57 protein-coding genes, 1 tRNA gene and 1 pseudogene (2 of these 59 cut by a window edge) are annotated in these 57,671 nt (G+C 47.7%); 21 read left to right on the plus strand and 38 right to left on the minus strand.

Features of this window, described 5'->3' with window-relative positions; all coding sequences use genetic code 11:
- Positions 1 to 332 carry the 3' portion of a thiamine phosphate synthase gene (thiE, locus tag MHI21_RS19785; RefSeq protein WP_209949767.1) on the plus strand. The gene continues 382 nt to the left of window position 1, outside the view, so only the last 332 of its 714 coding nucleotides appear in the window; its start codon lies beyond the left edge, outside the window; it ends in the stop codon at positions 330 to 332.
- On the opposite strand, the gene MHI21_RS19790 is transcribed toward thiE, so the two are convergent.
- The 3 genes from MHI21_RS19790 to MHI21_RS19800 all read right to left on the minus strand — a co-directional run bounded on the left by MHI21_RS19790 (position 277) and on the right by MHI21_RS19800 (position 3,294).
- Positions 277 to 444, minus strand: a complete 168-nt coding sequence (locus MHI21_RS19790) for an aspartyl-phosphate phosphatase Spo0E family protein (protein ID WP_080682975.1) — start codon at positions 442 to 444, stop codon at positions 277 to 279. The genes thiE and MHI21_RS19790 overlap by 56 nt on opposite strands.
- A 298-nt stretch (positions 445 to 742) precedes the next feature.
- On the minus strand, positions 743 to 2,161 hold the full coding sequence (locus tag MHI21_RS19795) for a helix-turn-helix transcriptional regulator (protein WP_209949756.1): 1,419 nt from the start codon (positions 2,159 to 2,161) through the stop codon (positions 743 to 745).
- Positions 2,162 to 2,319: 158 nt separating this feature from the next.
- Positions 2,320 to 3,294 (minus strand): LacI family DNA-binding transcriptional regulator, encoded by a 975-nt coding sequence (locus MHI21_RS19800; protein WP_209949755.1) that lies wholly within the window; start codon positions 3,292 to 3,294, stop codon positions 2,320 to 2,322.
- Between the two features lie 185 nt (positions 3,295 to 3,479).
- On the opposite strand from MHI21_RS19800, the gene MHI21_RS19805 reads away from it, so the two are divergent.
- A complete protein-coding gene (locus tag MHI21_RS19805) occupies positions 3,480 to 4,823 on the plus strand; it encodes a 6-phospho-beta-glucosidase (protein ID WP_209949754.1) in 1,344 nt (447 codons plus the stop codon).
- A gap of 161 nt (positions 4,824 to 4,984) precedes the next feature.
- Here the strand turns inward: MHI21_RS19805 and MHI21_RS19810 are convergent, their stop codons facing one another.
- From MHI21_RS19810 to MHI21_RS19820, 3 genes are all read right to left on the minus strand, one after another.
- A complete protein-coding gene (locus MHI21_RS19810) occupies positions 4,985 to 5,887 on the minus strand; it encodes a PhzF family isomerase (RefSeq protein WP_245249077.1) in 903 nt (300 codons plus the stop codon).
- Between the two features lie 711 nt (positions 5,888 to 6,598).
- Positions 6,599 to 6,733, minus strand: coding sequence for a hypothetical protein (locus tag MHI21_RS19815; protein WP_280921453.1), 135 nt, complete (start codon positions 6,731 to 6,733; stop codon positions 6,599 to 6,601).
- A 293-nt stretch (positions 6,734 to 7,026) separates the two neighbouring features.
- Positions 7,027 to 7,100: transfer RNA gene (locus MHI21_RS19820), tRNA-Arg, on the minus strand.
- A gap of 174 nt (positions 7,101 to 7,274) precedes the next feature.
- On the opposite strand from MHI21_RS19820, the gene MHI21_RS19825 reads away from it, so the two are divergent.
- Positions 7,275 to 7,568: a DUF4870 domain-containing protein gene (locus tag MHI21_RS19825; protein WP_016324668.1), complete on the plus strand. Its 294-nt coding sequence runs from the start codon at positions 7,275 to 7,277 to the stop codon at positions 7,566 to 7,568.
- A gap of 319 nt (positions 7,569 to 7,887) precedes the next feature.
- On the opposite strand, the gene MHI21_RS19830 is transcribed toward MHI21_RS19825, so the two are convergent.
- A complete protein-coding gene (locus MHI21_RS19830; protein ID WP_013311672.1) occupies positions 7,888 to 8,247 on the minus strand; it encodes a hypothetical protein in 360 nt (119 codons plus the stop codon).
- A gap of 163 nt (positions 8,248 to 8,410) precedes the next feature.
- Between MHI21_RS19830 and asnB the strand changes: the two genes are divergently transcribed.
- Positions 8,411 to 10,255 carry an asparagine synthase (glutamine-hydrolyzing) gene (asnB, locus tag MHI21_RS19835; protein WP_209949753.1) on the plus strand — a complete coding sequence of 615 codons (1,845 nt, stop codon included), beginning with the start codon at positions 8,411 to 8,413 and terminating at the stop codon, positions 10,253 to 10,255.
- A 170-nt stretch (positions 10,256 to 10,425) separates the two neighbouring features.
- Here the strand turns inward: asnB and MHI21_RS19840 are convergent, their stop codons facing one another.
- The 3 genes from MHI21_RS19840 to MHI21_RS19850 form a co-directional block, all read right to left on the minus strand.
- Positions 10,426 to 11,058: an XTP/dITP diphosphatase gene (locus tag MHI21_RS19840; RefSeq protein ID WP_341163255.1), complete on the minus strand. Its 633-nt coding sequence runs from the start codon at positions 11,056 to 11,058 to the stop codon at positions 10,426 to 10,428.
- Positions 11,058 to 11,819 carry a ribonuclease PH gene (gene rph / locus MHI21_RS19845; RefSeq protein WP_013311675.1) on the minus strand — a complete coding sequence of 254 codons (762 nt, stop codon included), beginning with the start codon at positions 11,817 to 11,819 and terminating at the stop codon, positions 11,058 to 11,060. Before rph ends, MHI21_RS19840 begins: the two co-directional genes overlap by 1 nt.
- 91 nt (positions 11,820 to 11,910) lie before the next feature.
- Positions 11,911 to 12,969: a GerMN domain-containing protein gene (locus tag MHI21_RS19850; RefSeq protein ID WP_254350225.1), complete on the minus strand. Its 1,059-nt coding sequence runs from the start codon at positions 12,967 to 12,969 to the stop codon at positions 11,911 to 11,913.
- A 151-nt stretch (positions 12,970 to 13,120) separates the two neighbouring features.
- On the opposite strand from MHI21_RS19850, the gene MHI21_RS19855 reads away from it, so the two are divergent.
- Positions 13,121 to 13,678 carry a phosphatidylglycerophosphatase A gene (locus tag MHI21_RS19855; protein ID WP_039272599.1) on the plus strand — a complete coding sequence of 186 codons (558 nt, stop codon included), beginning with the start codon at positions 13,121 to 13,123 and terminating at the stop codon, positions 13,676 to 13,678.
- Positions 13,679 to 13,735: 57 nt separating this feature from the next.
- Positions 13,736 to 14,173, plus strand: coding sequence for a GNAT family N-acetyltransferase (locus MHI21_RS19860; RefSeq protein WP_165179188.1), 438 nt, complete (start codon positions 13,736 to 13,738; stop codon positions 14,171 to 14,173).
- A gap of 143 nt (positions 14,174 to 14,316) precedes the next feature.
- On the opposite strand, the gene MHI21_RS19865 is transcribed toward MHI21_RS19860, so the two are convergent.
- From MHI21_RS19865 to MHI21_RS19885, 5 genes are all read right to left on the minus strand, one after another.
- Positions 14,317 to 15,108: an SDR family oxidoreductase gene (locus tag MHI21_RS19865; protein WP_342418774.1), complete on the minus strand. Its 792-nt coding sequence runs from the start codon at positions 15,106 to 15,108 to the stop codon at positions 14,317 to 14,319.
- Between the two features lie 105 nt (positions 15,109 to 15,213).
- Positions 15,214 to 15,852, minus strand: a complete 639-nt coding sequence (locus tag MHI21_RS19870) for a TetR/AcrR family transcriptional regulator (protein ID WP_342418775.1) — start codon at positions 15,850 to 15,852, stop codon at positions 15,214 to 15,216.
- 220 nt (positions 15,853 to 16,072) lie between these two features.
- On the minus strand, positions 16,073 to 16,708 hold the full coding sequence (locus MHI21_RS19875) for an SDR family oxidoreductase (RefSeq protein WP_342418776.1): 636 nt from the start codon (positions 16,706 to 16,708) through the stop codon (positions 16,073 to 16,075).
- 75 nt (positions 16,709 to 16,783) lie between these two features.
- Positions 16,784 to 17,794 (minus strand): MBL fold metallo-hydrolase, encoded by a 1,011-nt coding sequence (locus MHI21_RS19880; protein WP_342418777.1) that lies wholly within the window; start codon positions 17,792 to 17,794, stop codon positions 16,784 to 16,786.
- Positions 17,795 to 17,816: 22 nt separating this feature from the next.
- Positions 17,817 to 18,602, minus strand: a complete 786-nt coding sequence (locus tag MHI21_RS19885; protein ID WP_342418778.1) for a class I SAM-dependent methyltransferase — start codon at positions 18,600 to 18,602, stop codon at positions 17,817 to 17,819.
- A 254-nt stretch (positions 18,603 to 18,856) separates the two neighbouring features.
- Here MHI21_RS19885 and MHI21_RS19890 point away from each other — a divergent pair, with 254 nt between their 5' ends.
- A complete protein-coding gene (locus MHI21_RS19890; RefSeq protein ID WP_342418779.1) occupies positions 18,857 to 19,735 on the plus strand; it encodes a DUF72 domain-containing protein in 879 nt (292 codons plus the stop codon).
- On the opposite strand, the gene MHI21_RS19895 is transcribed toward MHI21_RS19890, so the two are convergent.
- The 5 genes from MHI21_RS19895 to MHI21_RS19915 are packed head-to-tail and all read right to left on the minus strand — an operon-like array spanning position 19,727 to position 24,765.
- Positions 19,727 to 20,842 carry a glycosyltransferase family 2 protein gene (locus MHI21_RS19895; protein ID WP_342420228.1) on the minus strand — a complete coding sequence of 372 codons (1,116 nt, stop codon included), beginning with the start codon at positions 20,840 to 20,842 and terminating at the stop codon, positions 19,727 to 19,729. The genes MHI21_RS19890 and MHI21_RS19895 overlap by 9 nt on opposite strands.
- Positions 20,843 to 20,846: 4 nt before the next feature.
- Entirely contained in the window at positions 20,847 to 21,713 is an 867-nt protein-coding gene (locus MHI21_RS19900) for a methyltransferase domain-containing protein (RefSeq protein ID WP_341163247.1), read from the minus strand.
- Positions 21,706 to 23,055 carry a nucleotide sugar dehydrogenase gene (locus tag MHI21_RS19905; protein ID WP_254350220.1) on the minus strand — a complete coding sequence of 450 codons (1,350 nt, stop codon included), beginning with the start codon at positions 23,053 to 23,055 and terminating at the stop codon, positions 21,706 to 21,708. Before MHI21_RS19905 ends, MHI21_RS19900 begins: the two co-directional genes overlap by 8 nt.
- 2 nt (positions 23,056 to 23,057) lie before the next feature.
- Entirely contained in the window at positions 23,058 to 24,038 is a 981-nt protein-coding gene (locus tag MHI21_RS19910; RefSeq protein WP_250240170.1) for a polysaccharide biosynthesis protein, read from the minus strand.
- 19 nt (positions 24,039 to 24,057) lie between these two features.
- On the minus strand, positions 24,058 to 24,765 hold the full coding sequence (locus MHI21_RS19915; RefSeq protein ID WP_342418780.1) for a glycosyltransferase family A protein: 708 nt from the start codon (positions 24,763 to 24,765) through the stop codon (positions 24,058 to 24,060).
- Between the two features lie 215 nt (positions 24,766 to 24,980).
- Between MHI21_RS19915 and MHI21_RS19920 the strand changes: the two genes are divergently transcribed.
- Complete coding sequence (locus MHI21_RS19920; protein WP_342418781.1) at positions 24,981 to 25,694, plus strand: GT-D fold domain-containing glycosyltransferase; 714 nt, start codon at positions 24,981 to 24,983, stop codon at positions 25,692 to 25,694.
- A gap of 256 nt (positions 25,695 to 25,950) precedes the next feature.
- The gene (locus MHI21_RS19925) at positions 25,951 to 27,078 is read left to right on the plus strand and encodes an SGNH/GDSL hydrolase family protein (protein WP_342418782.1); all 1,128 of its coding nucleotides are present in this window, start codon (positions 25,951 to 25,953) and stop codon (positions 27,076 to 27,078) included.
- 218 nt (positions 27,079 to 27,296) lie between these two features.
- Here MHI21_RS19925 and MHI21_RS19930 read toward each other — a convergent pair whose 3' ends face one another.
- Positions 27,297 to 27,713, minus strand: a complete 417-nt coding sequence (locus tag MHI21_RS19930; protein ID WP_342418783.1) for a hypothetical protein — start codon at positions 27,711 to 27,713, stop codon at positions 27,297 to 27,299.
- A 164-nt stretch (positions 27,714 to 27,877) separates the two neighbouring features.
- On the opposite strand from MHI21_RS19930, the gene MHI21_RS19935 reads away from it, so the two are divergent.
- From MHI21_RS19935 to MHI21_RS19955, 5 genes and pseudogenes are all read left to right on the plus strand, one after another.
- Positions 27,878 to 29,857, plus strand: a complete 1,980-nt coding sequence (locus MHI21_RS19935; RefSeq protein WP_341163241.1) for a methyl-accepting chemotaxis protein — start codon at positions 27,878 to 27,880, stop codon at positions 29,855 to 29,857.
- 56 nt (positions 29,858 to 29,913) lie between these two features.
- Positions 29,914 to 30,090 (plus strand): YjfB family protein, encoded by a 177-nt coding sequence (locus MHI21_RS19940; RefSeq protein WP_023990044.1) that lies wholly within the window; start codon positions 29,914 to 29,916, stop codon positions 30,088 to 30,090.
- Between the two features lie 190 nt (positions 30,091 to 30,280).
- On the plus strand, positions 30,281 to 31,636 hold the full coding sequence (locus tag MHI21_RS19945) for a dipeptidase (RefSeq protein ID WP_342418784.1): 1,356 nt from the start codon (positions 30,281 to 30,283) through the stop codon (positions 31,634 to 31,636).
- Positions 31,637 to 31,880: 244 nt separating this feature from the next.
- A pseudogene (locus MHI21_RS19950) lies at positions 31,881 to 32,012 on the plus strand (putative RNA methyltransferase); the annotation flags it as partial.
- A gap of 123 nt (positions 32,013 to 32,135) precedes the next feature.
- Positions 32,136 to 32,750: a methyltransferase domain-containing protein gene (locus MHI21_RS19955; RefSeq protein ID WP_342420229.1), complete on the plus strand. Its 615-nt coding sequence runs from the start codon at positions 32,136 to 32,138 to the stop codon at positions 32,748 to 32,750.
- Positions 32,751 to 32,822: 72 nt separating this feature from the next.
- Here MHI21_RS19955 and MHI21_RS19960 read toward each other — a convergent pair whose 3' ends face one another.
- The 4 genes from MHI21_RS19960 to MHI21_RS19975 form a co-directional block, all read right to left on the minus strand.
- Complete coding sequence (locus MHI21_RS19960; RefSeq protein ID WP_341163240.1) at positions 32,823 to 33,209, minus strand: hypothetical protein; 387 nt, start codon at positions 33,207 to 33,209, stop codon at positions 32,823 to 32,825.
- A gap of 153 nt (positions 33,210 to 33,362) precedes the next feature.
- Positions 33,363 to 33,854: a hypothetical protein gene (locus tag MHI21_RS19965; RefSeq protein ID WP_341039932.1), complete on the minus strand. Its 492-nt coding sequence runs from the start codon at positions 33,852 to 33,854 to the stop codon at positions 33,363 to 33,365.
- 142 nt (positions 33,855 to 33,996) lie between these two features.
- Positions 33,997 to 34,479, minus strand: a complete 483-nt coding sequence (locus tag MHI21_RS19970; protein WP_235308509.1) for a hypothetical protein — start codon at positions 34,477 to 34,479, stop codon at positions 33,997 to 33,999.
- A gap of 464 nt (positions 34,480 to 34,943) precedes the next feature.
- The gene (locus tag MHI21_RS19975) at positions 34,944 to 35,177 is read right to left on the minus strand and encodes a LuxR C-terminal-related transcriptional regulator (RefSeq protein ID WP_028541512.1); all 234 of its coding nucleotides are present in this window, start codon (positions 35,175 to 35,177) and stop codon (positions 34,944 to 34,946) included.
- 300 nt (positions 35,178 to 35,477) lie between these two features.
- Here MHI21_RS19975 and efeO point away from each other — a divergent pair, with 300 nt between their 5' ends.
- Genes efeO through MHI21_RS19990 form a run of 3 tightly spaced genes read left to right on the plus strand, consistent with a single transcriptional unit; the run spans position 35,478 to position 39,579 of the window.
- Positions 35,478 to 36,356 (plus strand): iron uptake system protein EfeO, encoded by an 879-nt coding sequence (efeO, locus tag MHI21_RS19980; RefSeq protein ID WP_341163239.1) that lies wholly within the window; start codon positions 35,478 to 35,480, stop codon positions 36,354 to 36,356.
- Between the two features lie 4 nt (positions 36,357 to 36,360).
- A complete protein-coding gene (gene efeB / locus MHI21_RS19985; RefSeq protein WP_165179165.1) occupies positions 36,361 to 37,725 on the plus strand; it encodes an iron uptake transporter deferrochelatase/peroxidase subunit in 1,365 nt (454 codons plus the stop codon).
- A 24-nt stretch (positions 37,726 to 37,749) separates the two neighbouring features.
- Complete coding sequence (locus MHI21_RS19990) at positions 37,750 to 39,579, plus strand: FTR1 family protein (protein WP_342418785.1); 1,830 nt, start codon at positions 37,750 to 37,752, stop codon at positions 39,577 to 39,579.
- 212 nt (positions 39,580 to 39,791) lie between these two features.
- On the opposite strand, the gene MHI21_RS19995 is transcribed toward MHI21_RS19990, so the two are convergent.
- The 12 genes from MHI21_RS19995 to MHI21_RS20050 all read right to left on the minus strand — a co-directional run bounded on the left by MHI21_RS19995 (position 39,792) and on the right by MHI21_RS20050 (position 52,146).
- The gene (locus tag MHI21_RS19995) at positions 39,792 to 41,204 is read right to left on the minus strand and encodes an alanine racemase (protein WP_165179246.1); all 1,413 of its coding nucleotides are present in this window, start codon (positions 41,202 to 41,204) and stop codon (positions 39,792 to 39,794) included.
- A gap of 83 nt (positions 41,205 to 41,287) precedes the next feature.
- Complete coding sequence (locus MHI21_RS20000) at positions 41,288 to 42,376, minus strand: Gfo/Idh/MocA family oxidoreductase (protein ID WP_341163236.1); 1,089 nt, start codon at positions 42,374 to 42,376, stop codon at positions 41,288 to 41,290.
- The gene (locus tag MHI21_RS20005) at positions 42,373 to 43,533 is read right to left on the minus strand and encodes a UDP-glucuronosyltransferase (protein WP_342418786.1); all 1,161 of its coding nucleotides are present in this window, start codon (positions 43,531 to 43,533) and stop codon (positions 42,373 to 42,375) included. The genes MHI21_RS20000 and MHI21_RS20005 overlap by 4 nt, the downstream gene beginning before the upstream one ends.
- Before the next feature lie 17 nt (positions 43,534 to 43,550).
- On the minus strand, positions 43,551 to 45,083 hold the full coding sequence (locus MHI21_RS20010; protein ID WP_341163234.1) for a hypothetical protein: 1,533 nt from the start codon (positions 45,081 to 45,083) through the stop codon (positions 43,551 to 43,553).
- A gap of 49 nt (positions 45,084 to 45,132) precedes the next feature.
- Entirely contained in the window at positions 45,133 to 45,945 is an 813-nt protein-coding gene (locus tag MHI21_RS20015) for an ABC-2 family transporter protein (protein WP_165179160.1), read from the minus strand.
- Position 45,946: 1 nt separating this feature from the next.
- Positions 45,947 to 46,753 (minus strand): ABC-2 family transporter protein, encoded by an 807-nt coding sequence (locus MHI21_RS20020; RefSeq protein ID WP_165179159.1) that lies wholly within the window; start codon positions 46,751 to 46,753, stop codon positions 45,947 to 45,949.
- On the minus strand, positions 46,743 to 47,735 hold the full coding sequence (locus tag MHI21_RS20025) for an ABC transporter ATP-binding protein (RefSeq protein ID WP_165179158.1): 993 nt from the start codon (positions 47,733 to 47,735) through the stop codon (positions 46,743 to 46,745). The genes MHI21_RS20020 and MHI21_RS20025 overlap by 11 nt, the downstream gene beginning before the upstream one ends.
- 71 nt (positions 47,736 to 47,806) lie before the next feature.
- On the minus strand, positions 47,807 to 48,937 hold the full coding sequence (locus MHI21_RS20030; RefSeq protein WP_342418787.1) for a hypothetical protein: 1,131 nt from the start codon (positions 48,935 to 48,937) through the stop codon (positions 47,807 to 47,809).
- The gene (locus MHI21_RS20035) at positions 48,930 to 49,175 is read right to left on the minus strand and encodes an acyl carrier protein (RefSeq protein WP_023990061.1); all 246 of its coding nucleotides are present in this window, start codon (positions 49,173 to 49,175) and stop codon (positions 48,930 to 48,932) included. Before MHI21_RS20035 ends, MHI21_RS20030 begins: the two co-directional genes overlap by 8 nt.
- A gap of 17 nt (positions 49,176 to 49,192) precedes the next feature.
- Positions 49,193 to 50,569 carry a peptide ligase PGM1-related protein gene (locus MHI21_RS20040; RefSeq protein ID WP_165179156.1) on the minus strand — a complete coding sequence of 459 codons (1,377 nt, stop codon included), beginning with the start codon at positions 50,567 to 50,569 and terminating at the stop codon, positions 49,193 to 49,195.
- Positions 50,570 to 50,624: 55 nt separating this feature from the next.
- On the minus strand, positions 50,625 to 51,818 hold the full coding sequence (locus tag MHI21_RS20045) for a radical SAM protein (RefSeq protein ID WP_061828875.1): 1,194 nt from the start codon (positions 51,816 to 51,818) through the stop codon (positions 50,625 to 50,627).
- Positions 51,819 to 51,867: 49 nt separating this feature from the next.
- Positions 51,868 to 52,146: a phosphopantetheine-binding protein gene (locus tag MHI21_RS20050; protein ID WP_013311713.1), complete on the minus strand. Its 279-nt coding sequence runs from the start codon at positions 52,144 to 52,146 to the stop codon at positions 51,868 to 51,870.
- Between the two features lie 357 nt (positions 52,147 to 52,503).
- Here MHI21_RS20050 and MHI21_RS20055 point away from each other — a divergent pair, with 357 nt between their 5' ends.
- From MHI21_RS20055 to nagA, 3 genes are read left to right on the plus strand one after another with little or no spacing between them, the layout of a single operon-like run.
- Complete coding sequence (locus tag MHI21_RS20055) at positions 52,504 to 53,370, plus strand: MurR/RpiR family transcriptional regulator (RefSeq protein WP_069290270.1); 867 nt, start codon at positions 52,504 to 52,506, stop codon at positions 53,368 to 53,370.
- A 1-nt stretch (position 53,371) separates the two neighbouring features.
- Positions 53,372 to 54,100, plus strand: coding sequence for a glucosamine-6-phosphate deaminase (nagB, locus tag MHI21_RS20060; RefSeq protein ID WP_342418788.1), 729 nt, complete (start codon positions 53,372 to 53,374; stop codon positions 54,098 to 54,100).
- Entirely contained in the window at positions 54,097 to 55,317 is a 1,221-nt protein-coding gene (nagA, locus tag MHI21_RS20065) for an N-acetylglucosamine-6-phosphate deacetylase (RefSeq protein WP_342418789.1), read from the plus strand. The genes nagB and nagA overlap by 4 nt, the downstream gene beginning before the upstream one ends.
- 105 nt (positions 55,318 to 55,422) lie before the next feature.
- Here nagA and MHI21_RS20070 read toward each other — a convergent pair whose 3' ends face one another.
- Positions 55,423 to 56,400: a YhcN/YlaJ family sporulation lipoprotein gene (locus MHI21_RS20070; RefSeq protein WP_342418790.1), complete on the minus strand. Its 978-nt coding sequence runs from the start codon at positions 56,398 to 56,400 to the stop codon at positions 55,423 to 55,425.
- Between the two features lie 195 nt (positions 56,401 to 56,595).
- Here MHI21_RS20070 and MHI21_RS20075 point away from each other — a divergent pair, with 195 nt between their 5' ends.
- Positions 56,596 to 57,671 carry the 5' portion of an alpha/beta hydrolase gene (locus tag MHI21_RS20075; RefSeq protein ID WP_342418791.1) on the plus strand. It continues 502 nt past the right edge of the window, so only the first 1,076 of its 1,578 coding nucleotides appear in the window; it begins with the start codon at positions 56,596 to 56,598; its stop codon lies beyond the right edge, outside the window.

The following is a 57,671-nucleotide window of genomic DNA, read 5'->3' on the forward strand; positions in this document are numbered from 1 at the left end:
CCATCCTGCAAGGTGCTGATTATCTCGGCGTCGGGCCCATCTATCCCACCATCTCGAAAGATGATGCCCATGCCGTACAGGGACCGGCAATTTTATATGAGATGCGTAAAGCGGGAATTGATGTGCCGATTGTTGGAATCGGAGGTATTACAGTGGACCGTGTTAAGGAAGTCGCACGTGCAGGTGCAGATGGTGTAGCGGTGATTTCAGCCGTGACACAGACAGAGCAGGTTAGAGGTGCGGTCAAGGAATTAAAGAAAAATATGGTCTCATTTCTCAATGATCCGATCTACATGTTTGATATTGATTCAACAGATCATCCAGCTTTTTAGATTGTTCTATTACTTTGGGATGTGTTAAAAATCCATACTTTTTCTGGACCTGGTACAGTTTCTTCCTAGCCCTTTCGACACAAAGTAAAGTCACACTTTGATTCATCAGCATGATCCCTCCTATATGTCATATTTTATAACAAAAAGACGTTTTTTGGATTTTCAAATGATGCGCCTAACAAAAAAAGAACATCACAAAAGTTTGCATAAACAGCAAAGCCCCAAAATCCACGTAAAAAAGCCTCCGTCCCCCCGAATAAAGCGGGACCGAGGCTCTTTTTCATAAAAAGATTCAATGAATATTAGAACATACAACCTAACCGTTTTAAGCACCTCCAATTTGTACTTGAGGCGTTATTCTTTGATTTTGGTTATGCGACTGAACAGGCATTGATAAAATAAACAAGAAGCTAGCTGCGCTGACCAGCAGAATCATTTTTTTCAACATTGTCTAACCACACCTTTTCTAATAGTTTGAAATACTCTTCCCTTGTTTCGGGAAGCGCATGTGCTTGGAAATGTGCAAAAAGTCCCGTACAGTTTATAAAATAAGTCTCATTATTTAGTATGTGGGCTTTTACCAATGCATATATTAAGTGTTTAAAGCCATCATTGAACATTCCCCGTCTTAAATAGTAATAAGCCAGTTCATAACCAAACCATGCAAAATAATCCGGCATCACTTGTTGGGTGTACATATCAGTAGATTGTGATAGCAGAGCAAAAGAATTAATCTCCACTTCAAAACGTGAAAGGACATCATTGATATCTATTGCATATCGGTTAGCAGCTATCATAACGTTCAGCAACTTGGATAGCTTTTCATTCTCGGTAGTGATTGATGTGGATGCAATATATTCAACATAATGAGGAAGCACATTCGTATCTCCAGATAGGAGTTTATTTACATAAGTATTACCTTCTGCCCAATGCTTGAACAAGTTGACCCAGTGTTGAGTTTTCTGGTCTGTCTCGATCACCCAATCTAAATCTGCGTAGGCATTTGTAAATTGTAATGCTTGCTGATAATCGCCTTGGGCTTCACAGACACTCGCACACAGTAAATCAGCATAGGTAATGTACACAAACATCGGGCGACTCAGCCTCTTTTCAGACTCCTCCCACTCTCGCTTTTTCTGTTGATGTTTCAAAGAATATTGGATCTCCGCTTTGGCTCTCATTTTTCGAGCAGTTGCATCGAGCTTGTCCCATTCACGCAGAGAACGATACACATTCGCCAAATCTTTTAACGCATCGAGTTGATCTATTTCATTCAGACGTTCGACAAAGGGTTCAAATCGTGTAGCCGCCTTGAGATTTCGGATCTGATTGTTACCCACCTGAATGGTAAACAGACGATACTGACAGATAGCCAAACGTTCAGAATGCTGGTACTTCTCGCCTTCCGCAATCCCTTCGTAGAGCAACAATGCAGCATTGTGCCGACCTTGTGCGAATAATTTTTCTGCTGCATCAAATAACTTTGGGGAATATAGAAGGTTGTCCATAATATGTCCCACTACAAGCTGGATAGCATCCAACTTGTCCAGTTCCGCACAGCGAAACAACAACGGCTCAATTCGCCTCCAATCCGGGGAACGCTCAATGATGTAGTTATCTATGTATAGTTCGTAAAAAAAACCTTCTGGTAGTCCCATAGCCCAAGTGATTCGATCAAGCTGATGTATAGCAACAGGACGATGCTTGGCAATCCAATTATTAAGTGTTCTTTGATGAACACCTGAATGTTCGGCAAATTGTGCCAGCGTCAAATTGTTTTCCCCTAAATAATCCTCTAACTTCGTCAAAATCGTAGGTGTATGTCCCAAGTCATAACCACCCTTCATACAAAAAATCCAAATTTTATACTTTCACCTCAAATTATTCACCATGTTTTAACATGTGTCAACATTTTTCTTCCATTATTCCTACTATATAAACTTGAATATGGAAATTAATAACCACTAACATGAAGTCCCTTTTGGAATCAGGTGGTCGCTCGCTCTACTAATTTGAATTCCAGATGATGTATCGTTTCATCCAGCCCTTCGAGGGCATTTCGAATCATAATGAACGCATTCTCAGCTTGCTTGTCTATCGGGTAATGAATCGTTGTCAAATCAAGCAAATGCGATATTTCGGTGTTATCAAAGCCTACTACTGCAAAATCGCTTGGCACAGAAACACCGAGTCTCCGTGCTTCAGTCAAAAGACCTGCTGCCAAATAATCGGTAGAACAGGCAAAGGCGTCCGGCCTGTCAGTTTGTGCTCGTTCTGCCCACCAATGAGCTATTTGTTCACCAGCTGCTATTGAATTTAAATCATAAAAATGCGGGAAGGCCTCAGCATCCAAATCATATTTTTCACAAAAGTCATGATAAGCTCGAATGCGTTCTTTTGTATTCAATCCCCGCATGCTGCCGAACACATTCACAATTTTCCGATATCCTCGAGCGTACAAATGTTCCAATGCCAGCGTATAGCCCTGATACTGATCCATAAATACAGACGGGATTGCCTCAATGTTTACACGCTGCCAGGTCACAATCGGACCATATTTTGTATAATGCTCAATCACACTCCACTCATTGACGCGAATCATGCAGACCAAGGCGTCCAGTTGCTTTCTCCGCAACATTTCCAGCGCTTCAAGTTCTCTTCCTTTCTCCCCATTCGTAATAAACAGCGCTATATTAAAGCCATGCTCCTGGGCATACATTGTAAATCCACGCACAAATAAACCCAATGAATCATTAAAAGAAAGTGAAATAATCCCTATGAGCTTGGTCATGCCCTTTTTTAAAGATACCGCATTTAAATTGGGAACATAATCCAGCCGATCTATGACCTCCTGCACACGCTGCCTTGTGGGTTCACTCACGTACGGATGGTTGTTAATGACACGGGATACCGTAGCCGAGGATACCCCCGCCAGCTTTGCAATTTCATGAATATTCGCCATTTTTCTCACCTCGTTCTTTCTATTTTAGCATGTTCGTGTTTAGCATGTTCGTAGTGTCCGCCCTATAATTGTCACCTCCCAAAATAAGTTTTTTAAAAGCGCTTGACCTGTAATGCATTACAGGGATTACAGTGAATTTGTGCTTAAGAAAGCGGTTTACAAAACATACTTAGGAGGCACTAACTATGAAAAAAGGCATAAAGATTGCAACCATTGGCGGAGGCTCCAGCTATACACCAGAACTAGTAGAAGGCTTCATCAAACGTTATGCAGAGCTTCCCATTCGGGAATTGTGGCTGGTAGATATTGAGGCAGGACGTGAAAAACTGGAGATCGTAGGTGCTATGGCCAAACGGATGGTGAAGGCCGCAGGCATTGATTGTGAGGTACATTTGACGCTGGATCGTCGGGAAGCGTTGAAGGACGCCGATTTTGTAACGACCCAATTTCGGGTAGGCTTGCTGGAAGCCCGGATTAAGGATGAAAGTATTCCGTTAAAACATGGCATGATCGGTCAGGAGACCAATGGGGCCGGAGGAATGTTCAAGGCGTTTCGCACCATACCCGTTATCCTCAGTATCGTCGAAGATATGAAAGAACTATGTCCGAATGCATGGTTGATTAATTTTACCAACCCTGCGGGTATGGTCACCGAAGCCGTGCTTCGTTATGGTCAGTGGGATAAAGTCATCGGATTATGTAATGTTCCAATCGGCGCGATCAAGAGTGCATCAGCTGTGCTGGACAAACCGGAAGAAGAGCTGTTCTTTAAATTTGCAGGAATTAACCACCTTCATTGGCACAAAGTTTATGACAAAACAGGGGCCGAATTAACAGAGCAAGTTATTGAAGGACTGTACGCTCCGGGTGCAAAGCCAGAGAAAGTCGTTGAAAATATTAAGAACATGCGCTTCCTGTATGATCAAGTTCGTCAATTGAAAATGCTGCCTTGTCCTTACCATCGGTATTACTATATGACGGATAATATGCTCAAGGAAGAATTAGAGGAAGCCAAAAACGAAGGAACTCGGGGCCAAGTAGTCAAACGTCTGGAAGAAAGTCTGTTCGAACTGTATAAAGATCCGAATCTGGATTACAAACCAGAGGAACTATCCAAACGCGGTGGTGCGCATTACAGCGATGCAGCCTGCGAAATCATTAATTCCATTTATAACAACAAAGGCACATTGATGGTCGTTAGTACACGCAACAATGGTGCGATTGATGATGTTCCTTATGATAGTGCCATCGAAGTGACTAGTGTCATTCGCGCCCATGGTGCCGAACCTGTCAACTTTGGCAAATTCCCACCTGCACAGCGGGGCTTGCTACAAGTGATGAAGGCAATGGAAGAGCTGACGATTGAAGCGGCGGTCACCGGTGACTATGCAACCGCACTACAAGCCTTCACCCTGAATCCGCTCGTGCCAAGCGGGGATATTGCTCAAACCGTACTGGATGAATTACTAGAAGCACACAAAGAGCATCTGCCGCAGTTCTTTGCTCATAAAGCGAAGACGACGGTATAAAGCTAGCAGCAATCATCCTGCTGGAACACAAAAAAGCTTCCTACATGTAGGAAGCTTTTTGCTATACGTCCCAGGAGTACTTGCTGGGACATTGGTGTTATTGGTTTGTACTTGGCTTGACAATCCGTCATTAAGCTTATTGATAAATTTGTTAGACTTTTTTAAAGTATGATCTCCGTTGAAAAAGCAATAACCGCTTTCCCCGTAATTTGAACTAATACGGGTTTTCCCTGTTCCTTTTTCACATGAACATGCATTGTTCCCTCTCTTTTGATTGCCTCACCTTGTAAAATATCAAAATCAAAAGACTGCTCATTCTCATTTTGCAAAATGTTATAGTGTACCAAATAGGCTCCAAGCGGTCCGTTTGCATTTCCTGTCACCGGGTCTTCAGCTATTCCAATTGCAGGAGCAAACATTCTTCCGTGAACCAATATATCCTCTTGTGGATTTAATGTAAAAACATAATATCCATTACATCCAATATGCTTGCTGATTTCTGTAAGCTTCTGCAAATCAGGTTTTAAACTATGTAGTATTTCATTGTAGTAAATCGGAACCATTACCTTAGAATGACCTGTTGAAGATATTGCAACTGGATATTCCATGCAAATATCTTTACAAGAAATACCTAACGCATTTGCAATCTGACTTCTTATTTCATCATTTAAAGGCTCTGATACAGAAGGTTCTCCCTGTGTCATTACAATAGAATAGTCATCTTCATACTTTATAACATCAACAGGCAATATACCTGCTTTTGTTTTTTGAATAATTCTTCCAGTTTCAGCTTTTCTCTCAATTGCATAAATATAATGCGCTGCTACTGTTGCATGACCACAAATTGGAACCTCTGTTGTTGGAGTAAAAAATCTTACTTCAACATCATAATTTGAAGAATCTGTTTCAAAAATAAATGCAGTTTCCGAATTATTTAATTCTCTTGCAATTCTCTGCATCTGCTCATCTGTAAGTCCATTTGCATTTGGAACAACCCCAGCAGGGTTACCATGAAATCTATTTTTTGTAAATGAGTCTACTTGATATATTCTATATTTTTTCATAATTTCGCCTCTATAAATACTAGTTTGTCTGTCTGTTAAATCTGATATTAACATACTTTTTAGGCAGTTTCACTTAAATTAAAAAATATAATATGGCCCTTTAATGAAAACGAACTGATCCTTATTATAGAATCGCGCTCTTTTATGGAAGATTGTTATTAAACTAAAGCCGCAGTTAGCTGAAATGGTCTTCTCAATCCTTATCTAAAAGTGGAATAAATCTTTTATGATTATAGATACTTTTAGATTCTGCCACGCCTGTTGAATAACCAAAATAAGTAACTCAATTCATGAAACAAGAGGTGCACTGAAGAAGAACGCGCCGAATCTGAATCAGCCATTCAACAGGTAGTTTTGAAGAAGAAATAGAAGAGAAAATCGCGCAAAGGAAAGAACGGCATGTTGGGGTCATGAAGTCTGAGCAGCAACAAATAGCCAATTGAGCAGGACATAGACGATTAGAGCACAGAATAATTGCCCTTAGACCGCATTTTCAGTCGTACCGAACAGCGTTGGAATATTCAAATGTTGCTTGATCCAACGAAAGAAGACTTCAATCTGCCATCAAGCCTTATTGATCTGTTTCGACCCCCTGAAGGGGTTGCCCATTTTCTGCTCGTAAAGCGACATGAAGTTTAATACCTGCACGTTCTCCGTGATAAGGAGCCCAATGGATCGATAGCTACCCCATTGTTCCAACGCAGCCATGCATCAGTATTGGAGTAAATGGTACACCGTAAACTTGCGGGCTTTGTCTTCATAACCTATTAACTTCACAACCCTTTGAACTTCTTCAGGAGTCAGCATGGATTGAAGGATAGATGTAATCGTGATAGAATTTTTCATGAGATCGTCTTCTTTCGGATTCGTTTGGATGGTACCAACGATTCTGCAGAAAAGACGATCTTTTTTCTGCCATTTTGTGGTTATTCAACAGGCGTGCTATTAGGGGTATTAGTTTATATAGCGTGTAAAAATCGTGTGTATAATTTGTGTAAACAGGTGTATTAATCACACCTTTTTCTAACGTTTTCTATCGTAACCCCAATAAAAGAAAAAAAAACGCCCCAAACCCTTATATATCAAGGATTTGAAGCATTTTTAATTTCGTTCAAACTTTACATATCTGAACGCTTCGACGTCCCAGGAGGGATTCGAACCCCCGACCGACGGCTTAGAAGGCCGTTGCTCTATCCAGCTGAGCTACTGGGACAAGATGGTGATCAATAAAACCTTATGTATTCAGCGCATTGATTATTATATCACATTTCGAGCAACTGTCAAAAGCATTTTTTCATGATATAGCGAAGTGGGCTGCAAAAGGAATCATTTGGACGCTAACGGGGTATTATGTACAAAGAACCATGCATAAAGGAGGGGTTAATCCGTGAGAGGTCTTTTGTCGTCACTTTGTTATTTCAGCATTTTCTTCGCACCTTTTTTAGTGCCTGTCATTGTGTGGATTGCAGTACGGGACGAATATGTTCAGGGACATGCAAAAAAAGCTATTTTATCGCACATTTTCCCCATTATTGCGGCAATTCCGCTCGTGTATTTTATTATTACGGCGAATCATGCAGGTTCAGTGATCGGGTTTGTACTGCTATTCGTAGTGGTCTATCTCGGGGTTTTTGTTTATAACATCTACAAAGGGATTATGACGCTGCGTGAAGCGGCTTAGTTCAAAAAGAAGCCTCCTACATACCGCTAATTTGGCGGGATACGGAGGCTTCTTAAGGGTCATTTTTGATGAGTTGCTGCTGCTATTTGGTTCAATGGCTGCTTATTTATTCCCAAAGCGTTTAGGACTTCTCCGTACTTCATGTCTTACGTTTTTCTCCAGCACTTCTTCCGCGAACTCATTGTTATGAATATAACTGCTGCCTTTATTTTTCTTATAATTCGCTTTGCCGTCTATGATTTCCCCCTCCTTTCACGCTGATCCGGCGATGGCGCCGGGGCCCAAATCAACAAAAGCCGAGGCATAGCACACCATATCCTCATGCCCCGAACTCCTTGGCGAACTCTGTGCTGAGCTGCCCATAGGAGAGCAATTCTTTTTTAAACTTCTCTCGCTCCTCACCAGCAGTAATGTGTGTAGAGTCGGTAAAAGCCTTGTCTGTCACTTCCTCAAATGCCGAATGCAGATTATTGTCGTACCAATCCAGCTCCAGATCGGCGTCATTGCGGATGATCCGTACCATGTCATAGTCATGCTGACCATCCGTCTGATCCTTGGCCGTAATATAGACCAGCAGTTCCGGGTCATCTGCAGCACCGGGCCGCACCTCTACCTCAGCGCAGCGCACTCCGTCAAGTTCAGTGAACCGGCGTATTTTAGCATCCTTGATGTAGTACATGGTCTCCCTCCTTCCTTGCGAGTAGACGGGTTGCCCCATCTGTAGTTTTCGGAACGGACAGACATTTTATGCTTCTTTTCGGCATATATACTGATGAACTGGGGATTTAGTTTTTGATTCATTCCAACACTGGATGAACACGACAAAGAGAGGATGAACAGACATGTGCGGAATTACAGGTTTCATACAGTGGAACGGAGACTTAATGCATCAATCTGAGCTGCTGCTGAATATGACACAAACGCTCTCCGATCGCGGACCGGATGCTGCGGGTACCTGGATATCCAACCCGTGTGCCTTCGGACACCGAAGATTGAGTGTTATGGACCCGGAAAATGGCGCTCAGCCCATGATCCGGCAGCTGGAGGATATCACTTATACGATTGTATATAACGGGGAAATATATAACGCGCCTGAGCTGAAAAAAGAGCTGCAACAGCGCGGGCATTTTTTCCGTACACAATGCGACACGGAGGTACTGCTCGAATCCTATATCGAATGGGGCCCTGAATGTGTGGATCGGTTAAACGGCATTTTTGCATTTGCGGTCTGGGATAGCGAGCGGGAGCAGGTATTTCTGGCACGGGATCGGCTGGGAGTGAAGCCGCTATTTTATAGCCAAACCGAAGAAGTATTCGTATTTGGCTCAGAACCCAAAGCACTGCTCCAGCATCCAGCGGTAGAGGCAGCAGTGGACGCCGAGGGATTGGCCGAAATTTTTATCATCGGGCCTGCACGTACCCCCGGACACGGCGTCTATTCGTCTATGAAGGAGCTACGCCCCGGGCATACGTTAACCTACAGCCGCGACGGCGTGCGCATCCATGCCTACTGGACACTGGAAAGCATTGCGCATGAGGATAACACCGAAGAAACGGCACTTAAGGTAAGAGAACTGTTGCTGGATACGGTGGAGCGGCAGCTCATTTCGGATGTTCCAGTGTGCACCTTATTGTCTGGCGGGCTGGATTCAAGCGCTCTATCCGCATTAGCTGTCGATTATTACAAGCGTACCGGGCAGGGACAAGTTCATACGTATTCGGTCGATTATGTGGATAACGACAAGCATTTTAAAGCCCATGCGTTTCAACCCGGAGCCGATGCCCCCTGGATTCAGCGGATGGTGGATGAATTAGGGACAAATCATCACTGGATTGAATTCGATACGCCAGAAGTCGTAGCAGCTCTGAACAACTCCACGCTAACGCGGGATTTACCCGGAATGGCGGACGTGGATTCGTCGCTATATCTCTTTTGCCGGGAGATTAAAAAAGGAGCTACGGTCGCTATTTCCGGCGAGGCTGCGGATGAAGTTTTTGGCGGATATCCTTGGTTCCACCGGGAGGATATGCTGAATTCAGGTACATTCCCGTGGGCAGTTGCACCCGATATGAGAGCCAGTCTGTTGTCTCCCGAGGTACGGGACTGGATCAAGCCGCTGGAGTATTTGAACGATCGCTACTCAGAAGCGGTAGGAGAAGTGCCGAAGCTACCGGGGGAAACAGGAAAAGCTGCGCAAATGCGCGTCATGTCCTATTTGAACATCACCCGCTTTATGCCTACTCTACTGGATCGCAAGGATCGGATGAGTATGGGGGCCGGACTGGAAGTGCGGGTGCCGTATTGCGATCATCGATTGGTACAATATGTATGGAACATTCCGTGGAGTATCAAGATGACAGGCGGACGTGAAAAAGGTATTTTACGCAAGGCGCTGGAGGGTGTATTGCCGGATGATGTGCTGTATCGCAAAAAAAGCCCGTATCCTAAAACGCATAATCCTTCCTATCTTGCCGCTGTGAAAAAGCAGGCGCTGCAGCTGCTGGATGATTCCTCTTCCCCACTGCTCAAGCTGATCGATGCGCAAAAGGTACGTGATATTGCCGCCTCACCGGAGGCATCCACCAATCTGCCTTGGTTTGGTCAGCTGATGTCGGGTCCCCAGTTGTTCGCCTACTTGGCTCAAGTGGATAACTGGTTGCGCACTTACAAGGTTGCTATTCGATAAGCTACGCTGAATGCTGAAGCAATAGAGCTTCTAAGCGGCAGCGGCAATTTTTCGCTGTGTACTATATGGGGAACAGAAAGTACACAAAAAGGCTATCCGCAGCTTATGGCTGACGGATAGCCTTTTTTTCGTTATGTGAATGGGGGATGATTTCGCCCCTGTTACCAATGCTATGCCTGTGGATTACCCAGTTTTGTTGCCAAATCACGCAGAGCTATCCCTCTGTGACTGATAGACTGCTTTTGTTCCAACGTCAGCTCGGCCATTGTCTTTTCAAACTCTGGCAAATAAAACAGCGGATCATACCCAAACCCGCCGCTGCCGGCGGTTTCAGTAGTAATCCAGCCCTCCACAGAGCCTGTCGATTCCAACGTCTCGCCAGTCTGCGGATTATATAGAATCAAGGTACAGACGAATTGAGCCGGGCTTAGCAAAGGCTGTCCCGTATCATCACCCAGCTGCTTCGATTCTAGAACGTCGAGCAGCTTAATATTGTTTTCGTGATCGCTGGCACCTTCTCCAGCATAACGGGCAGAGTATACCCCCGGTGCACCGTCCAGCAAGTCCACGCAGAGGCCGGAATCATCGGCCAGTACGGGCAAACCGAGCACATCTCCAACCGCTTTAGCTTTTTTCAGTGCATTTTCGGCAAAGGTTTTGCCATCTTCAACGACATCAGGAATGTCGGGATAATCGTACATGCTTCTGACTTCCTTGCCAAACGGCGCAAAAGCATGCGCAAATTCCCGCACCTTTCCTTTATTTTTCGTAGCGACAATGACGACCGGGCCATCCAGCCGCATTAGGCGCCAGCTCCTGTACGTCCAGCACCGATCTTATCAGCAATCGGTCCAAGCACTTCTTTTTGGCGCTCAATCATTTGCAGAATCCCTTGTTCGCCCAAGCTAAGCAGTTGATCCAATTCGTTACGGTCAAATGGGCTTTCTTCACCTGTACCTTGCAGCTCAACATATTTTCCACTGCCAGTCATGACAAGATTCATGTCTACTTTGGCCTTGGAATCCTCTTCATAGTTCAGATCCAGCAACGCTTTTTCACCAACAACCCCTACGCTGACGGAAGCCAGAAAATCGGTAATTGGAAAAACAGGCAGCTTGTGCTGGGTGGCAATTTTATTGACCGCAATCGCCAACGCTACGAAAGAACCGGTAATTGAGGTTGTGCGTGTTCCGCCGTCCGCCTGAATGACGTCACAATCCAACGTAATCGTCCGTTCACCAAGCGCCTGCAAATTGACCACCGAACGCAACGCTCTTCCAATCAGACGCTGAATTTCCATGGTACGGCCTGTCAGCTTGCCACGCGCAGCTTCACGCTGATTACGGCTATGAGTCGCACGCGGAAGCATGGAATACTCTGCGGTCACCCAGCCCTTTCCTTGTCCCTTCATAAAGGGGGGTACGCGTTCTTCTACAGTAGCCGTGCAAATGACTTTCGTCTCGCCAACCTCTATAAAAACAGAGCCCTCCGCGTATTTATTTACTCCTGCTGTCAATTTCATCGGGCGCAGCTCATCACCGTTTCGTCCGTTAGATCTACTCATGCTTTTTCCTCCTACGTCGTATGCAACCTGTTCTTATATGTTTATTTTACCAAAGTGTGCAGGCAAAAGCACCCCAAGGACGATTCCGCCCTTAAAGAGGGATTTCGTTAATATGTTGCGGCTTGGCTACAGGCTCTCCATAATTTTGATTATTTTGTCCAATCACGCTTTTTTCACCATTCAGTTCAATCCGAATTTTTGTTTTGACCGCATCATCTGAATTGTCTGCCGCTGTCAGCACAACCGATTCCAAAAATTCAGCAGGCACGGCTTCTCCTTTAGCAAACATATCATCTGAGAGAGATACCGTTATTACGTTGTCTTTCGAGCGTTCTACCGATTTCAGCGCCGTCTCCCCTGTCATCACTTCTTGTAACCCATCCTTGGTCTGCGGCCCTTGAATCAATTGATGCAGCGCTGACTGGACACGATCTTTTTCAGGGCTGACCAACCGTGTTACAGGTACATAATATTGGACTCCAGCAGGAGAAGATGAAGAGAAATACACGGTGACTGGACTGGAATCCAGGGGTGTCACGCCATGACCAATTTCCAAATTAATACCTACTGCACGCGTCAATGGATGATCCAGCGGTGTGCCGCCAACAGGCATTTCGTTCAGCTTTTTGCCCTCCACCCAGATCTGTACGCTCTCAATATCGGGACGGTCGGTTAGGGTCCAAGTCAAGCTCTCCATTAATTGGCGTTCTTCCTGTGGCTTATAGTTGGCGAAAGATTTGTTGAATTCGACAACAGCCAGCTTGTTATTCTTGTCCACTGTCACACTTTTTACTTCTGTACCCTGGGGTATTACCCCTTTAAATCCCTCTGGTAATAATCCAGCATACGGCCCGCCCTCAACCAATGTTTCTAGCGCTGACTTGGCATCTGCCTGCACATCACCTGTAGCAATCGGTAAAGATACCGGGGCCAGCAAACCGTTATGATCTTGCAAAAAAACAGCCCTCAGTTGCCCTGTACTGGCAGGTGCTTTTCCGGTTACAGCCTTAATCATGGACTGCTCTGTCGTGGACGGCGGGGGGTCAATAGATGCCGATTCATCGCCGAAAAGGCTGCAGCCTGACAACAACAGCGGTAGGGATAGCAGTCCAGCTACAGAGGTCATACGCCATGGGTGTTTTATATTCATAAGTGAAGTTCCTCCCTAACAATTTTGTACAGATTGTACTAATATGTATACGAGCCTCGCGTAAAAAATAACTACTTTTTCAGCAGACTGGACACACTGGTCATAATTGCAGTAGAAATCAGGATCTATACGAGGAGGGAATTTCAACTTTATGGACAAGAAAAAAGCACCATACAGCCTGAATAGTAAAAAGGTAGCCGATGCCACCCGCGAGTTGCTGCACAAGCGTGGTGTACACCTGACTGAAATCGCAGAACTGGTCATGCTTTTACAAAAGAAATATTACCCGACCCTAACGATGGAAGAATGTATTGAGAATGTGGACAAGGTGCTGATGAAGCGCGAGGTTCAAAATGCAGTGCTCACGGGCATCCAGCTGGACATCCTTGCCGAACAGGGCGCTCTTCTTCCCCCATTGCAGGACATGATTGAGAATGATGAGGGATTATACGGAGTGGATGAGATTCTGGCCTTCTCCATCGTAAATGTGTACGGCAGCATTGGATTTACCAATTACGGTTATGTCGATAAGCTCAAACCGGGTGTGCTGGAACGCCTGAACGATAAAAGCCTCGGGCCGATCCATACGTTCCTGGACGACATCGTGGGCGCTATCGCAGCTTCGGCCAGCAGCCGTATCGCCCATCGCAAACAGGCAGAGCGCGAGCAGGAGCTTGGGGAAGAAAGCGCACCGAATACAACACGTTAAATAACAAACAACGCTTGGAATACAACAGATATATACAGGGTTAGAGGAGAACTAGACATGGCAAACGTAACTGAAGGATATACATTCCGTACGATGCAGGCTGACGATTATGATCAGGCTATTGAGCTTTGGAATGGCTTAGACGGATTGGGATTAAGCGAGGCCGATTCACGGGAGCGGATTGCACGCTTTTTACAACGGAACGAAGGACTTAGCTTTGTCTGTGAGTACAACGGAAACATTATAGGCACGATTTTAGCGGGTCACGATTCTCGCAGGGGGTTTTTGTATCATCTGGGTGTAGCCACAGCACATCGTGGTCAAGGGATCGCGCCCAGACTGGTGGATAAGGCGTTATCTGCTTTGCTGAGAGAAGGCATTGATAAATGTCATCTGTTTGTAATGGAGCATAACGCAGGGGGTCAACGCTTCTGGTCAGCTAACGGCTGGGAGAAACGGGATGGAATTTTACTATATTCCCGAGGGCTTGAATAGGGTCTAAGTGCTTGATCTATACAAATAGGAACGCCGGGTCTGATTCAAGTCGAGTTAGAAACGATCAGACCCGGTGCATAAAACTCACAACATATTGATTAGCAATCCTGACATTTCAAGCCCAGATTACCTTCATTCATAAATTACAATCCATTTTTTGGACGCAGTGCACGTTCTACAATTCCCAGCGTGGATTGACGAGAGAATAACCGGGACACCTGAGCTACCCAATAGTTCTGGCGACCGGAAATGATGTGACTACGCCCCTTTTCAAATGCTCTCAACGCGTTCTTCACAACGGTTTGGGGAGTTTCCCTAATTCCAACTGACGCTTCACTTGCGCCAACAATATCAAAAAAAGGCGTTTCTGTTGAGCCTGGACAAAGGGCCAGAACTTTAAGCCCCCGTTTCCGATTTTCGGCCCATAGAGCTTCAGTGAAAGAAAGCACAAATGCTTTGGTTGCTCCATATACGGCCATATACGGATCAGGCTGAAATGCGGCTGTGGAAGAAACATTGATTAATCCACCATCCCGCTTACGCAATAAATCAGGCATAAATGCATGTGTGATGTCGACTAAAGCAGCCACATTGAGCATCACTTCCTCATGCTGTCGTTCTCCTGAAACCTGCTCAAAGTATCCATAGGTGGCAAAACCCGCGTTATTAATCAAGAGATCTACCTTTAGTTGTTGCTTTTGAACCTCCTGATGCAATGCTTGTGATGCTCCTGGTGTGGAAAGATCCAGCGAAATCACCGTTGCTTTTACGTTATATTTATCTGAGAGTTCTTTAGCCAGCGTTTCTAATTTGGTTTCATTGCGTGCTACCAAAATGAGATTACATTTCTTAGCTGCGAGCGAATAGGCAAAGGCCTCGCCAATCCCGGATGAAGCCCCTGTGATCAGAGCTGTTTTATTTGCGTACATAAACATGATGATAACCTCCATAGTATCGTTGTTTTATTTTAGAAACATTGTTACCACTACTCTATAATGAACTGAAGTCATCTACTATGACGACCTCAGTACACTTCATATTTACGATGGGGATGAGGATGTGTTAAATGCTACGAGCGTATTCTTCAGTGTAAATGCATACACTCCTTGAGCCATATCTACATCTGAAAAATGACCTGCAAACTGAAGATGTATGACTCCATGTAAAGCAGACCACAGCATTCGGACAACCAGCAGCGGATCTTGCTCTTTCAGTGCCCCTAGCTCCACAGCGTGTGTGACGGTGTGCAGAATTCGTGACAATGCCGTTGTGGTACCCTCCAAGCTCTGTTCATCCGGCTTGAAATCAGATAACGCCCCGCCAAACATCATTTTGTAATAGGCTGAATGAAGCTGCGCAAATTCCCAGTACGCCCAGCATAGAGCTTCAAGATCAGCGAGTACGCTTTCGGTAACAGGTACTTGCTGGAAGGATTCAGCCAATAGCCGACATCCATCCAGATACATCTCATTGGCAAGACCGTCCTTACTGCCAAAAATACTGTAAATGATCTTGGTGGAACAGCTTAATTTCTGCGCAACTCGCCGCACGGTCACGGCCTCTGGCCCTTCTTCCGCAAGAAGGATGCATGCCGCATCGATGACATTTTTACGTAGCAATTGCTGCTGCTGTAGCTTCACTTCCGAATAGGTTTTATAGGGATGCGATGGCTCGGACATGATTCAATACACTTCCTTTTGCTTATTAAGAACTGTCGCTTGATGCTACTATAATAAATTAAAGATCTACACAAGATTTCAGGAAACAGTGTTTCCTTTAAGAATCATAGTATTCTAAGCCTGAGTATTTGTCAAATTAAAAAAAGAACGCAATGAGTAGGTACACTTACCGCGCTCTGGTTGAATACTTAAAAATGAAGCTATGTTTGGCGTTCCATGATTAGTAGGCAATGCCTACCCGTGTACGGACAAATTCGTAACTCTTGCATTGACGATAGGTAAAATCAGCCGTATCCGCGGTGTTAATTTGTGAGCCACCTTCAGGCAAAAAATCTTTTTCCACACGATAAATCCCTGTCCGCGCTCCATCCGGCAGATAGGTTGGACATACGATTGTCCAGTCTAGTGCTGATTCACGCAGCAATTCGTACACTCGCCGATGTTCCTCGGCCGCACGAGTGCTGCGTCGCCGGGTCTCGGAGGACTCGTAACGATACAGGTCCGGTTCGGTCCGGCTTTGCAAAATTCCTGCCGTTCCTACCGTAATGAGCCGAGAAATGGACCGCTCCTGCATGAGCCGGATCAGCAGGGCTATATTAGCGGATAAGGTAGTCGTTCCATCCGTATTCAGCGCACTGATCACAGTCGTCGCCCCACCCTTCAGCGCCTGTGCTACGTCCTCTGCATTAGTGGCATCGCCTTGTACGATTTGCAGCTGATTCCCGTATCCAGGTATGTAATCCTCCAGCTTGTCTGGTGAACGAACAAGGATCGTAACGGCATGGCCGTCCGCTAATGCATAATCTAATATGTACCGTCCTACGCGTCCGGTAGCTCCCAGCAGCAGCAAATTCATAAAGTCCTCTTTTCCGGCATGCATGCCGCTTGTCATGTTGCTTCGTCATGTCCCTTGTTGGTCAACTTTCCGCGACTATTGACGGCAAAGGGGATAGAAGCGCGTGATTGGGTTCGTCTCGCTCATAGAGGCCCGTTCACGGCGCACCAGCTCCACCAGATGAGCCAGCGTCTCGGACATGGCAAACCTTAGCTGGTGAATACCCAGCTTGCCACCGAACATGGCAATGCACAGCTCATAGGCTGTGCTGCCCTCCGGTTGGATCAGCTGCTGAAATTTCTCCAGCCGTTCTTCATGATGTGCCAGCAACGCTTGCGTCCGTTCCCGAAAATAACCAAACGGATTGCGGTGCCCCGGATATGCCCACGCTACCTCCAGCTCACCTAGACGCTGCAAGCCGTCTACATAAGACTTCAACGGCTGGGCATCACTGTCTGGCAGCAGACTGATGTTAGGAGAAATCTGCGGCAAAACTGCGTCACCGCAGAGGATAACGCCGCTATTGGGGTCATATAAGGACATATGTCCGGGCGCATGTCCTCCTGTCTCGACGGGTAGCCAACTGCGTCCATCCCATTCCAGACGAGCGTTCATTCCGGTAGGAATAACGGTAATTTCAGGCTGTGGATTCACTTGCAAATATGCCTGCCGCATATGTAATTCCAAGGCCGACACTTGCTCCAAAGGAAAGCCATGCTGGACAAAAAAGCTGGGAAGCCTGTTCTCCATAGAGACCGTCGATTCTGGAGCGTCCCACATCATCATCGCTTCCTTATGGCTTCGAGCTGACATATGTACACGAGCCTGACTTTGCTGCTGCATCCAGCCCGCCAATCCGTAATGATCGGGGTGATGATGAGTGACCACAATGTCCGAAATATCCCCAAAGGACATCCCCAACTGTTGGAAGACATGCCTCCATTCTGCCTCGGTATCCATATTGCGCGGCCCCGGGTCTACAATGGTAAAACCGTGCTGTCCCTTGAGCACATAGCTATTCACCCAGCGCAGCGGAAAGGACATGGATATTTTGACCTGAAAGCCTCCGTCTATTCGCTCACACGGTGTAAGCTCTGGCAATTTCATGGCTTCCATCCGCCTTTCTGTTTCAAGCCCGCACGCCGACAAAAATCATTCGAGGCGAAGCATCTTCGATATATTGATCTTCATTATAGCTTCCGTGTACCTGCTCTACGGATAGTCCGGCTTGCTCTAGCAATCCACGAAACTTTTCATATGGATATAGCTTCACTCGTTCATGATACACGCGCGCAGGTTCTCCCTCAGTAGGAGTCGTTCCCAGAGCAGAGGCTGCTTCAGTGCCTGTAACGGATGCAGCTGACCGAATCGCAATTTGCTTTTTCACAAAGCCATCTTCAATGACCCGATGCTCCTCAATCCAATTCCCTTCATCCTCCCGTGACGAATGCGGTACCAAATGAGCGGTTACGTAAGCAGGGTTCAAATAATCTATGATAAAGCGTCCTCCCGGCTTCAACAGCCGATATATTTCCTTTAGTACTTTAAGCTGCTCCTCATCCTTTTCAAAATAACCGAAGGAGGTGAACAAATTCATCACCGCGTCATAGCTTTCATCCAGCGGCACCTCTCTCATATCCCCTTGATGCCAACTTACCCGCCCTTCGGAATCTGCTGCACGTGCTTCTCTCAGCAGCACATTGGAAAGGTCCACACCTGTCACCTGATAACCTGCATCTGCGAGCGCAAGCGAATGACGGCCCATCCCACAGCATAAATCCAATACGCTGGAGCCTTGCGGTAATTTGAGCCAGGAGATCATTTTTTGCACTTCCTGATAGGCTCCCTGAAAGTCGCGATGCTTGTATACCAATAAATAATCTTCCCCAAAGCTTTGCTCGTACCATTCTGCCATATCGTTTCTCCTCCATGAACTCATTTCGCTCTATTACATACTATATTAGCTTTTTCAAACTGGAAACTCAAAAGCATTACGAATAAGGTTTTTACAAAATCATGAACATCAAACCGTGTTACAATAACCGTATTTGAGCTTAAATATTCATAGGAACTTCATACCAACTTCATGTGATTCACCCCATTTTATCATTAAAATGATTCATGGGAACGCCTTTCGAAGTTTTCATGAAGGAAAGGAGCGGGGAAATTATGATTCAAATTGGACTTACGGGTTGGGGCGATCACGATGACTTGTATCCAACGGGTACCAAAGCTAACCAAAAACTAAGTATCTATGGAAGCCATTTTCCGGTAGTAGAAATGGATAGTTCTTTCTATGCGGTGCAGCCCACAGATCGTATGGCACGCTGGGCGGCGGAAACCCCTGACTCTTTTTCATTTCTCGTCAAAGCCTACCAAGGCATGACTGGACATACCCGCGGCAAGCAGCCTTACTTCAAAACAATAGATGCCATGTACGAAGCACTGCATGCATCGATACAGCCTCTTCACGAAGCGGGCAAGCTCAAAGCCGTGCTGTTTCAGTACCCACCCTGGTTCGACTGTACACGTGAGAATGTCGCTGTACTGCGAGACACGAAAAAAAGGATGGGAGAGGTCCCATCCGTACTTGAATTCAGACATCAAAGCTGGTTCACACCCGATTTTCGGAAACAAACGCTGGCATTCATGCGTGAAGAAGGCTGGATACACAGCGTATGCGACGAGCCGCAGGCGGGACCGGGGTCGGTTCCCATTGTGCCGTTGGCTACAGACAGCAATCTGACAGTCGTACGTCTCCACGGACGGAACATATCGGGCTGGAATCAAAGCTCCGCGCCTAATTGGCGGGAGATTCGTTATCTGTATCGGTACAATGAACAAGAGTTGACCGAATGGAGAGACAGATTGCTAGAGCTGGAGCAACAAAGCCGTGAGGTGTGTGTTATTTTCAATAACAACTCAGGTGGAGACGCCGCTGCTAACGCCAAGCAGCTCATGACCATGCTTGGCATGGACCCTAAACCTTTTCCCCCTCGCAAGCCACCCGAAGAGGATAACGGGCCGGAGCAGCTTGAACTATTTTGAGGAACGGGCTGAGGGTGGGGAGTTGGAAATAGCCTCCTTGAGCTTGCATGCATTATCCAGTAAATACGGGTCGTCGGGCAAATAGCGTAAAGCGGTTTGGTTATGCTCATACGAAGCGTCCAGCTGACCTATATGGGCATAGCAATGGCTAAGCCGCACATGAGGTAACCAGGAGTAGCAGGGTAGTGGAACAGGTCGCATACCCGGAAGGTGATGCTGTTGCTCCAATGCCTTTTCATACCAGTATGCGGCGGTGGTCCATTCGTTTCGTGTGAAAAACCAGTCACCGATCATGCAGCACAAGTCTGATTGCGGTACACCGTATCGAAAGGAGCGTAACAGACGATCCAGCTGTTGCTCCGGCTTCCCGAGGTGAAGATAGCATTCCGCCGACCGCGCACAAGCGGTAATCCGATCCTCACGGTAGCCGCTCGGCTCCTCCAATAGAAGATTGAACGCCTCTACCGCCTCGGCATATTCTTTACGGTCAAAACATTCATTGGCGTGAAAATACAGCAGACGCCCCTCCAGCTTGCCGCTTTCGCTGATCCACCGGGCGAGAATACGTTGGTTACGGAGCGTGTGGTCTTGCATTCGTCGGTGTGTTACTGCCACATCTGAATGAACGATTTGCCCCTGAGGTATCACCAGATCCTCATGCAGACGCCCTTCCCAGCGGTATTGTCGCTCCCGCTTCACGAGACGGATACGGCGTGAGGTGAACAACAGTTCACCCTGCTCCCCCTCTGCCAAATGAAGTGGCATTACCACTGCGTCGATATCCATAGACAAACGCCGCTTCAAGGCACGCAGACGCTCACGGTCCGGCTCCAGCAGCACATCGTCCGCATCCAGCCACATGATGTAGGAACAGGTCGCCTTGTCAAACGATTCATTACGGGCGGCTGCAAAATCATCCCTCCATTCAAACGTATATAGCCGATCCGTATAGCGGGCTGCTATCGTCTTCGTCTGATCCGTCGATCCCGTGTCCACAATGATAATTTCATCCATCAGGTCTGCGACCGAATCCAGACAGCGGGCCAGTGTCTGCTCCTCATTTTTTACGATCATACACAAGCTGATAGTCATTGGATGCTCAGTCATGACTTCACGTCTCCCCTTTACCTTTGGCTGAATCTGCCGTCGTTTTTCCGGTAGACTCGCCATCAGTATATGCACCTCTCCTTTCAGCCTGCGTCTTGTCTAGCTGTTCGACACGTGCATACCTGTGCAACGTCAAAAGTTGTTCCTCCATATGCCGGATTCGCTGTACCGCCTTGTCGAGTGCGGCCTTTCGCTGATTCATTTTGCGAACATGCTGCTGCTCCACCAGTCGAAATTGCTCCTCGTCTAGTTTCATCCACTCATTCAGATGCTCTACCCCTGGTTTGGCCTCACGCAGTTCTTTCGACTTCTTGCGGCCGGCAAAGCACAAATATTTGTGATGCACCTCCAGCGCTTGTTCATCAAAATAAGGATACAACACACGGGAGAGGCTCCCAGCATAGTAAGTCCGCTTGTGATCATGAAACGGATGGTATCCATAAGGTACAGACAAGACGAGCGTTCCCTTTTTATTCAACAAGCGATAAGCATGAGCCAGCAGGGTGTCAGGATGCGCAAAATGTTCCAAAATCTCCCCTAAAATAATGGTGTCAAATCCACCGGGAGGACGCTCGAATTGTGAAATGTCCTTTAACTGAAAGTGGACTCTTCCCCGGACGGGTGCGGATTCCTGGCGAAGTTCTTTTTTCGCATAAGAAATGCTGCCCTCTTCCAAATCAATGGCTGTTACCTTAAATCCTTCCCGCCCAAGCAAAATGGACGTTATGCCCTGACTGCACCCAACATCCAGCACAGTATGGCCCTGTACATGGCGGCAAATCCAGTGAATTCTATTGCGGGTGGCTTCATGGGACTCTTCCGAATTGATTTGCCCGTAATAACGTTCATTTACCTGATCACGGTTAGCCAACAGCGGCGCCCCCTCCATCACCGGGATGCCCCAAGATGACGACATGTCCACCTGTACAATGTGCAGTCGCATTACGTGTATCGAAGACCAGCGGGGCATGGTCGACCAGCTGTTGGTAATCCACCACAGAATGGTCTGTCGTGATGACTACGATATCTGCACTTTCCCATAACTGGGCATTTGCCGTTCGAGAGGAGATTGCTTCACCGTTCAGCTTAAAGCTCGATACATACGGGTCGGTGAAGCTCACCGAAGCTCCCAGTTTTATTAGATGTTCAAACAGGACAAGAGCTGGGGATTCCCGAACATCATCAATGTCCTTTTTGTAGGCCACACCTGCCAGAATAATTTTGGCTTTGTTTATGGCTTTACCTTTCTGAGCGAGCATGGCTTCAATTCGCTCCGCGATATACAGCGGCATACGCCGGTTCATGCGATCTGCCAAGTCCACGAATTCCAGTGGAAAACCATGCTGCTCGGATTTCCATGACAAGTATAGCGGATCAACCGGGATACAGTGCCCCCCGATCCCAGGTCCCGGATAAAAAGGCATATAACCGAATGGCTTGGTTGCCGCCGCATCCAGTACCTCCCATATATTGATGCCAATTTTCTCACAGGCGGCTGTCAGCTCATTAACCATTCCAATGTTGACGCTGCGGAATGTATTCTCGAACAGCTTGGCGGCTTCCGCCACGGTTGTCGAGCTGACTGGTACAATCTGGTCCAAAAAGGACCCATAAAAACCTACTCCCGCTGCCAGACAATCCGGTGTGCAACCGCCGATCACCTTGGGTGTGTTGCGAATGTTAAAATGAACGCTGCCCGGATCAACACGCTCCGGTGAAAAGCACACATAAAAATCCTTACCTACTGTCCAGCCCCTGCGCTGCTCTATCACCGGCCGAATCAGTTCCTCGGTCGTTCCGGGATAGGTGGTGCTTTCCAGAATCAACAGTGTTTGTCTACGCAAATGAGGTATGGCCTGATCAATAGCCGTTTCAATATAGGACGTATCCGGCTGGTGTCCGTCCGTCAGTGGCGTAGGCACGCAGATCACAACGACATCCGCATGCTCCAGCACCTTGATATCCGTAACCGGATGCAATTGCTGCCCGATCAGACCTTCCAATGCATCGTCACCAATGTCTATGATGTACGACTTTCCTTGAAGCAGCTTGGCTACTTTGACGGGATCGGAATCCACACCATATACATCATAACCAGCCTTTGCCATTTCCACTGCCATGGGCAGCCCTACATAACCGAGGCCGATTACCGCAACCTTCACAGTTCCTTTAGTTATTTTTTCCATAAGCTGCAAAATACCCACCTCTTTCATCGTTACTCCATGCCTCGCAGTAGCTCAGCAATTCCAGCGCGATCCATTAACTCATCGTCCGAGCGATATTGATCGAAGCTCACTCGTTCCAATCCACCGTATTGGCTCAGTAAGCGCTTGTCTGCTTGCTGGGGAAGAATAACAAAATAGCGATCATCATAGCGATACGTATGCGGCACCTCATAGGGCGAAATCAGCACTTCATGCAGCTTTTCCCCACCACGTATACCAATCTCCTTCACTTTCAACGCAGGCTGACCCGCCTGTTCTTTCATCACTTCTGCCAGATCTGCAATATTGCAGCCCTTCATTTTCATCACAAGTGTCTCTCCCCCAATCGCCGTGACAGAAGCCTTCAGCAGCAAGCCAATCGCTTCTCCGAGCGTGAGGAAAAAGCGTGTCATATCTGGGCTCGTCAGCGTTAAATCCTGCCCTTCCGCGATTTGGCGCTTGAAAAGAGGCACGACACTTCCACTCGTCCCCAACACGTTGCCGCCGCGAATACACACAAAGCGAGTACGCTCACTTAAAGTGTTGGCGCGGATCATCAGTCTTTCACCTATCGCCTTCGTCATGCCATATACATTCACCGGATCTACAGCCTTGTCTGTAGAGACATCAATTACCTTGGCGACTCCCTGCTCAATGCTGGCCCGGATCACGTTTTCCGTACCGTGTACGTTCGTCTTGAAAGCCTCTTCCGGCTGTCTCTCACACACAGGGACATGCTTTAATGCCGCCAAATGGAATACATAGTCCACTCCGCGACATGCCTCCTGTAATGCCTGTAGATCTCGAATATCTCCAATCATGAAATTCAGGCGAGGATCAGATTGAAACTGCCGCTGCATGGCAATCTGTGCAAATTCACCGCGTGAGAAAATACGAATTTCCGCCGGTCCCTCCTTCAGCAATTCAGCCGTTAGGCGTTGCCCCCAAGATCCCGTTCCTCCGGTCACCAGCAGTTTTTTTCCTTTGAACAATATAATCTCCTCCTGACCGTTACGAATTGGCAATACCTGTTCCCAGAAATTCAGCCAACACAGCATTCATTTCATTCTCTGACAGCCGATCCTTTACCGGCACTTTTTTCACAGAAGTATTTGCGGCATGAATGACGTTCACATAGTTGCGAAGCGGAATGACCTCATGCGGCAGCTCCGTTACATATCCGTGCGTGCCTTTCCCAGGAATGACGACACGGTAATCATTTAGAAAATCCTCCACTTGATAGCGAAACACATAAAAAGAAGGCGAACGGTGAAACACCGGTGCCATCTGCCCCTCAACCGCATCCCACAGGTAACCCATCTGGTTCACCAGCGCAACCGTCTCCGGTTGAAACTTGTAATCATGCAACTGTTGTACAAATGACTGGTGATACAAATCGTCGGAATCTATTCGAGCAATGAGCAGTTCGTCCGCACCTTCGATGTACGCATTGATACGACGTTTACTTTCGATGCTCGTACCAAAACGGATGTGGTGGGGAATGGGCTCATGTCGGGCCAGTTCCTCTTCCACAATGTCACTGCATCCGCCCGCCAGCTTGACGACAGATAAGAAATCCGTATTCGTCTGACTGAGCAGACTGCGCAGCGTAAAGGTTCTGAATATATCCAGTCGCTCACTGATCCACTCACGTGTCAGGCGGTTGGGATTCATCCCATAGTTATTAAAATTAATTTCAATTACAATCTTGCGATTCATTGATCTTCCTCCCTTTCAACCGTCTTCTCTCAAGTTATGAAGACGCTCCCGAAACGGCACGTACAGATGCAACGAATCTTGTAAAAATAGGTAGAATCCAAAAAGAATAGCCGTTCATACAAAAACCTTTTCGCTTTCGACATATGATAGAATACAAAGTTTTTTACTCCATCTGAAAAGTTGAACAAGCAGTAACGACAGGGAGGTAACATGATATGACGAATCCAAAGTATCTGGAGATTGACGAGGTACTGAAACGATTGAAGCTGGCACTCGATCAGCACCATTCCTTTTCGCTCATTCGTATTGGGGATGGTGAAAATTTGGTGTTGTCGCAGGACACCGTCTGGCCGATGGAAAAGGTATTACAGGAACGTTGGGCGGTCAAAGCCAATCTCGGTCAAAAGGGACTGTTTCTACCGAATACGGAACTACGGGACGCGGTGGCTGAGGCAGTGAGCAAAGCCAGCATTGTTGGCATTTTGCCATATGATGACGAATCTATTAAAGCACCATCCTATATGAAGCGGGAGCTGACCGATCAGGTCTTTGCTCACTATGCTCTCTCCCCCGCGCTGACCTGTCACGCCTGCCTGAATCGGTATTTGGCTGAGACACCCGCTTTCTGGGAGATGCTGAAAAATCGACGCATCCTGCTGGTCACCCGGACGGCCGCTGAAGCAAAGCCTGTTCTTGAGGCTGATCCGTACAGGCTGCATATCGCCCACACGCTGGCATTTCATCAATATGAACAAATGCCTGAAACACTCCAATGGATCGCAGCACACAAAGATGACTTCGATATTGCGCTGTTCTCTTGTGGTGTCAATGCAGTCGTGTTAGCACAAAAAACAGCAGAGCTAACTGGCAAAATAGGTATAGACTTCGGCAAGGCGATTAATATTGTCATGTTTGGCAAAGCTAATTAATAGATAAAATAATATTTGTGAAAAAACTACTTAGTAAGTAATCTTTGCTCCGTATATCAAAAAGCACCCGCAAATTGAAATTTACGGGTGCTTTTTGATATCATATGTTGTCCTAAGTCCATGATCGAAAAGAATAATCCATATAAAGCCTTGGACCCTTGCTTGTTTAGAAATAGAATTTGAGATTCCCTGTCACTTCTTTTACAATATTACAGAAACTAGCATTCATTTAGAAATTATGAGGAGGATATCGAAAATGTCACATAACAAGAGATTGAAGACATACCCACTTGCTAAAGCAAAGCATGTAAAGGTTCATGGTCGAACTACGCAAACACGTAAACCTCTTACTCTGTTTTGGACAGGCAGTGGCATTGAATTGAATATCAAAGGCTCAGAGCTGTGGATTGAAATTGAGGCCGATTACCAGGTGTATGAACCCTGGATCAGTATTGTCATCAATGGTGTTCCGATGAGTCGCCTGATGGTGACCGCAGGACGACATTGGATCTGTGTTTTGAGAGGGTTGAACCCTGATACGGTCAAAAATGTCCGTGTGGTCAAGGATGTCCAGCCTATGAGTTCGGACTCGCGCTGCTTGTTGCAAATCCATGCCCTGAAGGTTGACGGGGAATTGCTGCCAGTCACTGATAAATCCCTCAAGGTGGAATTTATCGGTGACAGCATTACCTCGGGAGAAGGAACGATTGGAGCGAAGGAGGAGACAGACTGGGTTCCCATGCTGTTCACAGCACTACGCAATTATACAGCCATAACAGCCGAAGCACTGAATGCGGACTACCGAGTGTTATCACAAAGCGGATGGGGTGTCCTAACAAGCTGGGATAATAATCCGCATGCAAACATACCCGCATATTATGAGCAGGTATGTGGTGTGCTAACCGGTGAGAGAAATGAAGCATTAGGGGCATTTTCAGATCATGATTTTACCTCATGGCAGCCGGACGTGGTCGTAGTGAATTTGGGGACTAATGACGGGGGAGCCTTTTATTCTCCTGCATGGACGGACCCAGCAAGCGGGAAAGTGTACAAGCAACGCTTGAACGAGGACGGTACATTCAATGAAGAGGATTTACAAGCTTTTGAAAGCGCTATCGAGCGTTTTCTTGTCAAGCTTCGGACCTGCAATCCTGCTGCCCATATTGTGTGGGCCTATGGGATGCTGGGTACTCCGATGATGCCCTCAATCTACCGAGCGGTAGATGCATACAAGAAAAGAACGAGGGATCGGAATGTGTCTGTATTCCAACTGCCTAACACGACGGAAGAAACGATAGGGTCTCGCAGCCATCCCGGGCTCCCCGCCCATACCAAAGCGGCAGATGAGTTGACAGTGTATTTGCGAGAGATTCTTAAGAAATAGAATCCGAGAAGCACAATCAACTCTGTAGAACACGCTCATAAAGGAAATTACAACAACTAGGTCATTTGTGTTCTGGGTGTTGTTGAGAATTATAGCCACGAGTCTGCAGCAGATGTCTGTCTATGCTCGTGGCTAGATAGCTTGGGCGCAGCGGCCTATCCTAGGAGAACCACGAACAGGCAGCGAGCATTTACTAAAAAAATATTCACCTGATATATTTACAAAACCGGAGTCGAAGCAATACCCGTGAATACCTCTGGACCATTACGAACAGTGGTCGATACACCAGAAATATAAGAAGAATATACTGTTTGTAATGCCCAGGGAGCGGACAGATCCTGTGCATTAAAAGCTTGCGTTTCATTAGCCCCTGTCACGCACAGTACCCCCTCGGCGCGGTAGACTACTTCGCTCGGATTATAGTCGGCTCCACGCACGATTTCAACCGCATACGTATCACCAAGCTCACCGATCAGACCAATGGAACCACTAAAAGTTACAATCGGACCCGGCACAAGAAAGGTTCGCAGGGTGATCAAACCGAACCGCTCCGGTATAGGACCCAGCTGTATATCGGGACCCTCACCTGTTTTTGATGAATTGGTGGAGCTTCTCATATCCAGAAAAAAACCCATACCCTATCCCTCCAAATTGCAAGATACTCCATGCTATGCAAGAAATTCTTTAGCGTATTGGACAAATTAGTAATAAATCTATCAATTCAGCTTAAAATAACCGATAGTAATTACATATGGTATAAATATCAGAAATGAATATGTAGATAGAAAGCAGGGGTTTGATGAAACAACTGAGACGACTGAAAACATTAACACTACGCAAGAAATTGACAGCAGCATTTCTACTGGTCATGCTTGTTCCTAGTATTATTGTGGGCTCTTTCTCCTATCAGGCAGCGTACAACCAGACAGATCGTCAATTACTGGACAGTGCAACGTCTAGCGTTACCGCATCTGATCGTGCTGTTACTCAAACGATTCAGGCCAAAATCGCTGATCTCGAATATTACTCTACAACGATGACGGTTAGTGATAACAGTGCTGAAGCAGATGATGCCATTCTGAAAAAATTACAAGTATATTTAAAAATGCATGCAGAAGCTGTTGATATGTTTGTAGGAACTCCCGAAGGTAAACTCATTATTGGCAAAGCCGTAGGCTCCACAAACGATCCTCGTGAGCGTCCGTGGTACAAACAGGCCATGGAGAAACCCGGACAAACCGTAATCAGCCCTGTTGGACTCAATACGGCTAAGGTCCCCGTTGTGTATATTTCACGCACACTTCCCGACAACAGCGGTGTTCTCGGTCTTTCTCTGAACCTGAATAATTTGAAAGAAATCACAAATTTAAAAATCGGACAAAATGGTTATATTATGATATTGGATGGTACCAAACGTATCGTTACCCACCCGACAGAAGTCAGCGGAAGTACCAAAATAGGGGAAACCATACCCAAACTGTTTGCCTCCAAGGAAGGCAGCTTTAATTACGATCTTAATGGCGTAAACAAACACTTGATTTTCAAAACTAATGCGCTGACAGGCTGGAAAATTGCCGGAACGATGGATAAATCAGAAACCAGTGCCTCAGCCCAACCGATTCTTATCACGACCATCGTCGTGTTGGTGATTGCAGCCATCATCATTGGTGTACTCGCAATGTGGCTAATCAGCAGTATACTTAAGCCCATCCAAAGATTACGTAATTCTATGGATGCCATCAGCAAAGGTAATCTTTCGATTAACGTAGCTACGACCAGCACAGATGAAATTGGTGAATTATCAAGATATTTTCAACAAATGGTAGATAATCTGCGTAACATGATAAAAGAAATTCAAGCGATGACAGGCAATTTGTCGGCATCCTCGCAGGAGCTTGCAGCAGGTGCAGAACAAACGACCCGGGCTATCGAGCATGTGACCATAGCCATTCAAGATGTGGCCGCAGGCAGCGAACGCCAAGTGGGCAGCGCTAAAGCTAATCAGACACGGGTTAGCGACATGGCAACAGACATCACCGCGATGACTGAAACTATGGCTGAAATGACCACTTACTCCACACAGGCCATTCAAGCGTCGGATGCAGGCAGTGAGCATATCGGCAACAGCGTCGTCTCCATTGACGGCATTCGTACTACCGTGGAAGAACTGGATACGATTATCGGTGCTTTGAGTGACCGATCTGGACGAATCGGAACGATCGTCACTGTCATTACGGAAATTGCCAGCCAGACTAATCTGCTCGCATTGAATGCTTCCATTGAGGCAGCACGTGCAGGAGAGCATGGCAAAGGTTTTGCTGTCGTGGCGACAGAGGTCCGCAAGCTGGCTGAAAACTCAGCTCATTCCGCACAACAAATTCGTGAACAAATTCAAGGGATACAGAACGGTGTGTCTGAAGCTCTGGTTGCTATGGAATCAGCGAAGGAACGCGTAAATGATGGTATCAATTCCATTGACCTATCCGGTCGCTCCTTCTCTCGCATCCGTAGAGCAGTAGCCAAATCAGCGAAGCAGCTTGATAACGTCGCAGCTTCTACCGCTGGCGTCGCAGATGGAACGAGTACAGTTGTCAGCAGCATGGAGGAAATTACACGCATCGCTGAAGAAGCGGCATCCCATACAGAGACCGTGTCCGCAGCCGCAGAGGAGCAACTCGCCTCCATGGAAGAGATCGGTTCGTCTGCCGCAGATTTGACCCGTCTGGCAGAGCAGCTTCAAGATTTACTGACACAATTCCAATTAGATGAAACAAAATAACCGTTCCAACCGATAAATACAGAGAAAGAGTCTTCACAATGAAGGAGGGTTGGAACATGGATATCGCAGCATTATCCACAGGTATGAGTCAGGCCAGCTTAGCTCAAGCCGTAAGTGTGAAAGTATTAAGTATGGCTAAGGATCAGGCCAGTGAACAAGGACAGGCTTTAGTGCAGATGATGGAAAAAAGCGTACAGCCTCATCTCGGGGGTCAACTGGACATTCGCGCATAAGTGCATCCATATGCTTGGTTAAGGGCGATTCTGCTCAGGTCTGAACAGACCCGGGTAGAATCGTTTTTGTATCTCCCTATTTTTCGTTCAGCACAAAACGTAGTAAACTAGACATATCGTCCACAACCTCGGTTCGGAGGATAGCGAAACATTCACACGATTTACATTGAAAAAGGAGGATACATAGTTTATGAGTTATTCCGAATATTTTGAAAAAGCCAGAGAGCAACAACTGGGCGAGTTACAGGAGTGGTTATCCATTCCGAGTATCTCAGCATTATCGGAGCACAAAAAGGACATTAACCAAGCAGCTGATTGGCTGGCTGCCAAACTGACTGTTGCCGGTCTGGAAAACGTTGAAATCATTCCAACCAAAGGGCACCCGCTGGTATACGCCGATCATTTGCACGCACCTGGTAAACCAACGATCCTTGTGTATGGACACTATGATGTACAACCCGTAGACCCGCTTCACCTGTGGGAAACGCCGCCGTTTGAGCCATCCATCCGTGATGGAAAATTGTATGCGCGCGGAGCGACAGATGATAAAGGACAGGTTTTCCTGCACATAAAGGCAGTTGAGGCCATTTTGAAGCAGGAAGGCAAATTGCCGCTGAACATCAAATTCTGCATTGAAGGCGAGGAAGAAGTGTCCAGTCCGAACTTGCTTGAGTTTTTGCAAACTGGAGCTGAACGTCTGGCTGCCGATGCTGTACTGGTGTCCGACACTTCCTTGATCGAAAAAGGGAAGCCTGCCATTTGCACAGGTTTGCGTGGACTATGTTCACTGGAAGTCGCCATTCACACGGCGAACACAGATCTACATTCCGGCTCTTTCGGTGGTGGCGTGCCGAATGCCCTGCATGCTCTGGTGTCCTTGTTGGCAACCCTGCATGACGACAAAGGCCGCGTTAGCGTCGAAGGATTCTACGACGATGTCGCTCCATTATCGGCAGAGATGAGAGAAGAATTCGTGAAGCAAGGCTTCAATGAGAGCAAGCTGCAACAGGATCTTGCACTTGATTCCCTCTATGGCGAAGAAGGATTCAGCTTCGTCGAGCGTGTTGGGGCGCGTCCGACACTGGAGCTGAACGGCGTGTACGGCGGCTTCCAAGGGGAAGGCACGAAAACGGTCATTCCGAAAGAAGCTCATGCTAAAATCACGTGCCGCTTGGTGGCTAACCAGAATCCGCAAGACATTCTGGACAAAATCGAGGGCCATTTGCGCGCTCATGTTCAGGCAGGAGCTACTCTGGATATTCAACAGGGTGAAAAAGCAAACGCCTTTAACATCGACCCGTCCCACGCGTTTCTGCAAGCGGCAGCCGATGCTTTTGAGAAAGTATACGGTGTGCGTGCCCTCTTTACCAAGGATGGAGGCTCCATCCCAATCGTGGAAACCTTCTCCCGTGTGCTGACTGCCCCAGTCGTGCTGATGGGCTTCGGCTTGCCAGATGAGAACTTGCATGCGCCTAACGAGCATTTTAACTTGGATAATTTTGATAAGGGTCTGCTGACGATTGTAGAGTTTTTGAAATCGGTGTAAGCACATGACAACTTCTTATGGCTAAGTTACAATAGAGAGGGCGAAAGCCCTTTCTATTTTTTTAGAGGAGCGCTGCACAATATGATTATTCAGTTCATTCGTTTACGGTAATGTGAGGTACAGTTCATGTAAAACTCAACCATTTTTTCGAAAAATGTGTTGGGTCTATTTGACTGTGCCTTTTTTATTCACCAAATACGAATGAACGGGGTGCTTTTCTGTGTCCAAATGGAATAAACACGAGATGAAGGCTGGCCTAATTGGGAAGCATCAACATCTCTTTAGGTGTCCTCTATGCTCTCAACCGATGCGTATGGTGGAAGGTAAAAGCCTCCTATGTACGAATCAGCATTGCTATGATCTTTCAAAATACGGGTATTTACATTTATCCGCCCGGTCCTATAAAACCAAATATGATAAACAACTATTTACCTCCAGAAGAATGATCTGCAATAGCGGATTTTTCGATCCCTTAAATGAAGCCATAAGCAGCACTATAATGAAATTTATGAAGCCGCTGTTTGATCAAAAAGCACACCTTTACTTGCTGGATGCAGGTTGCGGGGAAGGCTCTCATTTGAGCCACATTCAGGATAAGCTAACCTGGAAGGGAATCACCGAGCTTACAAGCGTAGGTATGGATCTGTCTAAAGAAGGTATTGTGGCCGCAGCCAAAGAATATCCTCATACCCTCTGGTGTGTTGCGGATCTGGCTCATTGTCCGTTTTCAAATCAACAATTTGACGGTGTATTCAATATTTTATCCCCTTCTAATTATGCTGAATTTACAAGAATCCTTTCGGAGGACGGCTGCGTCCTGAAGGTCATTCCCGAACAATATTATCTTCGGGAATTGAGATGCTTGTATGAACAGAAAAAGAATAAGCCTGCTTATTCGAATGACAATATATTAAGCCGATTTAAAGATCATTTTAAACTTCTATCCGCCGAACGGTTAACCTATCGTTTTATGTTAAATGCCGACCTCATGAAACCTTTGCTCCATATGACTCCCTTATCGTGGGGAGCTACGGAAGCAGACTGGCAGCAAGTGCAGGAAATACATTTACCGTATGTCACAGTAGATTTGCTCATCTTATGCGGTAAAAAATAGAATACTAAAAAGCATTCACAGCATGGAACCATCCATGCTTCGTGAATGCTTTTTTTACGTTAGTCCCGTCGCTTAAGAAAAACGGGTGTAGCGCAACAGGTGAGCTAGCCGATTGAGCCGTTCTATCTCCCGATCCAACTCATGCAGCGGCTGTCCAGCCAAAGCAGCGTTTGCTCTCAGATCCCGTAGCGGGTTCATTTTTCGACCCATGAGTTTGAGCACCGTGGCCTTCCCCATGTTATTCACCACCACATATTGCGTTAGCGGGTCAAGCTCAATCCACAATACATGATGCTGTTGAAAAAACGACAATAGTTGCTCTTTTAACGCCTCCAGCTCTTCAAGCTCACCTGTGATTTGCGGATGATGATGAAAAGCCACATAGCCCATCACCCGTAGGTCACTTATGATTTGTTCCATATGGAGCGTTTCGTTTATGTACACATTGTTTGTGCTCATGCGGTTTCTTGCACCATTCGTATGATCTTCCCGTATGACGTTCACCACCTGACTATCGTTATATCAAGATTCATCTTTCCCCTTTTTCACTATAGCGCAATCCGCTTTGAAAAGTCAGGACGTATACAAACCTTGCGAAAAAAAACAACCGGCTTATACGCCAGTTGTTTCTCTTTCTACAAAATACTTATTGGTCATATAATGGGCCTTGCCTCTGGAAGTATCCACCATTCCCTTTTTGTTGTCGAGAAAAACAATCTCCCGGCATTTGGTGCAGTACCACTTGGTCCGCTTAAAGGGAGATTCTGTTACATACGATGTACCACATTTGCAATCTACTTTAATTAAGGTTTCAGTTGATTTGTAAGCCTGGGACAACTCTTTTAGGCCAGTATCCGGCTGTTGAATCGGGATAATAACCTCCTGATAGCTAGAATACTGATTATGCACCTTAAAATCAGCCACCAGTTCCGAATGCAGTCCAAAGTACTCTTTGCCAATCTCGGTTACAAATTTCTTGCCGATTCTGTAACACTCAAGCCATTCCTGTATCTGTTGATTAGACAAAGGCACTGTGCCCTTGATACCACTATTTAATGTGTAAGTCATGATGTATAAAGTATCATCTTGTCTATGTCCGTACATGAGAAGCCTCCTTATAATACACTTGATAATGTACTACAAAGCGTAAAAAACATCAATTTTATTATTTGGCAAAAGACCTAATATCATTTTGGTAGGCACACAAGAGGTGTGAGTGTATAGTTAGAAAGCAACTGACAATCTGTCAGTTGCTTTGTCTTTCCACATAGTATTTGTTGGTCATGTACCATGCCTTGCCTTTATCTGTATCCACCATGCCCTTTTTACGATCCAGGAACACAATGTTATTACACTCCTTGCATGACCACTTGGTTCTTTTGTGCGGTGACTCTTCTATATAGGAAGCACCACATTTACATTCTACCTGAATTAATGTTTTATACTGGCTGTACGCCTCTACCAGTGGGTCCAGTTCTACAGCTTTGCGTTCTATTACAGGCTGTATTATGGATATGTGTTCTCTCTGCTCCGAGTATTCATTATGTACCTTGAAATCTGCTACCAACTCAGGGTTTAAACCAAAATACTGTTTCCCCACAACCGTTACAAACTTGCTGCCAATTCGATATGCTTTGATCCATTCCTGCACCTGCTTACTGGTTAGGTCGACAGTTCCCTTTATACCGCTGTTCAGCGTATAAGTCATCAAGTGTTGGTTGGGTGTCATATGTCTTAACATTCACCTCCGATCAAGAATATACCACAGGTAGCTCTAGGCAAAAGCTACTTCCTACTACCTGAAGCAATGAGCTTTTTCTGCCTTGTGATTCTTCTTCAACACCTATATATAAAAGTATAGCTCAAAACCTGATCCATCTTCCATCCTGTCGTCATGCTGAATACTGCTTTTGTAGGGATTTATATTCTTAGACTATCACCAGATGCATTTCTATCTTAGTATAACTTTGTGGTACAGTCTTATGTTTTGATCACTCCTGTTAGTTGCACTATGATCCCTAATGGTAGTTTCTTCCTTATATATATAGTACATCATTTACACGCAAATTCCCACATATTTCAGCGGTTTAATCGTTTTACTTTTTTACATACCACAAAACAAAAGCCTTCCCGACCACCCTTCACTGTCGAAGGATCATCGAGAAGACTTTGTACCCCGCAAGGAACGAGAGGTCAGATTTTTAATTCTCCAAGCCTGATTAATTCCACGACCGCCTGTGAACGACCTTTTACGTTCAATTTTTGCATCACATTGGAAATATGGTTTCGGACCGTTTTTTCGCTAATGAATAGCTGTCCGGCGATGTCACGTGTTGTTTTGTCCTGCACGAGCAGTTCAAATACTTCACGTTCACGGTGAGTTAACAAAAACTTGTTTTTGTGGTCGTTACCCTTCGTCAATTTCACCCCTCCTTGCTCGGGTTTTGTGTGGTGTAACAAGGTTAAGGGATACAGTCAACACATTTTATGTCATGTGCTCAGGTATGGTTCAATATGCGGATAAAAATGGGCATAGGCACCTTACCATCCCCCTCCGATGGAGGGTTGAACTCTGCGTCTAATTTATGTATTGACAGGCATATGGGCCAGCCTTATGATAAGAAAAACCGCGACTGATAATCATTATCAAAATAAAAATTCGATATAGATATCGCGCAACAGACTATGGTTCAAGGCCAGTTTGGCCAGAAAGGGTGTTCATTGATTATGAAACTACGTTATGCCGTACCGGCCGGAGTGCTGGTCTCTTCTATTCTGTTCACAGGTTGCGGACAAACCGGAACTGCTACTCAACAGCCTGCCGCAACGACCAAAGATGCAGGAGCAACAACACAGACAACGACTCCTGCCGCTTCTGCCCCCAATTTTGATCAAGCGGTAACAGCTTACCGCACCTATGCCATCGAGCAATGCGATACGTTTGTGAAGAAGACAGAAGAATTCACGAACGCGGTCAAAGCTGGCGAGCTGGATAAAGCCAAGGCACTGTACGCCCCTGCACGTATGTACTATGAACGGATTGAACCGATTGCAGAAGCGCTGGGTGATCTTGACCCGAATATTGATGCACGTGACGGTGATGTGGATGCAGCGGATTGGCGCGGCTTTCACCGTATTGAAAAAACATTATGGGAAGAAAACACAACCAAAGGAATGGACGAGTTTTCCGACCGACTGCTGAGTGATGCCAAGCTGCTGCGTGCCAAAGTAGAAACAGTTAATATTGACGCCAGCCTGATGGTAACGGGTGCAGTCGAGTTGTTGAATGAAGTATCTACCTCGAAGGTGACGGGTGAAGAGGAGCGATATTCCCATACGGATTTGTACGATTTTGCTGCCAATGTAGAAGGCGCACAAAAGATATATGACATTTTGAAAACAGATCTGAACCAAAAAGATGCGGCGTTGGAAAAACAAATCGGTGAGCGCTTTACGGCCTTACAGCAAGAGTTGGCTCCTTTTAAGGACGGAGAAGGCTATGTGTCGTATACAAAACTGAAACCGGAAGAAGTTAAAAAGCTGAGCCAAAACCTCGATGCCTTGGCAGAACCGTTGTCCCAAATGGGGAAATTGTTAGGAGTGTAATGATATGAAAGGCTTTAAGCGGCAAAAAGGGCTAGAAAAGCCGCAGTATGCGGAATCCCATAATGAACAGGGCGATCTGGTAAAAAAGGATGCGAAGCTAGTGGAAGATGAGCCGTCAGGAAAAAGCAAATCCGTATCACGCCGAGACCTATTGAAGCTGGCCGGGGTAGGTGGACTAGGCCTCCTGCTTGGCGGCGGGGGCGTGGGAGCCGTGCTGTCAGCCGGTCAACGTCTCGAAAGCATGATGACGGATGCGGATACCAAAGATGTAATCCCTTTTTACGGTAAGCATCAGGCAGGTATTGTGACTCCGGCGCAGGATTTCATCTGCTTCGCCGCTTTCGATCTAACAACCAGCGACAAGGAACAGGTACGCAGCCTTTTCAAAGCTTGGACGGAAGCAAGCGCTACAATGACTTCTGGCGTGCTGCTTGGCAACGATAATGAAAACCTCAACCTCCCTCCTTCCGATACGGGCGAGGCGGCAGGATTGTCGCCATCCCGCACGACGATCACCTTTGGTGTGGGCCCATCCTTTTTTGATGGAAGATACGGCCTGGCCGGGCTTAAACCTGTCGGGTTCCGTGAGTTGCCCCGTTTTCAAGGGGATGCCCTGGAGGAGCAATGGTGCGGCGGCGACATCGGAGTGCAGGTATGTGCCAATGACTTGCAGGTAGCCTTCCATGCCCTGCGTAATTTGGCACGTATCGCCAGAGGAACGGCGGTGCTTCGCTGGACGCAGGAAGGCTTCCAGCGGACAGCACAGGCCGATCCTGCGGGAAGCACACCGCGCAATTTGCTGGGCTTCAAGGACGGTACAGGGAACCCCGACACCTCCAAGGCAGGCGAGATGAATCGGCTGGTGTGGACACAGACCAGTGACGGACCAGCATGGATGGGCAACGGCAGCTATATGGCTGTTCGCCGTGTACGCATGCGGGTAGAGGTGTGGGATCGCTCAACATTGGGCGACCAGGAGGATACTTTTGGACGTCATCGCAGCAGCGGGGCCCCACTCGGTAAGGTCAAGGAGTTCGACAAGCTTGATCTGGCGGCCAAAAATCCGGAAGGCAAGCCGGTTACACCTCCCACCTCTCATGTGGCTTTGGCTCATGGGGACGGAAGCATTAATATTTTGCGGAGGTCTTATTCGTATTCAAGCGGATTGGACAAGCAAACAGGACAGCTGGATGCTGGGCTGCTGTTCATCAGCTATCAGCGTGATCTGTTCAAGCAGTTCGTTCATATTCAGGAGAAGCTTGCACGCAATGACAAGCTGAACGAATACATTGTACACAAAGGCAGTGCGGTGTTCGCCTGCTTCCCAGGTGTATCGCAAGGTGGCTACATCGGGGATACGTTATTTTAACAGCAGGCAAGGAAGGGGATTTATATGAATCGGCGCAATAAAAGCTTGGGGTGGGTGTTTGTGCTGGTGGCAGCTCTGCTGCTGACCGTAACTCCGTTCATTTCCGGCTCCGGGTCGGTCGCTTTTGCACAAACAGATGCCAAAGCTGTCACCAATGATCAGCTAATGCCTGTAGTGGGCGGAGCACTGGTGGAGGCGGGACAAGCCCAATGGACGGAAGCCTCCAAGGATCTGAAAGAATTCCGCACGCTGTGGGAGACCGCCAAAACAAATGGCGGAGATTCAGCTCACATCGAAGCTGTAGATCAAGCACTCACCGATGCGGAGCAGACACTCGCCAGTGGCGGCGGGGAACCAGCGAAAGCTGCCTTATCCGTGCTGGCGCGCTCGGTCAATGAGTACGTCACTGCTGCCGAAGGGGACAAACCAGCCCCGGCTGGAGCCAAAGCAGCGGAAAAACTGCTTCCCATGGCGAAGGGCAGTCTGGCCGCCATGCAAAAAGGCGATTGGGCTGCTGCCCGGGTGGATTACGATCGAATCGTCAAAGACTGGTATCAAGTAGAAACACCGATTCGTTTGGACAATTTCCCGGTATACAGTTCGCTCGAAACTAAAATCAGTCTCATCCGCATCTCCATGCAAGCTGAGCCTATTCGCCAAGAACAGGCTCTCAAGGAAATGCAGGAATTAACGACTCTGCTGTCTGATTATAGTCAGGGTAAATCTATGAACACAGGTCAAGGAACGAATGCAGGCAATACGGCTGCCGGAACGGCGAATGGTTCGGCTGCTTCCCTAGGCGATGCAGTCACCTTGCTCGAATCCGCACGCCAAGATGCTGTAGCTAATCAATCAGAGCAAGCGGCTGACAAGGTAGTGCAGTTTATCGCTCTGTGGCCTTCTGTCGAAGGACATGTACAAATTGCCGATCCGACGTCTTACACTGCAATTGAAAATGAAATGACCGAGACTTCAGGATATCTGCTGTCTTCTCCACCGAATACGGACAAAGCCATTCAGACTCTTGATCAGATGCTGGACAGACTCCGTCCGTTGACGGAAGAACGTTCTTACACTGCGTGGGATGCTGCGCTGATTTTGCTGCGTGAGGGCCTGGAGGCCATTCTCGTGCTCGCAGCTCTGCTGGCGTATGCCAAAAAAAGCGGCGAAGCCGTGGCTGGACGGTGGATATGGGCAGGAGCCGGAACGGGGCTGGTGCTGAGCGGAATTCTGGCAGTACTATTCACCACACTGGTGGCAGCTGCCGCATCAGGCAGCATGCGTGAGTTGCTGGAGGGTGTCACCGGGCTGGTGGCGGTCGTGCTGATGCTGACCGTTGGTAGCTGGCTGCATAGCAAATCCAATGCTGCCGCGTGGAACCGCTTTGTGGAAAACAGCGTGGGCAACGCGCTGGCACGGGGAAGCCTGTGGTCGCTATTTGCGGTTTCTGCGCTCGCAATTCTGCGTGAAGGAGCCGAGACAGCTATCTTTTATGTCGGTATGGCTCCAGCCATCGAAACCTCGCAATTGCTGATCGGCATTAGCTCGGCGACGTTTATTCTGGTCATTCTGGCGTTTGCGATCATTAAATTTAGTGTACGGTTGCCGATTCGCGCATTTTTCCTGACTGCCACTGTACTGATTTACTATCTCGTATTCCGATTTCTGGGCGAAAGTATTCATTCGCTTCAGGTGGCTGGCAAGCTTCCGGGGCACACTGCCTCCTCGCTTCCGTCTATTAGCTGGCTGGGAATGTATCCAACTTGGGAAACCTTTGTCCCACAAATCGCTGTACTGATCTTTATGGTATGGCAGCTTGTGCGTCAGGAAATACGCAGTTCCAAGCAACATTAAGTCGATACTACCCTACTCATCATGTAAAAAACGCCAAATCACAGGTCCGATTTGTATCGGTTCCCATGAGTTTGGCGTTTTTTTACATACTTCAGCATTTTGCATAATTCGATTCCCAACGCTCGTAAGTACAATATATAGACGAACTAAAGCGTTTCGATCTATATATTGCTGATTTGAAAACGCTCTTGGGATTTATGCAAAATGCTCACTTACAGCACATCCTCAGGCAACGGAATCATGCGCTGATGACGCAGCAGGTCTGTGCGGTCACCGTGTTCACGAATGACATGCACCTCCCCACGAAAATCGAGCAGCTCCGCCGGGGTAGCATGTCCCAGAAATTGTAGTGGACTATAGCTTAATCCATAGGCACCTGCATTCGGAAAAACAATATAATCGCCCTCGTGAATCGGGGGAAGCTGCGCTTTTTTCACAATACAATCCTCGGGTGTACAAAGCGGACCAACAACGCTTACCGTCTCAAGCTCTATGGATGCCTCTTCCAGAGGCCCTCCTACTCGGTTTGCAACCTCTTCTAGTGATTGTTCGACAGCAACAGCCGTTTGAGCAGAAGCGTCTCTCTGTCCCATCCGTAGGGTTGGTTCCACTTCTCGTTCTTTGGGTTCTTTCGATTCTCCCGCTTGCCTGCGCATAATTCTCACCGGGTAGTTGTCCCTAATGCGGCGTCCTCGAAAAGTAGCTGCGGCGTAGTGATTCATGCCACCATCAGCCACGACAAACTTCTCTCCCTTGGATTCCTTTGTATACAATGCTCGGCAGACATACATGCCCGATTGAGCAACCAGATACCTGCCGCTTTCGATGATTAGCTTAACCCCGGGCATGCGGGTTCGGGTCTGCTCCGCGAGTGTGTTCAGTCCGTCAATGACGTGATCCATATCGAGCGGCTCCTCATGAGCAAAATAAGGTACACCAAATCCGCCGCCCAAATTGACCGTATGCATCGCCACACCATACTGAGCCTGTACCCGTTCTGCCAACTGCAGCGTATTCGCAAATGAAGCTAAAATCTGATCCGATTTCAACATTTGCGTACCTGTGTATACCTGAATACCTTGAAAATGGACGTGTGGGCAATCTTCCAGCACCTTAAAAAAGTGATCCAGCTGCCCTTCATCCACTCCAAAGGGGCGCGGAACACCACCCATTTTAATCGTTGCTCCAGACAGATCGTTATCGGGATTGATGCGGACCGCTACCCTGACAAGCTGGCCCGTTTGGGCAGCAATGTCCTCCAGCAGACGCAGCTCCCTCACCGATTCGACATGAATACAGCCGATTCCATAGGCTATCGCCTCGTTCAGCTCGGCTACTGTTTTTCCCGGTCCGGCGTACAGCACGTCTTCCGCAGCATACCCGGCCTCCATAGCGACGAACATTTCTCCAGCCGAAGCAATCTCAACACCACAACCTAACGAACGCAGCAACCCAGCCAAGGCTACGTTACCATTAGCCTTGAGCGCATAATGTACACGCACGTCCGGGTGCAATCGGGATAGCAACGAGCTGACGTGGGCATGCAGCGCGTCCCCGTCATAATAGTAAAATGGCGTCGGATGCTCGCCGAAACGCTCCAGTAAGGCTTCGTCCTTTTTATCCATCACCTGAGTTCCCCTCCTCTCTTTGCCTTGATACTCCGTATTTTGCATCATTTGCTTCCCTCCGCTCGAAAACACAATCATACTCATACTGCATAAATCGTCTCGCCCGAGCGTGCTGCTTCATGAATGGCTGCCAGCAGTCTGACGCGTTCAGCAGCCTCGCGAAATGGAATGGGCTCCGCTTCTCCCCGGATGATGCTACAAAAGGTATTCAACTGATTGACATAATAGTTCATAGGCTCGAAAACCGTTTTGGTATGCGAAGATGTCTGTGATAACACAGGCAGTGCATCCACATCCGTTATATTCGGCATGATATCCTTCTTTATTTCTGTCTTGAGTGTCATTTTATAAAAACCTAAATTGGCCCGAAAGCAGTCCTTTAAAGTGACTACTGCCGAATCAAAGGTCAGTACATGAGCACAGCGATAAGGGCGCTCAAATGAAAAGAGGGCAGATGCCTCCAATCCGCTCGGATAACGGGCTTGCGCACGAAATGTCCAGTCACAGCCATGAGGACCATCGAAATCCGATTGACTATGGAATTCCGCCTGCTCTAATCCAACGACGGCTTGAAGCAGCTGTAGCCAGTACACGCCCAGATCCCAAAAGCATCCCCCACCCTGCTCCGGACGAGATCTGTAATTGTCCGCATGTCCTTCTTTTGCCGGAATGCATAGACTCGTCTCTATGGAGCGTAAGCGACCATAACGCCCCGATTCTACCATCCTCAGCAGTTCATGCTGCCAAGGATGGTGCTGCACCATCACTCCCTCCAGCAGGTAAGCGCTACTCTGTTCGACTGTCACTGCCAAGGGAGCCAGATCAGCCGTATTCAGGCATAACGGTTTTTCCACCAGCACATGCTTATGAGCCCGTAATGCTTTGTCAATCCACTCGGCATGTAAGTCGTTGCTGAGCGCAATATATACAGCATCGATCTCCGGGTCCTTTAGCATATCCTCAGCATGCCGATAAACGACACTGACGCCAAAACGATCTGCCATTTCTCCTGCCTTGGCAACCGTGCGGTTCGCAAGCGCGGTCACGCGTGCCCCTGCAACATGTCGGATCGGTTCCAGCAACGCACGGGGAGCAATGGCAGAACAGCCAATGATCCCAAAGCGAATATCTCGCATCGCAGGCTCTTGCGCAGCCGCCGCAGCGTTCATAACCCCTGCTCCATTCCCGATGCTCTTGCCTGCATTTGTATGCTATTCACATACGACTCTATATAACGCGGCGTCCGACTGCGCAGCTCTACGATCCTGCGATGCATATCCTCCAGGATCTGAGCACTGCCGTCATAGGTTTGTATCCACGTATCGTATCGCATACCAAGTCCCAGCCGTTCCCATAGATCTGCATTATGCTTTTCATGCACACCAAATGGCTCCAGCATAATGAGTGGAGTGGCTGTAGCGAACGAGTCGGTTAGGCTGCCACCACCTGGCTTGCTGACAATGGCCTGGACACGACATGCTTGGTCCAGCATGCTATGGTAATCCGGTCCGACCTGATATACTGTCTTCTCGCCCCTTTTCACCTCTCCGAAAGGCGGAAATGTATGCTCCCCGGCTTCATTACGCTGCCATGTCCTCCACTGCGGGTCCATCTGAAAATAGCGTATACTTTCCCGCTGTTCATCCGGTTGATCCTGATCATACAACAGCAGATCCAGCTCCCAGCCCGCTTCTTCCAACCGTCCAACCTTGTCACGATATGTGCCCATGCCCCAGCCGCCGCCATGTACGAATAAGCGGGATTGCCGCTCTTCAAACGGAACATACTCCACGGCCGGCACATCAATATAGTGGCTGACTCTATTCTTATCATTTTCAAAAAAGGTCATTTCCCCACAGCCCTCCGCAAAACGCGGGTTATGCTTGGCTAGATTTTTCCAGGAAGGAGAAGGTGTCGAATCCATGTACACGATGTCCACATGCACCGACTCCGGTTCTCTGCGCTTGCGATACTCCTCCAGTACATACATCCAATGACCGGATAAGCATATAAAATACCGCCGATCCTCCTCCATCCATTGGTTCAGCAGCACTTCCATTGCAGCGAGATCCAGTGAATTACGCATATCCTGCGGGACCTTTTGTGACATTAAGGCCACCGCAAAATTGTCATGGTAAGCTTTGCGGCTTTTGTCGACCTTGAGACGGGCCGATTCTGGCAGCACATTTTCAAATACATGAATCGCCGTATCCACGCCCAGCCTGCGAAGACCCGCTTGCAACAACAAGCCAGGGGTATAAAAGCCCAATCCGAAACCGGAACACAAAATCGTTACCTTCATAAGCTTATCCGTACTCTTACGCATGCTCATACGCCTCCCGTTTAATTCAGCACTGTAAAATGATGCTCTGCCAAAAAACGCTCCAGCTTTGTAGTCAATCGCATTTTATCCTCATCGCTCGCAGCAACCAGCTCTAAATAAAGACGCCCCTTACCTCGTGCCCGTTCGCTTCCAGCAGTTTCTTTTTTACCATTCAAGTCCGGCTTAGCCATGCCGTTCCCTTCTGATCCGCCATCGCTGGCCCCAATCCCGCTCACACGAACCTGCTTGACAGGCGATCTGCCTCCGCGCCCGGTTGCATTTCTGCTTGGCGTGCTTGTATGGCCCACAATCTTGTTCTCGCCATCTCGTCCACCTGTGTTCACATATAATGTATTGGCACCCAGAGGCATGACACCTTCTTCCCGTTCACCTGTGAACAACAATCCTTCACCTTTCAGCCCTTCCAGCAGTTCTTCATAGGATAGACTGCCATCATGGGACAGTGAATAATTCGTCAGCGTGCCACGCATATTTTTCCCGGCCAGAAAGGTATCGAGCTGATACTTGATCAAACTCATCGACTTTCTGGCATTAATTTCGATAATAGGCTCCAGCTTCCCACCACGAAGTGTCATGGAATCAATGCATACATCGCCATAATAACCATCCTGATACAATTGCCGTCCCACATCCTGCATTAAGCTAAAATAGCCCTCGCGCTCCAGCCGCTCTAAAAAAGCCACGTCCGGCGACAAGGATTCCCGATAAGAGAATTGAGTATTAGCCAGCCATTGTACAGATAGGATATCGACACTTCCATCATCACCAATCGTAAATTGGCATGAAAAATCCTGCTCTTTCTCCTGAAAAGGCTCCAAAAGGAAAAGCACCTGTTTGCCTTTACGCTCCTGTCCACGCAAATACGATACGATCCGGTCCAGCATTTGTGTCGAGGTAATGTGCAGGTTTCCTTTGCCCGATACACCAAAATCATCCTTGATTAAAAAGCTTCCATCCCGCAGCAGCTTACGCCCCGCCTCAGCGACATCTGCAAACGAAGTCACAATATAGCCCGGGTTGCGCAGACCGAGACTGCGTTTCAGATCAGAGGAATACGTTTTGGCATTTACCTTGCGAATCGTTTCCAGCGGCGGCTGATGCAGTGTTATACCCCAAGCACGTGCAGCCTCCTCCACATGCGGTAAACCCGCAAACGGGCTAAGCACACAGCCTTCCAGTTGAGGAAACCCCTCTCCAGCATCGGCCTTACGACTGCCCAGCAGTTCAAATACTGAAGCGGCTGATACGTTACCTGCACGCTCCATTCCGTCGGTCAAATCTCGTTCGTTGACAGCCGGATGAAAGCCCAACTGCGCGATATACTGACGATGTACGGGCGAAATGGCATAACGGGTCAATAACGCATCTCCTGGCTGGCAAAAGCTGAACAGCAGTTCATCCATGGCTGCTACAATCGCAGAAGAAGCCCGGTCAGGCAGGGCTGGCAGGGAAGCTAACTGGGCATCCCGCCAGTAAGCCTCCGCTTCGAACGTTCCCATATACAAATGACGCTGATTCGGTATCGCATTCATATGATTCGCTTCCTTTCCTGCTTCATTATTGGCCCACTACACGGTAGCGCTACTGGCTCGCGCTCGTATAATCACGTAGAGCAAACTGCCATATCAGGCGGATGATCGCCAGCAGCCAGAGAGGTGCGAGAAATGCCCATACCACCAACCCGGTATCCATTTTGCCGAGAATGAACATGGGCGGAAAATTACAAATGACAAACACCGGAAGCACGAACAAACCGATACGCTGAATCAGATTACTGTACACGGCCATCGGCACATAGTTTGTCTCGAAAATGCTGTTGGACAGCTCCGTAACGCCGTTCGTGCGGATAATCCAGAAGGCCAGCAGTTGGGGGAGCAAAAATACGGAGTATGCCGTAAGCACTCCGCATCCGAGCAGCACAGAGAACCCTCCCGCGGTTTCAAAATTAAACGACAATCCGAGTCGATACCAGCCAATCCCTGTCATAATTCCGCCGCCAATTACATTCGGCACGGTATAGCCCAGCTCAAATTGACGCAGTGTCACCATAAATTGCAGCGATACGGGTTTGGTCATGAGCACATCCAGTGAGCCGGTACGAATTTTGTCAGGCAGGCTTGTAAAATTACTGTAGAACAATCCACTATAAAATCCGCTCATCATCGTAAACACGCCGATATATAACAATATGGCGTCAGGAGACCAGCCGTTAATGTCCGTCCCGGCGCGGTATGGAACCGATGCGTACAGCAGCTTGATAAGCAAATAAGCTGTTTCAACCAGAAATGCCGTTATAAAATTAATGCGGTATTCCATCTGCGACATGACGGAAAACTGGACAAACTTCCAGTACAGTCTGATGTAGCGCAAAACGTTTCGGAAAACATTTTTCATGTTAACCCCCCACCGAGACAAAGCGTTTGACCCCGGCTTGCCACACCCAGCGTGATACGGCCGCCAGCACTACAATCCAGAGCCATTGCACGCTAATGCCTTTAGCGGCTTCCAGCAAAGTCAGCTTGCCCGTTAACGCATTCACCGGAAAAAATACAGTGTAGCTGAACGGCAGCAGACTGAACAGACGGGCCAAAACATCTCCAAAAATCGTCAGCGGAAACACGGTACCGCTAGCTACGTAAATGACAAGCGACAGTGTATAAAATAGCCCCGCCGATTCTGTCACCCAAAAGGCTATGCCGCTCAGCGCATAATAGACCACAAAATTAAGCACAAGCGCTCCCGGCAACGCCAATATGTAAAGCAAGATGTACGATAGCCCGAAGCTGATTTGTCCTTCCAGGCTAAGACATAACAGCAAAATAGCAGCCGCCAGCAGCACGACCGCGGACTGTATGACTTTGCCTCCGATAAACCGGCAAAAACGGTAAGCAAAATAATGCACAGGCTGTACCATGAATTTTGCCAGTCCACCTTCCTTGATATCTGTAGCAATTTCGTATTCAAAGCCCGTAGCAATCAGTTTTCCAGTTACTCCCGCCATGACCACATACACCAGCATTTCTGGCAGAGAGTAGCCCAGCACTCTTGCTTGTCCCGAAGAACCGAATACAGCTAGCCAGAGAAAAATTTGCGTCATGATCGGCAGCATGAATCCCGCCATTTGGAGCCAATAATTAGCCCGATACTCCATTTCGTTTTGCATGCCAAGCTGGAGTACCTTCACATATTTGTTATTTCGCATCGGCCAGCCTGCCCCCATCGTACAAATTGGCTATCCCCTCTTCCAGCGGGACGTCCTCAATCGTAAAATCAACGACAGGCAGTGCGTCCAAAATCTTTTTGGACCAAGCCAAGGTATCTTCTGCATCCAGCTCAAATACCGCCTCCATCTCCGAGTTGGAGCGAAGTTTGCCGAGGCTCGCCAATGTTAGGTTGGATACAGGGGTCTCCAGTCGAACCTTAAGTAATTTACGGGCACCGATGACCTCATTCACCTTGTGTAAGTCTCCGTCATAGACCAATCTGCCCCCGCTGATAATGATGGATCTACTGCACAAATCCTCAATATCCTTCATGTAGTGGCTTGTCAGCAGGATGGTCGTCCGGTGCGTGCGGTTATAGGCTTTGAAAAACTCTCGAATCCGCCGCTGAGAAACAAGGTCCAGTCCGATGGTCGGCTCATCCAGCAAAATGACCCGTGGACGATGCAGCAGCGCGGCGATCAGTTCCATTTTCATACGCTCGCCGAGAGACAGCCGCCGAACCTGCACATGAAGCTGCTCCTCCACCCCAAGCAGGGTGACCAGTTCATCCAGCGTCTCTTTGTAACGGTTGTCATCGATTTCATAGATAAGCTTGTTCAGCTCGAATGACTCGCTTGCAGGCAAATCCCACCAGAGCTGGTTTTTCTGTCCCATTACAATGGAAAACTGACGTTTAAACTCTTTTTGTCGTTTCCACGGGGTAAAGCCGAGTACTGATGCCTCCCCGTCCGTGGGATGGAGAATGCCAGACAGCATTTTGAGCGTCGTTGTTTTGCCCGCTCCATTTGGACCGAGAAATCCGACAATTTCGCCTTCCTCAATGCTAAAGCTGACATTTTGTACAGCCTCTTTGGTCAGCTGCTGACGCCTGAACAAGTTTTGTAACGATTTGCGCACGCCCGGCTCCTTTTTGTAGTACGTAAATGTTTTCGACAATTGGTTTAATGTAATGGACGGCAATCAATTCCCCTCCTCTTTCCTCTGCGCGTAACCCCTGGATGAACGTGCCTGATAAGGCCGAGTGCTCTGAACTACTCGGCTGCTTGCTCTGCTAAAATCATCAGTTCCTCCAGCATATGCCGCTGTCTTTCAATTAAATGCAAAGCTCGTTCCGTAATCTCAGGCATCCGATGCTTGCGCAGTTGAAGCCCTGTTTTGTAAATATGCAGATTAAGCTTGTGCCAATCCGCGTACAGCCCCTGTGCCAATTCAATTACGTGCTGTGTTTGTGGCCCCAGCGTGGCTTGATGCAGCAAGCAATAATCAGCTGTATAATCCGTCAAATGAAGGGCACTGCCCAATCGCAGATTGTAATAGATTTCATGACAGTACGTCCGAAAATCCTGATCCTCCATGTCTGCCAACAGACGGAAGTCACCGACAAATGCCCGGTACCCCTCATCTCCCCGCTTGACCTGTTTGCCTGTTACAGCTTTCCCCGTTTGATTTTCCGACTCATTAGACGTAGGTACGCCTCTCCAGATGGCTTCGTGTCCAGTCAAATACTGTCGAATATGATGAGCACACGCAGCATGCATCTCACTTGGCGAAAGCGGGGCAGGCTGCTCCACCAGCCATGCATACTCAATAATGCCCTGCATCAGATCGTCGAGCCGAGCTGAGCCTACATAAGTCATGGCATGTCCCGAGGAATCGAGCAGGAAGCTATCATTCACCTGTGCTGTCCGTTCTTGCAAGTCCAACCCGCACAACTCAATCACGTGGCCCCTTGGGTAATTTTTCACATATACATCGTGATAGGTTAAAGCGGTGCTCGACGTATGCAGCATGGTACCGTAGCCCGATGTGAGTACCCGCAACAGGTCGGTTTCATCGCTGACACCAGCGACCCACGGTTCCACCCGAATAACAGGTCCGCCACTGGCTGCCATTTCTTGAAGCTGCTCTGGATATTTCTCAGGTCCGAAGCGCTTCAAATCTCCACCGTACTCTGCGCACATACTCCCACACAGCATGAATAGCTCGGATTCGGCCATGTTCACCCCGTACCTCCGCAATGAGGTACGCAGGGAAGAATATACACAATGTTTCCCTGGAAGAGCGTTTGCCACTTCTTCTGCACCATAGTCCACAACGGAATCATGACGAGTCTCCATATCGGATCCCTGCATCAACCTTGCCTTTTCGGCGCCCTTATGCATATTTGCCCAGCAGACGCTCAATGCCTTGCAGTGTAGATAGATGCTCCAGCACTAGATCGTCGTCCTCCATCGTAATATCAAGCTCATTTTCCAACTCTACAATTAATTCCACAGCCGATAAGGAATTCAGCCCCAAGGTTCGCAGATCCTGATCCGGAGTCAACTGTTCCAGCTCTCCCGGAGCCAGCTTCAAAATCTTTTCCAGCAAGGGTACTACATGGTATACATCTGTTTTCATTTTTGATTCCCTCCAATTTATGAGCATCCTAATCCAGCAATGATACCTTCCAATTTGTGCGCATACGCATCAGCTTCCTGCCAGCTGTCTGCCAAAATAAGTGTGAAAATTCGGTTCACATAGCCCCGCTTCACAGGAATACCAGACAATGTACCCGCCGTATACACAAACACCCCTTCTGGACGTTCGGGCGTATAGAGCAAGCCCTCCTCTGCGAGCAACCCGCACAAGCGGCTGTAGGTGAGAGGTGTAGCAGTAACGTTGCGGTAATAACGGGATAATGTTTTATGCTGTTCTCCCAGGACGGATGACAGGAATGAAATATAGGTAGACAACGTAAACCTACCGTTAATCTCAATAACTGGAACCAGCAAACCTTCTTCGTCAACAAAACCGTCAATAGAGGCCATTCCCGTATACCCAATAGAATAGAGATACGTACCCAGCTGGTAGGCGCAGCGTCTCACTTCTTCCTCCAGCGCATCGCCAATCTCAGCCGGCACTTGAGATCCGATATATACGGTGCCATCCACGTTTTGTCTTTTTAGCGAAAACATCGTCACACCACCGCCCTCGTCAATGCAGAGCTGGTAGTTCAGATCCATCTGCTTATTGTGCCAGCGCTCCACCAGCCAGCCGCCGGAAGATGGCGACGAGCCGCCAAAGCGCCTCATCACACTCAGCAGCGTGTCCAGCTTGGACAGCTCGTCCAGCATATACATGCCTTGTCCCGAGGCACCGTGCGGCTGCTTGATAATCAGCTTCACAGGTCCATCCGATAAGTCAGCCAGTCTGGCACACTCCCTGCGGATCGCCGATTCGTCTGCACATACAGCGCCTTCGCTGACAGCAAAACCAAGCTTTTGCGCGGTCAGGCGGCTGAATATTTTATCATTCACCTGAGCACTGACCGCGGATGGAGCGCCGATCAGCTCCAGCCCGCAAAGCTCCGCGATCGCTTCCTCCTGCGGTGTGACCGCATAGGGGACGAGCCACGCTTTGGCTCCGCTGCTGCTGTGGCCTGCATCTGCAACCGTACGCAGTCGTGCCAAAAGCGCCTCATCCGCCAGCACCAGCTCTGAAATCGGCGTAAGGGGATCAGAAGGCTCCGGCACCTCAATACGCGGCAGGCTAAAGCCCAACCGTTGAAGCATGTCCAGAAACGCCTCATCCGGCTGTTCCCGAAGTACAATGACATCCTGACTTCGACATAGCAGGAGATTCATTTCCTCCATCCGGTTTACGACCTGCTGTTCATCCCGGTCTACCATGCCCCCCTTGCGGGGGGATGGATGCCACACTTGCTCTGCGCCGATATTAAACAGCCAAATCAGGACTCCATGGTCTCGTTCATGCGCAAGCGCTTCCACAAGGTTAATAGTTTTAGTCGTCACGTCTTGTCATCATCCCTCTCTCTTCCATCCAGTAACAAACAACATCCATAGAAAACTAAATGTACTTCAGAGAGCCTGCCCCATGCAGATACAATACGCTGCATTTGGAGCACACCGGAGTCAATCCTTCATGATTAATCTTTTGACGAGTTTTCTCATACGCATCCGAGTTCCATATCTCCTTCAGACTATGCTCACGCATGCTTCCAATCGTGAATTCACTGAAAAATTTGCAAGGCATGACCTTCCCGTCTGGTAAAATATCTGTTCTGGAGGTGAGCGCCAAACAATGATTGGAACAACGGCTGACCATTTCCTCGCCATGGATAAATTTATCAATTTCCTCATAATCCAAACCGGGCTGATAGCGCACGCGAATGTTCCATACTCGCTCATTGATCCGCTGTAGTTCCTGCATCAGAGGATCGATGTTATCCGGGTTGATTTTATATTTGAAAGCATGCCAGCTACTAATATTTTTTTCTTCAAGTTGTCGGAGCCAGGAGAAATTACGTGTAAAATATTCATCCATTTTGAGGGAGGTTTCTTTGGAAATGTACCAGGGGAACGTCAGCAGCACCAGATCCAGCCTTTTGTCCTCCAGCATTTGCAGAAATTCGTACATCCGTCCGATCATGTTATCGTTAATGACCGCATGGACAGTTACCCGTCCCTTGTACAATCCCTGGTCGCGCAGTTCAATCAGCTTATCCATCTGCCGCATTGTTTTTTGAAAAGTGCCTTTACCGCGGATTAAATCGTGTTCTCTTTCAAAACCTTCAATCGCTATTAATAACTCCAGATTTTCGGACAAATCCAAAATCCGGTCCAAATATTTATCAATAAGTAACCCATTTGTACAAAAGGTCATTTCGCGCCGATCTTCCGCCAGCACGTCCAAAATTTCATCAAAACGTCGATGAAACATCGGTTCGCCGCCCCACATGTACAGTCTGGACTTGGCTTCCTTGGTTTCGCTCAAAATTTGCCGGAGCATGTCCGGAGCAAGATCCATGTTTTGTTCTTCTTTATCCATTTGGTGATGGTAGCCTTCCTCGTTCCATTCAAAGCAGTGTGTACATCTCAGGTTGCAGCGGTTAGTCAGCTTAATGCCGATCGTCTGGGGCATGTCCGTTTTGAAAGTAGGGTCCTGTGTGGCGTTACGGTAAGATACAGAAGCGTTTTTCAGGTTACGCTTGATGAGCTTGAACGCTTTCTCATCAATCAGCACATTGCTTTTGGGCTGCATGCTAACACCTCGTTTAATGGATTTTCAGGCACATGTACCTAGCTGTACGTCAGACCGTCTCCATTCCCTCCAGATGCGGCGCTTGTTCCGCATCGCTGATCCCCTGAATGTAGCTGCAAAACGCATCTACCGAGCTCAAATGCTCTAGCTCAAAGGAATCAAAATCAATCTCCACATCAAACGCATCCTCCACTTGCAGCATGAAATGAACCAACTGCAACGAATCCAGTCCCGCATCATGAATAATGTCCGAATGTCCATCCAGCTTAGCGACCAGTTCAGGATCTTCCTTAACCGCGCTGATCATTTCAATCACTTGGCTTTGCATAGCAAACTCCTCCTTGTGAATGAGATTCTGTTCGTTCCACCCAACGATGCCCTCTGCAAAGAAAGCTCCTAGAAAAATTCCTTCACTGGAACTTTATTCAATTATACTCCTCCAATGAAGAGACAAGTCAATAGGTTGTTTTGTAAGTAAAACTCGCAATATGTAAATTAATGTATGATAACTTCTACAATTTTCGCTGGCTATTTTTTCGCAAAATCTAATAAAAATTCTTCTCACATCTCTTGCATGAGCAGCAGAATTATTTTACAATACACGTGAAAATGTTTTTCTTTATATCCTCCTTATATACGATACTTATTTTCACACAAACACTCTACAGCCAAAGGAGCACAGCTCATGTCCCCCATTCTTCATACATTAGCCCATAGACTGGAGCAGCTTCCCGTACAGGAGCGCAAGCTGGCGGAATCCATCCTGCAATCCCCGGAAGATGTGTTGCATCTGGGTATTCGGGAGCTGTCAGAGCGTTGTGGTGTAAGTGCGGCGACCGTTACGCGGTTTTGCAAATCACTACATTTTAAAGGCTATCCCGATTTCAAAATGAAACTGGCCGCCGAGTTGTCCCATTCCAACCGTAATGGTGAAGAATCCTATCAGGATATTGTCGCCGGAAATTCACTTTCCCGAATCGTGCAGGCTATTCAGGCGAACCATACCGCATCCATTGCAGACACGACCCGACTGCTGGATTTCGACAAGCTGGAGCAGGCCATTGCATGGCTGTCAGCCACGAGCCGTATTGATCTTTATGGCATGGCGACATCGTCGATTGTGGCCCAGGATTTTTACCAGAAGCTCATCCGTATTGGCAAGAACAGCACTGCCTTTGCAGATTCCCATATGCAGATCACCTCTGCCTCCTCGCTCGGAGCGGAAGATGTCGCCTTTGCCGTCTCTTATTCAGGGGAAACCCAGGAGACCATTGCGGCTCTACGCTGTGCAAAGGAACAGGGGGCCAAGACACTATCCCTAACCTCCTTCGGAAACAATACGCTGGCAGGCCTTGCGGATATTGCGCTATTTTCCTCTTCATTGGAGGAAGGAATGCGACGTGGGGATATGGCCTCTCGCATCGCCCAGCTTCATATTATAGATATTCTGTTTACAGGTATGGTGAGCGCAGATTTTGACAAATATATTCCAAGATTGGAAGGTTCATATCAACAAGTGAGCAAGCTCAAAAAACAACCAGGGGGTCACTAAGATGAACATACGCATTTTGAACAGCCGTGAAGACCTGAACGCTACTGCCGCCGCTGTGATCGCTAGCTTGCTGCTATCCAAACCACAGGCTATGCTTGGCCTGGCCACCGGTAGTACGCCGATTGGCATTTACCAACATCTTGCAGATATGTACCGCAAGGAACAGGTCAGTTTTGCACGCGCCTATTCCGTGAATCTTGATGAATATGTTGGTCTTCCCCCAGAACATCCGCAGAGCTATCGAAGCTTTATGAATGAGCACTTGTTCCAGCATATCGACATTCCCATATCCCATACACGTGTTCCTGACGGGAATGCACTAGATCTGGCAGCAGAATGTGCAGCGCACGAGCAGGCTATTCTGGATCATGGCCCCGTGGATCTGCAGTTGCTTGGCATTGGTCATAATGGGCATATCGGCTTTAACGAACCCGGTCACAGCTTGGCTGGAGCCACACATGTTGTAGATTTGAAAGAAAGTACGCGCTCGGCAAATGCTCGATTTTTTGGCGAAATAGATGCTGTACCCAGGCAAGCAGTTACGATGGGAGTAGGCACGATTCTTAAGGCGAAGCAAATTATACTGGTGGCTTTTGGTGCGGATAAGGCCAACATTATAAAACAGGCTTTAACTGGACCTGTCACGACTGAGTGTCCGGCTTCTTTGCTGCAATGTCACCCCAACGTACTTATTTTACTGGATCAGAAAGCGGGAGGATGGTTCAATTGAAGTCAGATGAAATGAGTGGTAACGTACCCCAGCTACTGTATGGGCAAGTTGTCGTTGGAAATGACATCATTGAAAAAGGGGTTGTCGTCATTGAGGGGCAGTCCATTGTTTATGCTGGTTCCGAGGGAAATTTGCCGGCCGATTGGACATCGGTAGTCTTGGCAAATCAGGAAGAAAGTGCAGCGAGAACGGTAAAAATTGTGCGTCTGGAAGGAGGCTATCTGCTACCAGGCTTTATTGATATTCATGTTCACGGCGGTAACGGTGAGGACTTTATGGACTCCAGTCCAAAGGTGCTGGATACGATCACCTCCTTTCACGGTTCACAAGGAACGACGGCTATGCTGGCTACCACCATGACCGCGCCCAAGGAACAGATTGACCGAGTATTGAGTGAAGTTCACGCTTATATGGCACTACCAATGCCCTATGCTCAGTTGGAGGGCGTACATCTGGAAGGGCCGTTCATCAGTCCGAACTGGCCGGGAGCGCAAAACCCGGAACATATCGTGCCACCGAATCTCTCATGGGTGGCAGAATGGGAGCAGCGCTATCCAGGCCTTGTTCGCCAGCTCACGCTTGCGCCCGAACGGGAAGGAGCGCTGGAACTGATTGCATGGCTGCGCAGCCATGGCATTACCGCGGCTCTCGGTCATACAGATGCTACGTATGAAGAGGTTGAACAGGCAACGACGGCGGGGCTGAACCATGCGGTGCATGCGTTTAATGCTATGACTCCGCTGCATCATCGCAAGCCGGGAGCCGCCGGAGCCGTACTTGCTGATCCGCGCATTGAAGCAGAAATCATCGCGGACGGCATTCATGTGCATCCCGCCGCCATTTCCTTGCTCGCTAGGTTAAAGCAGGATCATAATCTCATTCTCATCACAGATGCCATGTCTGCTACTGGTCTGGAAGACGGGAAATATACGCTCGGCGATTTGCCGGTAATCGTGCAGGGCGGTGTAGCGCGACTGGAGGATGGGGTCACTTTGGCAGGAAGCACACTAACGATGATTGAAGGCTTCCGCTATTTGGTTCAACATGTGGGTATGAGTATTCCCGCGGCATCACAAATGGCCAGCCTAAATCCGGCTCGATCCTTGCACATTGCTGATCGTACAGGTTCGCTAGAAGCAGGTAAACAAGCAGATATCCTGTTACTGGATGGAGAGTTAAAGCTGCAAGGCGTATGGATTAAAGGATTGCGCAAATAATTCAGTTATAGTTATCATTCCCCAAAACTAAAGAGCTATCCACCAGCGTATTCGCTGAGATGGATAGCTCTTTCTTTGGCATTGCACACACTTATAGGGTTTGAATTAGCGATGATTCATCGGCGCGGGCGTATGATTTTGTGGGCGTGTGGGTGCTGTATTTTCCATTGGACGGTTTGTACCAGCCGCCGGGGTCGGGAATACACGTTCAATCACATCCACCATTTCATTGCTCAAGCCTCTGATCGGATGACCATTTTGCACACTGTGTGTAAAGTCAGTGGCTTGTTTGACAAAATCCGGGTTAGCCGATACATACACCTGTTCAATCGAAGGTGCAAATTGCTTAACTTTATTCGCGATTCGGCTCTTGACTGCATCACTTGGTTCATATGCAGTTCTTGCTCCCTCGATTGTGGTGTTTCTGTTATCTGTGCCATTGTTGTTCGCCAAGCCACGCAACATACCATACGAGCCTGTACCCATCGTACCGAATAAACCGTCATCACGACGCGCAGGTGTTCCATTCCCGGTAACTCCATTTCCGGCAACTCCATTGTCTGTCATTCCAGGCGTTGTAGTATCCGTAGTACGGTTTCCTCTAGTGCCATTAACGCCATTCACACTCGGTACATTACCGTTACGTCCAATACTATTAGCACTTGGAGTACCGTCAACACTTGGAGCACCGACACCTGTTCCGTTGGCTTGGTCTTTCAAGGAAACGGCTACATAGGCATGTCGTTCACCGACCAGCACTGTCGCAGACTTTACATCCGGCATCTCAGATATACGTTTGGACAAATTGCGATCGACTTGCAGATTACGGACTGGATGTCCGGTTCGGTTGACATTTTCATTCAATGACATCCCGTCCATACCATTCGACTTAACCCCATAACGATTCACACCATCCATACCATTACGGTTCACACCATCCATATGATGTGTGCTTTGCGCGTTATAGCGTGTACTGTTCGTACGAACGTTATGATCGGCATTTCCGCACCCGGTCAAAGCAGCCATACTGGCGAGTAAAGCAGCAGAAATCGTAAAACTGATGACCTTCTTAGTTCCTGGCATGAACTCATCCTCCATACATTATAAAATGTGTGACGAGATTATCATGCGCTATGAATCATAGGGATATCCTGACTAAAAAATGACTAAAAAAATAAAATTTTAATGTAAATATGAAATACAATTGATGATTTACCACAAGATGGCATGTATAATAAGCTTGAAAAATACTTTATTTTACAAAGGAGGATTTTCAGTTTGAAAAAGATCACTGTTTTAATGTTCATTTTTTTGTTATCAGTTACCCTTGTACCCGTCGGCGCTTTTGCAGGCTCCACTACACCCCAACCCCCGAAAGATCCCGCCGGAAGCTGGGCAGAAGGCCCACCACCTAATCGCGTTGATCCTGCCAAACCTGCATTATTATTCGTACATGGTTTGAACAGTAGCGCTGAAGTCTGGACCAAAAATAATAACGACATGCTTCATCGCGCACGTGACGCCGGATACCAGACGGCCACCATTAATCTGTACGATACAAATGGTACATCCCAGGATATGTGGGACAATGGTAAGCTTTTAGCCGACAAAATCAAGGTCATCAGTAACCACTTTGGAAAAAAGCTCATTATCATCGCCCACAGCAAAGGTGGAGTGGATACTCAAACCGCTCTCGTATATAACGGAGCCGCTCCTTATGTTCAACGTGTCATCACCCTCAGCAGTCCCCATCATGGATCACAACTTGCAGATCTCGCCTACAGCAGCTGGGCCGGATGGCTGGCAGACATCGTCGGCTCACAAAATCCCGGTACCTCCACTTTACAAACATCTTATATGAAGTATTTCCGATCCAAGACCGATGCACTCAGCAACGCAACTACAATTCCATTCTTCACGTTTGCTGGTGATAACTGGTCTGACGGCACTGCTTCCTACATACTGGGCGGACTTTACCTCTCAACCTTTGGTAAAAATGATGGGGTGGTCACAGTCGACAACGCTAAGCTCCCCGGCGGACGTGTAGTTAAAATCGGATCTTGGGATCATGCCAAGGTTCGTACCGGTTCTTACGTCTTCTCCCTGATCCAACCCTACCTCCAAGCGAACACTCCAGCATTGAATCAGGAAACTGAAGCACTTTCAGCTTCTTCCCTAACTGCTTCTGCTGTACAATCCACCTATAACGAGATCGATAATTCTTACTTTATCCGAGGCGGCGATTATAATGGAAAAGCCTCAGAAACCCTCACTGTTGAAAATGGTGTCAAATCCATTGATCTGGACTGGATCAGCGATAAACGTGTGAGTAAGCTGGAACTAACCAAGCCTGA

This window comes from Paenibacillus sp. FSL H8-0168 (genome assembly GCF_038592955.1).
GTDB classification, from domain to species: domain Bacteria; phylum Bacillota; class Bacilli; order Paenibacillales; family Paenibacillaceae; genus Paenibacillus; species Paenibacillus polymyxa_B.

Coding starts and splice junctions, on each gene's coding strand:
- MHI21_RS19865 (WP_342418774.1), bottom strand. CDS start 15,108: ATGTTTATGTACGCAAATAAAACAGCTCTGATCACAGGGGCTTCATCC.
- MHI21_RS19815 (WP_280921453.1), bottom strand. CDS start 6,733: ATGAAAAATTCTATCACGATTACATCTATCCTTCAATCCATGCTGACT.
- MHI21_RS19830 (WP_013311672.1), bottom strand. CDS start 8,247: ATGTACTACATCAAGGATGCTAAAATACGCCGGTTCACTGAACTTGAC.
- efeB (WP_165179165.1), top strand. CDS start 36,361: ATGAAAGGCTTTAAGCGGCAAAAAGGGCTAGAAAAGCCGCAGTATGCG.
- MHI21_RS20015 (WP_165179160.1), bottom strand. CDS start 45,945: ATGAAAAATGTTTTCCGAAACGTTTTGCGCTACATCAGACTGTACTGG.
- MHI21_RS19925 (WP_342418782.1), top strand. CDS start 25,951: ATGTCACATAACAAGAGATTGAAGACATACCCACTTGCTAAAGCAAAG.
- MHI21_RS19935 (WP_341163241.1), top strand. CDS start 27,878: ATGAAACAACTGAGACGACTGAAAACATTAACACTACGCAAGAAATTG.
- MHI21_RS19840 (WP_341163255.1), bottom strand. CDS start 11,058: ATGCGGCTGGATGGCCCGGTCGTCATTGTCGCTACGAAAAATAAAGGA.
- MHI21_RS19995 (WP_165179246.1), bottom strand. CDS start 41,204: ATGGATAAAAAGGACGAAGCCTTACTGGAGCGTTTCGGCGAGCATCCG.
- MHI21_RS20005 (WP_342418786.1), bottom strand. CDS start 43,533: ATGCGTAAGAGTACGGATAAGCTTATGAAGGTAACGATTTTGTGTTCC.
- MHI21_RS19960 (WP_341163240.1), bottom strand. CDS start 33,209: ATGAGCACAAACAATGTGTACATAAACGAAACGCTCCATATGGAACAA.
- MHI21_RS20050 (WP_013311713.1), bottom strand. CDS start 52,146: ATGCAAAGCCAAGTGATTGAAATGATCAGCGCGGTTAAGGAAGATCCT.
- MHI21_RS19940 (WP_023990044.1), top strand. CDS start 29,914: ATGGATATCGCAGCATTATCCACAGGTATGAGTCAGGCCAGCTTAGCT.
- MHI21_RS19855 (WP_039272599.1), top strand. CDS start 13,121: ATGGACAAGAAAAAAGCACCATACAGCCTGAATAGTAAAAAGGTAGCC.
- MHI21_RS19905 (WP_254350220.1), bottom strand. CDS start 23,055: ATGAAAGAGGTGGGTATTTTGCAGCTTATGGAAAAAATAACTAAAGGA.
- MHI21_RS20030 (WP_342418787.1), bottom strand. CDS start 48,937: ATGCATAAGGGCGCCGAAAAGGCAAGGTTGATGCAGGGATCCGATATG.
- MHI21_RS19790 (WP_080682975.1), bottom strand. CDS start 444: ATGCTGATGAATCAAAGTGTGACTTTACTTTGTGTCGAAAGGGCTAGG.
- efeO (WP_341163239.1), top strand. CDS start 35,478: ATGAAACTACGTTATGCCGTACCGGCCGGAGTGCTGGTCTCTTCTATT.
- MHI21_RS19880 (WP_342418777.1), bottom strand. CDS start 17,794: ATGAAATTGCCAGAGCTTACACCGTGTGAGCGAATAGACGGAGGCTTT.
- MHI21_RS20020 (WP_165179159.1), bottom strand. CDS start 46,753: ATGCGAAATAACAAATATGTGAAGGTACTCCAGCTTGGCATGCAAAAC.
- MHI21_RS19850 (WP_254350225.1), bottom strand. CDS start 12,969: ATGAATATAAAACACCCATGGCGTATGACCTCTGTAGCTGGACTGCTA.
- MHI21_RS19955 (WP_342420229.1), top strand. CDS start 32,136: ATGAAATTTATGAAGCCGCTGTTTGATCAAAAAGCACACCTTTACTTG.
- MHI21_RS19990 (WP_342418785.1), top strand. CDS start 37,750: ATGAATCGGCGCAATAAAAGCTTGGGGTGGGTGTTTGTGCTGGTGGCA.
- rph (WP_013311675.1), bottom strand. CDS start 11,819: ATGAGTAGATCTAACGGACGAAACGGTGATGAGCTGCGCCCGATGAAA.
- MHI21_RS19885 (WP_342418778.1), bottom strand. CDS start 18,602: ATGGCAGAATGGTACGAGCAAAGCTTTGGGGAAGATTATTTATTGGTA.
- MHI21_RS19890 (WP_342418779.1), top strand. CDS start 18,857: ATGATTCAAATTGGACTTACGGGTTGGGGCGATCACGATGACTTGTAT.
- MHI21_RS19800 (WP_209949755.1), bottom strand. CDS start 3,294: ATGGCGAATATTCATGAAATTGCAAAGCTGGCGGGGGTATCCTCGGCT.
- MHI21_RS20070 (WP_342418790.1), bottom strand. CDS start 56,400: ATGCCAGGAACTAAGAAGGTCATCAGTTTTACGATTTCTGCTGCTTTA.
- MHI21_RS19895 (WP_342420228.1), bottom strand. CDS start 20,842: ATGACTGAGCATCCAATGACTATCAGCTTGTGTATGATCGTAAAAAAT.
- MHI21_RS19945 (WP_342418784.1), top strand. CDS start 30,281: ATGAGTTATTCCGAATATTTTGAAAAAGCCAGAGAGCAACAACTGGGC.
- MHI21_RS19970 (WP_235308509.1), bottom strand. CDS start 34,479: ATGACACCCAACCAACACTTGATGACTTATACGCTGAACAGCGGTATA.
- MHI21_RS19920 (WP_342418781.1), top strand. CDS start 24,981: ATGACGAATCCAAAGTATCTGGAGATTGACGAGGTACTGAAACGATTG.
- MHI21_RS19810 (WP_245249077.1), bottom strand. CDS start 5,887: ATGAAAAAATATAGAATATATCAAGTAGACTCATTTACAAAAAATAGA.
- nagB (WP_342418788.1), top strand. CDS start 53,372: ATGAACATACGCATTTTGAACAGCCGTGAAGACCTGAACGCTACTGCC.
- MHI21_RS19875 (WP_342418776.1), bottom strand. CDS start 16,708: ATGAATTTGCTGCTGCTGGGAGCTACCGGACGCGTAGGACGGTACATA.
- MHI21_RS20000 (WP_341163236.1), bottom strand. CDS start 42,376: ATGAACGCTGCGGCGGCTGCGCAAGAGCCTGCGATGCGAGATATTCGC.
- MHI21_RS20055 (WP_069290270.1), top strand. CDS start 52,504: ATGTCCCCCATTCTTCATACATTAGCCCATAGACTGGAGCAGCTTCCC.
- MHI21_RS19870 (WP_342418775.1), bottom strand. CDS start 15,852: ATGTCCGAGCCATCGCATCCCTATAAAACCTATTCGGAAGTGAAGCTA.
- MHI21_RS19930 (WP_342418783.1), bottom strand. CDS start 27,713: ATGGGTTTTTTTCTGGATATGAGAAGCTCCACCAATTCATCAAAAACA.
- MHI21_RS19965 (WP_341039932.1), bottom strand. CDS start 33,854: ATGTACGGACATAGACAAGATGATACTTTATACATCATGACTTACACA.
- asnB (WP_209949753.1), top strand. CDS start 8,411: ATGTGCGGAATTACAGGTTTCATACAGTGGAACGGAGACTTAATGCAT.
- MHI21_RS20045 (WP_061828875.1), bottom strand. CDS start 51,818: ATGCAGCCCAAAAGCAATGTGCTGATTGATGAGAAAGCGTTCAAGCTC.
- MHI21_RS19805 (WP_209949754.1), top strand. CDS start 3,480: ATGAAAAAAGGCATAAAGATTGCAACCATTGGCGGAGGCTCCAGCTAT.
- MHI21_RS19915 (WP_342418780.1), bottom strand. CDS start 24,765: ATGAATCGCAAGATTGTAATTGAAATTAATTTTAATAACTATGGGATG.
- MHI21_RS20010 (WP_341163234.1), bottom strand. CDS start 45,083: ATGAATGCGATACCGAATCAGCGTCATTTGTATATGGGAACGTTCGAA.
- MHI21_RS19860 (WP_165179188.1), top strand. CDS start 13,736: ATGGCAAACGTAACTGAAGGATATACATTCCGTACGATGCAGGCTGAC.
- MHI21_RS20035 (WP_023990061.1), bottom strand. CDS start 49,175: ATGAAAACAGATGTATACCATGTAGTACCCTTGCTGGAAAAGATTTTG.